This is a genomic window from Synechococcus sp. 1G10 (assembly GCF_002252625.1).
Lineage (GTDB): Bacteria > Cyanobacteriota > Cyanobacteriia > PCC-6307 > Cyanobiaceae > Regnicoccus_A.
The window spans coordinates 1-41677 of record NZ_NQKW01000023.1 but is presented as its reverse complement, the minus strand read 5'-3'; the positions used below and the strand labels follow the sequence as shown (position 1 = coordinate 41677).

Genomic DNA, 41677 nt, shown 5'->3' with positions numbered 1-41677 from the left:
AGTCTCTGCCTGAGATGCAATCGGGAATCACGCCGACGTCAAGGGTTCAGCCGTAGCGATGTTCGCTGCGAGCTGTCCTGCCCCCTGAACGCATACATAGCTATTTTGTGGAGGCGTCCAACCGAGGGCCAATCATCAACTCCCCTTGGGCTATTTCTTATGCCATCACTGCGCCGCCAGATTCGTTTTCCAGGGTCTCTGCTCCCTGCCTGCAGAATCATTCTATTGTCTACCTAGTGTTGGATACGGCCAGGAGTCGCTCTTTTCTTTGCTGCGATGCGAAGAGGGGCGATCTCGCATCAGCTGGATTCACCTGGTTTCCCAGAGTTCTCTGGGTTACCCTGCTGATGAGTCGCACCTTCTGGGGATGGACTTCCCAAGGGATTCTCGAGCTCCTCCGCCGTTCTGGAATCGACCGCAACAGTTTCGCTCGTCTGAGAGCCGCTACCGTGACGGATTGACGTCATCGTGGGTGCGCAGCGGCTGCAACCTATCGCAGCGAGGGCAGGGAAATCACCATCTTATCGAGCAGGTCTGGATTGAATCGCTCCGCTCCCTCCTGCTCTCCCGGACTGGCTGGGTGTTTGCCAGTCTTGCCTTGCTTTCCAGCCTTTTTCGAGGAGTCTGGATTGTCAGCTCTGGAAATGGGCATCCTGCTACTCCTTTTGATTCGAATCGGCCAGGTGAGGCTGGTATCGAGCACCTCACGGCCGCCGAGAGCTGAATCGATCCCAAGCCATCATGATCAACGGGCACTGCTGTTCGTGCCCGGGCTCATCTTTTGCTCGCCTCGCAGTTCTCCGCGTTCAACAGTTCACATCCTAATCACGATGTTCTGATGAGGCTGACGCTGTAACAGGTCATTGTCTGCTCGGCTGAAGTCGTCTTCCGGGGATGGCCTGGCCCCGAAACACTCTCCTGCTCGCTGCAATCAGCTTGGAGGTGTTTCTCGATCTGCTGTTGGCACCAAATCCGTGCACCGTGGCGGGAAGCCCAGAGCCGCTTCTCGCAGAGTGCCCGTGAGGGATTCAGGGCTCCACCCTGGAAACCGTGCGGAGCTGCCCCAACTCTTGCCAAAAATCAGCCACTCGCTCTGACCCATCCGCGAAGGGTCAAAGCTGTCGCCAGGAAGCCGACCGTTGCCCAGGCGGATGTGATCGATGCCTGTAGGAGCAGAAACAGCCAGCCGCCGCAAATTTCCCTCACGCCTGGCGGAACGACGCCCCCGCTCATCGTTCGTGGCCTCAGCATGGCAAAGGCTGCGGGTGAGTCCGGCCTGATCCAGTCAGCAACGACATTCAGATGCCAGGCCAGCCATGACGGACCCCAACACGCTGGCCCTGACGCTCACCGGTAGCCGCATCGAGGCGCCCGAGCTGCCGACCCTGTTGCGAGCTGGCGCTCAGCGTGCTGCCACGGTGGTGGCCGATGCGTTCTTGCCCGACGACTATCTGCGGGTCGTGGAGGCCTACGACCTCACTTCAGCCGGACGGTCCGCCGCCACTGTTGAAACAGTCGAGGTGTCCTTGCGCCCCGGACAGGTGGTGGTGCTGGAACTGCCTGATGGCACCACGCTCATCACAAGTGGCGACCGTCTTGAGCAAGAACTCACGCGCGTCACTCCGGAGGCGGTCGAGAAGCGCGGGATCGTTCTCGACAATGTGCGGCCCAGCGGAGCGGCGTCCCGCGGCCTGCTCATCGCCCAGGCGATCAGCGAGGACCTCACCCTCCTCAGCGCCGATGCCGTCTTCAGCTCCTACGCAGCTCAGCTTCAGCCCAGCCTCTCTCCTACAGATGCACTCAGCTGTTGGAGTAACGCCTGCCCCTCGCTGGCCCCCTTCCCCTCCAGCTGGGCCTCGCGGATCAGCAACGGGCAACCGGCTGTGGCCACCACTACGCCAGTGCGTTCAACCAGCTCCAGCACCGTGCCGGGCGCAACTGCCGCGCTATCGCCTGAAGCTTCGCCAGCAAAGGCCGACTCCGCCGGCAGGCCCCAGCGTTCTGCCAGCACGGCCCCCTCGGGGCTGAGCTGATCGGCCAGACGCCCGACCAGCGGTTCGCAGGCCAACAACTTCAGTCGCTTGCCCCGCCAGTTGGTGTGTGCGCCGGGGTGCAGGCCCATCACGCGCCGGTGGATGGTCAGGGCTGGGGCGTTCCAACAGATCGCGTAGTCGTCTTTCTGCAGCAGGCGCGCATAGGTGATGCCCTCCTCCCCCTGGGGCCGCACGCCCAGCTGCCGCAAGCGCTCGGCTTCAGGGCCAGGGCCGGCCGCGGCAATCATGGGCATGGCCTCCACCATCAACTCAGCGGTCAGCTGGCCCAGCCGCGCCCCCAGTTGCGTCGCGTTCTCGAGCAGGCCGATCGTCAGACGCCGCTCCAGCAGCACCGATCCTGTGTCGAGGCCTTGCTCCATGGCCATGACGCCCACGCCGGTCTCAGCGTCGCCTTCGATCAGGCACCACTGAATCGGGGCTGCACCGCGCCAGCGGGGCAGCAGCGAACCGTGACCGTTCCAGCAGCCCAGCGGCGGCACGGCCAGCACTTCGGGGGGCAGCAGTTGTCCGAAGGCCACCACCACTGAGGCCTCTGCCCCCAGGGCCGCCAGCTGGGCCTGCAGCTCAGGTTCACGCCGGATCCGGCTGGGGGTGAACACCGGCAACCCCAGCTCCAGTGCTCTCGCCTTGACCGGCGATGGCACCAGCGCCGAGCCCCTGCCGCGGCGGCGATCGGGCTGGCTCACCACCCCCACCAGCTCATGGCCCGCCGCCACCAGCGCCTCAAGGGACGGCACCGCGTAGGCCGGGGTGCCCCAGAACAGGATCTTCATCCCATGATCCTCAGCCCTCAGCCCTCAGCCCTCAGCCCTCAGCCGTCAGGCGTCGCCGGTGATCGAGAGTTCGTCCACCCACACCAGCGGACAGATTCCATCGGGCGTGATCTTGGCTTGCCCCTCGAAGCCCACCAGGCCCTTGAGCACGGCGCGAATGTCGCCAGCCACGGTGGCGGCTTCGATCGAGCGGGCTTCACCACCCTGGATCAACCAGCCATCGAAGGGGAGGGAGAACGATCCCTGACTGGCCTTGACGCCGGCGTGCAGGGCCGAGAGGGAATCAATCCAGACGATGCCGTCCTGGCTGAAGCGATCGAGGTTCGCCGCTCCCGCCTGCTCGCCTGTGCTGCCCGCCGGGCCGATCTCGAACCAGTGCGGTCCCACCGACACCTTGGCCCCCAGGCCGGCATGGCCGGTGGGGGCCACACCGAAGGCGCGGGCGGTGGCTTCCGAGTGCAGGAAGTTCCGCAGGATGCCGCCCTCCAGCAGAGGCAGCCGTGCCACGGGTGTGCCCTCACCATCGAAGCTGGTAGCGCCGATGTTGCCGGGGTGCAGACCATTGTCGTGGATGGAGAGGAAGGGCACTGCCAGCTGGCTGCCGAGGGAGTCGCGCTGACTGAGGCTGACGCCATCGAGCACGGCGCGGGCATTGAACAGACCGCTGAAGGCGCCGATCAGATCGAGGAAGGCTTCAGGGCTGAACACGCAGGTGTAGCGGCCGGTGGCGATCGGGGCGTAATCGAGATGCTGGATCGTGCGTTCCGCCGCCTCTTCGATGCAGCCGGCCACGTCCAGCTGCTCGGCGCCGTAAGCCAGCCTGACGGCACCACTGCTGCGGGGTTTGCGGCCGTCTTCCTCGGCGCGGGCGTATAGGTAGAGGCTGGCCGTGCTCAGCTGCTGCTCGCGGCAGGCCCCCTCGCTGTTGAGGTAGATCCGCTGGCTGCTGCGCTGGGCCAGACCGTTGTAGGGAACGGTGCTGATGGCGGGATGGCGGCCCAGCAGCTCGGCTTCGGCTTGCTTGAGGGTGTCCAGCAGCTCCAGGATGCCCCTGGGTTCACTGATGGGCTGCTCCAGCTGGGCCAGGGGAGCCGTGGCCAGGGGCGAGAACCCGGGGCTGTCGTCGGGATTGCCGTAGGTGCTGGCGTCACTGGCACCGGCCAGGGCCCTGGCCAGGCCAGCGGGGGAGAGATCGGAGGTGCTGGTGATGCCCACCAGACCGTCGCTGTTCCAGGCCCGGACGGTGATCGAGCTGCGCTGGGCTCCCTTGAGCTGCTTGGCTTCACCCCGGTCCACCTGCACGGAGGTGTCGGTGCTGCAGGCCGCGCCCAGATCCCAGCGGCTCACCCCCAGCTCCGTGGCCAGGGATTGCAGCTGCCCGGCCAGATCACTGGCATGAAGCGCGCTGGGGCGGGCGGTGATGATGTCGGCTCCCATGATCAGCGCCCCCCCACTGTGATGGTGTCCACCTTGATGTGGGGCTGGCCGACGGTCACGAAGATGCTGCCGCTCACCGAGCCGCAGAAGCCCGCGGCCAGCTCCAGATCGTTGGCGCACATCGAGATGCGCGGCATCACTTCCTTGGCCTCGCCGATCAGGGTGGCTCCTTTCACCGGTTTGGTGAGCTGGCCGTCCTCGATCAGGTAGCCCTCTTCCACGGCGAAGTTGAACTGGCCGGTGGGCCCCACACTGCCTCCCCCCATCGATTTGCAGTAGAGCCCACGATCCACCGAGCCGATCAGCTGCTCGGGGGTATGGGGGCCGGCGGCGATGAAGGTGTTGCGCATGCGGCTGGCGGCGGCGAAGTTATGGCTCTGGCGCCGACCGCTGCCGGTGCGCGCATGGCCCGTGCGCAGCTCGCCGGCGCGGTCGGAGATGAAGCGCTGCAGCACGCCGTTCTCGATCAGCACCGTGCGCTGGGGCTCCATGCCCTCGTCGTCCATCGAGAGGCTGCCGAAGGCTCCGTCGCTCAGCCCTTCATCCACGGCGGTGACCGCCTCATGGGCGATGGTGTCGCCCACCTTGTCGGCGAAGGGGGTGGTGCCCCGCTCCACCTGGGTGGTTTCCAGCAGATGGCCGCAGGCTTCGTGGAAGATCACCCCGCCGAAGCGGTTGGCCAGCACCACTGGGTAGTTGCCGGCCTCCACATAGTCGGCGTAGAGCATCGAGCGGGCGCTGCTGCAGAGATCGACCGCCGAGGCTTCCGCATCCCACTGGCGCAGGTCGTCCGGACGACCGGAGCTGCCGTAGCGGCGACCCAGGCTGGCGCGATGATCGCCATCGGCCGCAAGAGCGTTGATCCCCACCGACTGGTGCAGCCGGATGTCACGGGCGAAGGTGCCGTCGCTGGCGGCTACCAGCACTTCCTGCCAGTCACGGGCATAGCTGCCGCGGCGGGCCTGGAGATGATCTCCGTGGCGATCGAGCAAAGCCGTGGCCTCCAGCAGCCGGGCCGTGGATTCATCCAGGCCTGGACACTGCCTTAACCAGTTCTCCTTGCTGGCACCGTGGTCGCGCAGGGCGGCCAGGCCATCGAAACCATGGGCGCCGAGGTTGGCGCGAGTGAGGCCGAGCATCCCAAGGGCCTGATCCAGGGCCTGGAGCAGGCCGGCCTCACTCAGGTCGTTGGTGGAGACGAAGCCGTCTTTGTCACCCAGAAAAACCCGCAGGCCAGCACCGCGGCCGAAAGCCGGACTGACGTTGGTGATGCGCTCCTGCTCTGCCAGCAGCCCGATGTGGTCGGTGCTCTCGAGGAACACCTCCACCAGGCTGGCTCCGGCGGCCGCTCCGGCGGCCAGCACGGTTTCAAGCCGGTCACGCCAGCGTTGATCGAGGCTGTCGCCTGTCAGGGACGTGGTTGGAGTGGCGAGCAAGACGGGTTCAGTGAGGGCCGCCAGGCTAGCCACGCAGACCCTCAACGCACGGCGGGTTGGAACTCCTCGCTGCGGATCGGTGCCATCAGGAACAGCTTGGCCATCTCCAGCCCATTGGCCATCCAGTAGGGGAGCTTGCGCAGGGCCCTGATCGGGGCCGGTCCGCCACTCGCATCGGCCTCACTGAGGACGGCGTTGTTGGTGACGATGCGGTCCAGGCGTGTGTAGAACTTGGGATGCTCCACATTGAGCACCACAGGAAACACGCGAGCCGAGGTTTCGTTGGTCTTGGCGATCACCATCTTGTCGTACTCGCGGGCATCAAGGCCGAGGGCCTCGTAGAACTCCTTGCGGGCCACATCGCGCACATACATGGTGGCGAACACCGCCAGCAGAAAGAAGCGGCACCACAGCCGGGACTGCAGACCACGCACCGTGTCGGGCTGGGCCTTCATCAGGGCGTCGAAGAAGTCGCCGTGGCGGTTCTCGTCCTGGCACCAGTTCTCGAAGAAATTGAAGATCGGGAAGATCTTGCTCTCAGGATGCTTCTGCAGGTGGCGGTAGATGGCGATGTAACGCCAGTAACCGATCTTCTCGGAGAGGTAGGTGGCGTAGAAGATGAATTTCGGCTTGAAGAAGGTGTATGACTTGTTGGCGGTGAGGAAGCCGAGATCCAACTGCAGACCGAAATCACCCATCGACTTGTTGAGGAAGCCGGCATGGCGGGCTTCATCGCGGGCCATGTGCGCAAAGCACTCGGCCAGCAGGGGATTCTTATCCTTGATCCGGCGGCTCAGCTCCTTGTAGAGGAGGAATCCGGAGAACTCTGAGGTGCAGCTCTGCTCGAGAAACTCAACGAACACCTTGCGGGTGTCGGGATCCAGCTTGTCGGCGGCGCCTTCGAACTCCTCGTTGCGCACGAAGTGGTGGCGGTTGTAGTCCTTGCGGAACTCCTCGCAGATCGCTTCAAGCTCCTGCTCGTTGGGCCGCAGATCCATGGCGGCCATCGCCTCGAAATCCGTGGTGTAGAAGCGTGGGGTGAGGATCGTGTCCTTCACCGGCTCCTTGAAGGCCTTGGCCTCAGCGGCATTGGTGCCACGGGTGGCGGTGGCAGCGACGGGGGGCACCATGCGTGCAGGACAGTGGAGTGATCAGCTCATCGTAGGTGGGCTTTCAGCGCACCCGGCCGGGATGTAAAGCCTACGCAGCCAGGTCGTTGCGCTTGAGCTGGTCCGCTCAGTTGGGACCCAGCCACTTCTGGCTGTTGAGCCTGGAGACCACACGCGAAATCAGCAGGGCCAGGGTCGTCTTCTTCTCGTCGATCAGGAACGACTCCAGCAGGCTGGGCTCGCTGCCCGTCTCCGCCACGGCGAAGGTCTTGGCTGAACTGATGCCGGCCTCGGTGAAACAGAGCCAGAAACGCCGGCCACCGGGGAAGGTTCCCTGCACCATCCAGCAGGGGCTGGCCACCACCGGCATCGGCCCCTGCTCAAAGCTCAGCTGGGGGGCGGCTCCGCCGAAAGCCTTGATTTCCTTGATCAGGGCCGGCAGAAACAGCTCAGGGATGAATTCGCCGAACGGTTTGTCTTCCGGAGCCGGCGGCTTGACCTTGACGGCCGCCGGGGCCGGTTTGCTGGCGGCGTCGGCCTTGGTGGGATTCGGTGCGGGGCTGGCGGAATCGCTCACGGGCTGGAGCCTCAGCTCGAAACACTGCGGGCGACTCTAAGCATCTTCCGGTTGGGGAGCTGTCAAATGACGCAGCTTCACCAGTCGTCGCTGGAAGGTGTGTCCCAGCCCTCGGCGTCGCCGTTGCCGGGGCTGGGCGTTGCGGCCGCTGCTGCCGGTGCAGCTGCAGCTCGACCCGGAGCCTCAGCACTGCCGGTACGCAGGACCCTGAAGGGCACCGAGACGGTGGGTGGTGGGTCCTGGGGCGCGCGCTCGGGGCCCGCGTTCCAGGCGGGGGCTTCCTGCCGCGCAGGCCTGGCCCGCCGTTCGGGCATTCCCTCCCAGGGTTCCGGTTCACGCCGGTCGTCGCCGCCGAAACTCTCAACTGATCGGCGCCTCAGCAGCTGATCCGCTGGTTGCTGCAGGGCCAGGGCCGTGAGCACGGCGCTGATGGCGGCTCCACCGCTGGCGGCCAGAGCCATCCAGATCCCGATCGGCAGGGCCGGGGAGGTCCAGATCAACAGCCGCAGGCGGCTGGCGGGGGTGGGGTTCAGGGCCGCCACCAGCAGCACGGCCAGCAGCGGGGCCAGCAGAGGCAGGAACAGGAGGCGTTGCAGCACGGCGGGGATCAGTCCGGGAATGAGACCGGTGGGCGGACTCAGAGGCTGGCCGCGGCGGCCACCGGGCCATCCCAGCGGCGCAGGGAGCCGAGGTCGTAGCCAAGGCCATCGAACACGCGGATCACCAGAAAGTCGACCATCTCCTCCAGGGTGGTGGGGCGGTGATACCAGGCGGGAATCGGTGGAGCGATGCGTGCACCCGCCTCCGCAAGGGCCGTGAGGTTGCGCAGGTGAACCAGGCTCCAGGGCATTTCCCTCGGGGCGATCACCAGGGGGCGTCCCTCCTTGAGATGCACATCGGCCACCCGCTCCACCAGATCGAGGGCCACGCCGCTGGCGATCCGCCCCACCGTTCCCATGCTCGCCGGCAGGATCACCATGCCGCGGGTGCGAAAGCTGCCACTGGCGATTGCTGCTGCCTGATCGTTCCAGCGGTGACAGCGCAGCTGGCCCGTTGTCACGCCCGTGCGCTCCCGCCAAAAGCGGACCTGGAGCTCGGGTTCGGAGGGAATGCGCACCCCCTGCTCTGCCAGCCAGACCCCCAGGGCACCGCGACTGGCCACCAGCTCAACCGTTTCACCGGCCTCGAGCAGCAACTGCAGACCCCGCTCCGCCAGCGGCATGGCGGAGGCACCCGTGACCGCCAGCACCACCGGATCCATCGCTCAGTCCTCCCCCTCGCTGCTCTCCTCGTCGACATCAGGGAGCAGCACCGCCAGATCGATCTGATGGCGTAACGCATCGACGTTCTGGATCTGCACCTCCACCTGATCGCCAAGCATGTAGGTGCGGCGGTTCTTGCGGCCCACCAGGCGGTTCTGGCGCGAGCGGTATTCGTACCAATCGTCCTTGAGTGAACTCACGTGCACCAGCCCCTCCACCTGGGAGGGGGCAATCTCCACGAAGAACCCGTAGCTCTGCACGCCGCTGATCACACCGGTGAGGGTCTGACCCACCAGGGGTTCCGCCGCCCGGGCCTGGGCCATGGCCAGCAGGTCGGACTCCACCTCAGCGGCAAAGCGGACCCGGCCGTTCAGACGCTGCAGCATGGAATCGCTGCGCCCCTGCTGCAACTCGGAAAGCTGGGTCGGGGTGAGCAGGGGCCAGTCGATGGCGCCGTGGCAGCTGGCGCTCGCCAGGTCGACCCGGGTCTTGTGGCGAACGCTGGGGCGGTCCTTGCCCTCGGTGAGCAGGAGCACCAGCAGCTGCTGATTCCAGAGATCGGCGTAGTGCAGCGAGGGCAGGCACCAGGGTGCGTAAGCCGTGGGTTCACCGGCGAGCAGATGGACCTCGGCGCTGTCGCTCAGCTGGATCGGGGAGGTCACCTCACTGAGCTGGCGCTGCAGCACGCGGCTGCGATCGGTGGCAGCGAACGTGGCTGCCAGGTCACGCGGGGCGGGGGCATTGCCGTCTTCGCTCAGCTCGACTGGGATGTCGAGGCCCAGGGCCGCCTTGGCCACCTCGTTGATCTCGCTGCCGTCGGCCGGTGGATTGACGGCAAACAGGGCCGGCAGCCCAAGAGCAGAGAGATGGGCGCCGAGGGCGCGGTTCGCGAGGATCACCAGTTCCCGCAGCAAGGTGGTGGGCTGGTGGTCGGGCAGCTGCACCATCCAGCCCTGACGGCGTTCCTCAGGAGCGGGGATGCTGAGGTCGCCAAGGGAGTCAAGGCTGGGGCGCGGCAGATCCAGTTCAAGAGAGCCACGCTCCAGCCGGTGCTGGCGCAGCAAGGCCGCGACTTTCAGCAGCCGCTCCAGCTGGGGCAGCTGATCCTTGATCGGCTTGAGCGCCGCCGGCACGGTGCGGGCCTTGGGCTTGCGTTCCGCCAGGGCCTGCAGGGCGCTTCCATCGACGACAGCGTCCACCTGAATGCTGGTGAGAGCAAAGCGATAGTCGCTCAGGTCACCTTGTTCGTTGCAGCGCAGCCCCACCGAGACGGCGGCCTGAGCTTCACCGGGTTTGAACGCAGCGGCCTTGCTCAAGGCCGGGCTGAGCAGGGGCAGCCAGCGGCGGCCCAGGCAGATCGATTCCCCCTGCTCCCGTAGCCAGAGGTCAAGGCTGCCGCCAGCAGTGAAGCGTTCCGCCAGCGCCGGCACGTGGACCCACAGGCGCAAGCCCTCATCGCCGTCCTCCAGGGAAATGGCGGGCAGGATCGGGGCTTCGGCGCCACACCAGCCATTGATCACCAGGGTCGGCAGAGCCGTCAGGTCGGTGCGGTCCTTCTCACTGGGGGCCTTGAGGCTGGAGCGAGGCGCGGCCGGCCGCTGGCGCAGTCCATGCTTGGTGAGCAGCAGATCCAGGTCGGCTTCCTCGCCGCCGTTGATCGGCAGGCGCCGCTCCACGTGACCAAGAGGCGGGAACTGCGCCACTGGATAGCGGTCGAGCAGCACTTCCACCACCGACTGCTTCTCGGGGTCCAGGTAGCCGGCGTCGGAGCTCGGCAGCTCCACCGAGGTCAGCAGACGGTCGTCGAGGGGCACGGCCAGGAGCCGGTCGTCCTGCTGCTCCACCTGGGCCAGGAGGTGGGTGGTGGCCCGCTCCAGGATGCATTGAACGCCACCCTCCGGGGAGCGGCGGCGGCCCCCCTCCCGGGTGATGCGCACCAGCACCCGATCGCCGTTCCAGGCGTGATTGAGCTGGTGATCGCGGATGTAGATGTCCTCACCGCCGTCTTCGCGCAGGGCGAAACAGAAGCCCTTGCTGGAGCAGCGGAGACGGGCTTCGATCAAGGTGTCGTCCTGCCGCCGCTGGATGCCGTCCTCGGTTTCAACCAGCACCCCCAGCCGGCTCAGGCCCTCCAGGGCGATGCGCAACTGCGACTTGTCCGGCTTGAGGCTCAGGCCCAGCGCTTTCTCGAGCTTGGCCACCGGCAGGGCATCGGCGGCAGGGAGCTGGTCGAGCAGATGGGCGACCGTGAACTTCATTAAAGGAAACGCGTAGTTGGAGGTGAGGCGCGCGGCATGATGCCGGCAGGGGCGTGCAGCGAAGCCCCGGGGCATCGATGTCTCCATCCACAACTTTACGGAGCGTCGGTTCCTGACCGCAGGATCAGCCTCAGGCCGATCACCAGGAAGCCGAGGGAGGCCGCCAGCTGCAGGGCATCGGTGGGGATCAGGCTGGACAGCGAGCCTCCCGCCAGGGCTCCCAGCAGGCTGGCGAGCACCAGGGCGCCGGCACTGCCGAAAAAGACGGCCAGCGTGTTGTTGGAGGTACCGCTGATCGTCACGATCGTGAGCTGGGTCTTGTCACCCAGTTCGGCCACGAACACGGTCAGGAAGGTGGAGGCCAGGAGAGGGAGCTGCATGGCTTGCCGCGGGGGCTCAGGGGGTCGAAAGATCGAGGACGGGCTGGAGCAGGCCGAAGGTGGCTTGACCCCCCAGCCAGAGGCCAAGGGACACCATCAACACCCCGGAGATCCGCTCCAGACGCTGGGCCGGCAGCACCGCCGCAAGCCAGCGTCCCAGCAGCACACCCGCCAGGCTGGAACAGATCAGAGCCAGGGCTGCCCCAGCAAACACCACGCCGGGCCGACCGGACTCAGCGGAGAGCAAAAGCGCCGCCAGCTGGGTCTTGTCGCCCAGCTCGGCGAGAAAAACCGTGGTGAAAGTGGTGGCGGCCACCGCCACAAAATCCGACGACTCCGGGGTCTCAATTTCATGGTTGGCGCTGGCCTCGGGGCTGGCGCTGGCCTCCGGGCTGGCGCTCGAATCGGAATCGACGGGGTCGCTCATGTCTGGTTCTGGAGCTCGCTGAGGATCGAGGCCGCTGGGTGGCCACCAGGCTGACGGGTGGCCCGCTCGAAGCGACGCATCACAACCGAGCGACCCCCATATTCCTCGCGGATCTGCTGCTGGCAGCAGGCGATCGCAAAGGCTTCCCCCTGCTCGAGCGGTATGGCGAACAGCTGGGCGAGGGCGCCCACCCGGCAGAACTCGGGCCGATCGGCGTAGATGCGGCAGGTTCTTGAGCCCGTGTTGAAGTGGCGGCACCAGCCGTCGGGCCCCACCATCGAGAGATAGAGCTGGCGCTGCTCCTCACTGAGGGCGTCGAGTGCTTCGACCCGTTGCTCCGGGTCAAGACGACAGCAGGCGCCGCAGCCGCTGATGCAGCTCCAGTGGGATCCGGCGCCCATCCGATCGGCTCCAACGGCTGTGACAAGGCGTCACAGTGGCATGGGGACGGCGCTGCCGGGGGCCTGGGTGACCCGTACGCTGAATCCTCGAATTCCTTTATCCGAGCGCCGCATCCATGGGAATCGATTTCCATCTGATCGCCAACTTCCTGGCGCTGGCCCTGATCACCCTGGCGGGCCCGGCCGTGATCTTCATTCTCTTTTACAAGCGCGGCGCCCTCTGATCGGGCTCAGGCCTGAAGCCCAAGGGCCAGGGCTGCCTCATCGATGAGTGCCCGCACATAAGCAGGCTGATCCAGCGCCGGGAGCTCCACATGGAGTTCCCGACCTTCTTGATTGCGGATCAACACGCCATCCCCCTGACGCCGGCACCAGTAGGAACGCTGGCGCCGTTTGAGCAGCACATCTCCGCCACCACTGCCGCGCAATCCCACCAGGTCCAGTTGCAGGCGCTCCTCCCCCTGCCAGCTGTCGCTACGCAGGCGGTAGGCCACATCCACCAGCTCCGGCACAGTGCCCTCTCCCTGCCAGCGCCAGGCAATCGCACGCAGGTGGCTGCCCTGTTGCTCCAGCTCCAGTTGAAGGTGGCCGCCGCGCAACAGCCGCTGGCTGAGCACCCGGCAGGAGTGGCTCCAGAACATCGGTGTCGGCAGCCCTGTCCCCAGGGGCTCCAGCCGCTGCAGATCGCGCCAGAAGCCACGGCCGATTCGGTTCAGGGCCAGGCAGGCTTCCGGCTCCACCGGCGAGCCGCCGCCCCGGTCGCCCAGCCAGATGGCCGCCAGTCCGTTGAGCTGGTCATGCAGATGCGCCAGCCGCTCGGCTTTAACGGTGAAGCCACCGGCGGCGGGATGGCCGCCATAGCGCTCCAGCAAGGCGCCGCAATGTCTCAGGGCCTGATCGACCGCAAACCCCCTGGGTGCCCGCACCGAAGCCCTCAGCCTGCCGCACCCTTCACCGGCGAGCAGGGCCACTGGCAGGCCGTAGCGCTCCACGAGCCGGGCGGCCACGATGCCGATCACGCCATGATGCCAGTGGGTCTGGGCGAGAAGGACAAAGGGGCTGGGTTCGGGGCCATCGGCCTCCACCAGGGCCACCGCCTCCGCCTCGATTGCCTCACAGAGCTCACGCCGCTGACGGTTGAGGGCCTCGCAGTCCTGTGCCAGGGCCATGGCGCGGTCGCGGTCGCCGGTGGTGAGCAGATCCACCACGAGCGCCGGATCGCCCAGCCGCCCCACGGCATTGATGCGCGGCGCAAGTTTGAAGGCCACCGCGGTGGCATCGAGGGGCTCCTCGCCCAGTCCCGCCAGCCGTTGCAGCGCCTGCAGTCCGGGCAGGGGTGATGCATGCAGATGCCTGAGGCCATCCCGCAGCCAGCGCCGGTTGACCCCCAGCAGGGGGGCCATGTCGGCCACCGTGCCGATGCAGAACAGATCGAGGGCCATGGCGGTGGCGTCGGCGCGACCCAGCTCCGTGGCCAGCGCCATCGCCAGCAGATAGGCCAGCCCGACCCCCGCCAGGCCCCGGTAGGGGGAGCCAACAGGTGTGCAGGCGGGATGGAGCAAGGCCAGATAAGGCGGCGGCTCGGCGGGCAGGCTGTGGTGGTCGGTGAGGATCACCTCCAGCCCAAGATCCCTGGCTCGATCGAGGGCCTCCCGGGCGGCTATGCCGTTGTCAACCGTGACCAGCAGGCGCACCCCCTCCCCCCAGAGGCGTTCCACCATGCCGGCATTGAGGCCGTAGCCCTCCTCCTGGCGGCTGGGGATGGCGGCCTGTGGCCGTGCCCCCAGCCGCTCCAGTACCCCCACCAGCAGGGCGGTGCTGGTCATGCCGTCGGCGTCGTAATCGCCGCAGATCGCCACCGGCTCCGCCGCGGCGCAGGCCCGCACCAGCCGCTGCACCGCCACGGTCAGATCGGCGAAGTGCAGCAGGGGATCGGGGGCGGCGGGGGGCTCCAGCAGCTCGGCGATCGCCTCAGGGCTGTCGAAACCCCGCCTGCGCAGCACCGCCAGCAATTCCGGTGGCAGCCCCAGGGCCGCCATCCCCCTGGCCTGGGCTTCATCCTCGATGGTCGGCAGGGGTGCTGGCAGTTGCCAGCGTTGCTCGGGCGGAGTGAAGGGCAGGGGAACCTCAGGGATAGGAACTCATTCTGATCGGCTGGCCACCGGCTTCTAGCTTGGATCGATGCAAGCCCGTGCTGCCCAGGGTCCCCTGCGCGCCCTGCTCTGGGACGTGGACGGCACGCTGGCCGAAACTGAACTTGACGGCCACCGGGTCGCCTTCAACCGGGCCTTTGCGGAGCTGGGTCTCCCCTGGCAGTGGGACCGCTCCACCTACATCGAGCTGCTGGCGATCAGCGGCGGGCGTGAGCGCCTGCGCTGGTTTTTCCTGCACCAGCAGGGAAAGGATCCCGAGGCGACGTTGTTGGAAGCGTTGCACAAAAGCAAGCAGGACCACTACCGCGAGCTGGTGGTGGCTGGTGAAGTGCGGCTGCGCCCCGGGGTGCGGCGCCTGATCGAGGCGGCGGCGGCGGCTGGTCTTCAGCAGGCGATCGTCACCACCAGTGGCCGCGAAGCGGTGGCCGCCCTGCTGGAAAACCAGCTCAGGGAGCAGAGCCGGCTGCTGCCGCTGCGGATCTGCGGAGAGGATGTGAGCGCCAAGAAACCTGATCCTGAGGCCTACGCCCTGGCTTTGCAGCGCCTGGATCTTGACCCCGCCCAGGCTGTGGCCCTTGAGGATTCCCCTGCAGGACTGGCGGCGGCCACCGCAGCCGGTCTGCGCTGCCTGGTGACGCTCAGTGCCGCCTTCAGCCAGGACGCAGCCTCGATGTTCAATGCCGCCTCCAGCCTCACCGATGGCCTGGGTGAGGTCACGGCTCCCTCCAGAGTGCTGCGGGGCCCCGCTTGTGCCGCCGGCATGATCACGCTCTCCTACCTGGAGCAGTTGTCACCAGTGCCATGAGCCCGTTGCCCGTGCAATCCACCCGGCTGCAGCAGGCCCTGGAGAGCAGCGGCCGCACGGTCCTTTCCGGATGGCGTGGCAATTGGCGCCACCGCAGCCTGGCGCTGCTCGCCCTCCTGCTCGGCTTGTTTGCCGGCAACAACGTCACCTCCTTTGTGCTCTACCAGCTCGGGCCACGCCCCCTGGTGGTGCTGCTGCTGGTGGTGCTGGTGGAACTGGTGGCTCGCCTGCGCAGCCACTGGGTGCGCGGTGAACCCTCCCTGGGCTGGGTGCTCTGCGACAACCTGCGCATCGGTGTGGTCTACGCCGTGGTGCTGGAAGGGTTCAAGCTCGGCTCGTGAGCGGCCGCCCCTGGCCCTGGGGCTTCCCGCCGGAGCCTCACCGCCAGCTGCTGATCGGCTGCGGCGTGCCTGATCCCCTCGCCTGGGAGAAGGAGTGGCAGCAACGTCTCGGCGCCTGGCAGGGGCCGCCCCATCCCAGCGTGCTCTGGGGCCTGATCCTGCCCCTGCTCAGCTGCTGCCTCTCCAGATTTGAAGGCGGGGAGGCCGGCTGGCGCCCCCCGCTGCTGATCGGGCTGAACGGGCCGGTGGGGGCAGGCAAGACCACCATCGGCCGGGTGCTGCAGCAGTTGGCCCCCAGCCTCGGACTGCGTCTGGCAGTGGTCTCGATCGATGACGCCTACTTCCCCTTTGAGCAGAGGCTGCAGCGGCTGGCGGGCAATCCCTTCGGGGTGAGCCGCGTGCCGCCCGGCAGCCACGATCTGCCCCTGTTGCTGGAGTGCCTGCGGCGCTGGCGCTCGGGAGAGCCGTTGCAGCTGCCCCGTTTCGACAAACGCCTGCGCGCCGGTCAGGGGGATCGGGCCGGCTGGCACCGCTTTGAGGCCGTCGACGTGCTGGTGCTGGAGGGCTGGCTGGTGGGCTGCCGGGCTCTGGGGGAGAACGCTCTCTCCACGGCGATGGCCAGGCCCTTGAAGGAGTGGAGCAGCCCCCTGAGTGCTACTGAACTGGCCTGGCTGCCCCGCTGGGACCGCGAGTTGCAGACCTATCAGCCGCTCTGGGATCTGCTTGGTGGGCTCTGGTTGCTCAGGCCCAGTCGCTGGAGTCTGCCGTTGCGCTGGCGCCTTCAGGCCGAAGCGCGTCAACGCCGCTCAGCCGGCCAGGCACTCCAGGCATCAGACGTGGCCTGCATGGTGCGAGCCACCCTGGCGTCTCTGCCCCCTGAGCTCTATCAGGACGGTCTTGCGACAGCGCCTGGATCCTCAGCCACCACCGCGGTGATCAGACTCGACGGCAGGCGACGCTGCATCTGGAGCGGGCCGGCTCAGCAAGCGTCTTGACCTGGCTATCCGACCAGGGGAGACTGAACCAGATGGCTTGCAAATCAGATTCGCTCTCGAGAAACCGATCCAGCTGCCGCTGTGATCCTTGATTTGTGCGAGCAGCGTGATCTGAGCAGGCCTCAGCTCTCGGTGTCTTCGGCGGATTCGTCGATCGGATAGACAAAGCCCTGGGCCCGGCCACTCAACACTGCCTTGCCCAGCGACATGGCCTTCCGAGCGGCAACGGTTGCCTTCGCCTTCCAGTGGGCATGGCGCTGGTTGCGCTTGCCCTTGGAGGTTTTCTTCTTGGGAACAGCCATCCCGTGCGATCAGCCAAACAAAGATCTTCCGCCGTCGTGAGGCCTTTCGTCAAATCGCTAAGCTCACTCCAGAAGCAGAACCCTGTGAGCAGCCCGCATCCGGTGCTCCCTCTTTGGCCAGAGGGTACCCCTGCTGTCCTGGCCGCGGCACCGGCTCAGCCGGAGTCCAACCCCACCCAGACCCCGAACCCAACTCCGACAAGGGAGGGGGGTCTGATGGGTCGCCTGATGCGCCAGCCTGAACCGATTCCGTCTTACAGCGAGCTGCTCACCCTGATCAAGGGGGGAACAATCAAGGAGCTGGAGCTCTCACCCCGGCAGCGAGAGGTGCAGGTCCAGTTCAAGGACGGCCGCAGCATCCGGGTGCCTGTCTTCGCCAACGATTCGCTGTTGCTGCGCACGGCCGAGCAGAGCCGCGTTCCGCTCACGGTGCGTGATGACCGCCAGGACGACGCCACCGCCGGGCTGTTGGTGAACGTGCTGCTGGTGGTGCTGCTGATGGGTGGACTCACCCTGCTGCTGCGACGCTCCTCCCAGGTGGCCAGCAAAGCGATGGGTTTCGGCCGCAGCCAGCCCCGCCTTCAACCGGAGGGCTCGGTGGGCGTCCGCTTCGAAGATGTGGCCGGCATCAATGAGGCCAAGGCTGAACTTCAGGAGGTGGTGAGCTTCCTGCGCCAACCGGAGCGGTTCACCGCCCTTGGAGCCAAGATCCCCAAGGGGGTGCTTCTGGTGGGACCGCCTGGAACGGGCAAGACCCTGCTGGCCAAGGCGATCGCCGGCGAGGCCGGGGTTCCCTTCTTCTCGATGGCGGCCTCGGAGTTCGTGGAGCTGTTCGTGGGGGTGGGTGCCAGCCGGGTGCGCGATCTTTTCAAAAAGGCCAAGGAGAAAGCACCTTGCATCATTTTCATTGATGAGGTGGACGCGGTGGGACGCCAGCGCGGTGCCGGCATCGGTGGCGGCAACGACGAGCGGGAGCAGACCCTCAACCAGCTGCTCACGGAGATGGATGGCTTCGAGCAGAACTCTGGCGTGATCCTGATTGCGGCCACCAACCGCCCGGATGTGCTCGATGCGGCTCTCACCCGCCCGGGGCGCTTCGACCGCCAGATCCAGGTGGACCTGCCCGACCGCCGGGGCCGCGAAGCGATCCTCGCGGTTCATGCCCGCAGCCGCCCCCTCGATCCCTCCGTGTCACTGAGCACCTGGGCGGCGCGCACCCCCGGCTTCTCCGGGGCTGATCTGGCCAATCTGCTCAATGAGGGAGCCATTCTCACCGCCCGCCGCCAGCGCAGCAGCATCGACGACCAGGCGCTCAGTGACGCCCTGGAACGCATCACCATGGGCCTGGCGGTTGCCCCTCTGCAGGACAGCGCCAAGAAGCGCCTGATCGCGTACCACGAGATCGGTCATGCGCTGCTCAGCACCTTGGTTCCCCACGCCGACAAGCTCGACAAGGTGACCCTGCTGCCCCGCTCCGGTGGTGTCGGCGGCTTTGCCCGCACCATGCCGGATGAGGAGATCCTCGATTCAGGACTGATCAGCAAGGCCTACCTGAGGGCCCGGCTGGTGGTGGTCATGGGTGGCCGCGCCGCTGAAATGGTGGTCTTCGGTCCGAGCGAGATCACCCAGGGTGCCTCTGGTGATCTGCAGATGGCCACCCGCATCAGCCGGGAGATGGTGACCCGCTACGGCTTCTCTCCCCTCGGTCAGGTGGCCCTGGAGGGGGATGGCCATGAGGTGTTCCTGGGTCGTGATCTGATCCACACCCGCCCCAGCTACGCCGAATCCACCGGCCGCCAGATCGACCTTCAGGTGCGTCAGCTCTCCCAGCAGGCCCTGGACCAGGCCTTGGCTCTGCTGCGCCCCAGACGTGCCCTGATGGATGAGCTGGTCGACCGCCTGATCGAGCAGGAAACCCTCGGTGGCGATGACTTCCGCGCCATCGTTGACGGCTTCGAAGCCAGCGGGGCCTGTCCTGCCGAGGCTGGTTCCCAGGCGGCCCTGCCGGTGGCTGGCCTCGCCTGAGCCAGAAACTGAGATCTGCTCAGGACTGATCAGGTGAAGCGGATGTCGAGGCTGCGCAGGTAGGTGTGCAGGGCGGCGTCCTGGATCGGCAGCAGCAGGGCGTCCTCACCGCTTTCGTTCACGTGGCCGTGCCAGTGGCCGGGTGGGGTCACGAAGGCCGCGCCCGGCTCCCACTCCATCCTCAGCGGGTTGCGAATCCTGCCGTCAGGATTGAGCTCGGGTCCCGAGAGAGTGGCGCAGCCCGGGGCGCAGGCGATCACCAGGTCCAGGGCCACCGACTGGTGCCGATGGGGGGGCTGAACAGCCCCTGCAGGCACCAGCCCGTACATGGCCCAGAGGGTGTGGGTCACCGTGCGGCTGGCAGGAAGATCGCTGTTGGCCAGCAGCAGGCTGAGCCGGTTGCTGCGGGCGCTGCTGGGATCCGCCGCCAGGGCAGCCAGTTCCCGCCGCAGCCATTCGCCCGGGTAGTGGGTGGCCTCGAAACGGGGCTGATCGGCGCTCACCCCCAGGTGGCTGAGCAGCGGGGCGTCATGGACCCAGTAGAGAACGCTCTCCTCCCTGGCTTCCAGCTGGGCAGCCTCCCCACAGGGCAACACGAACAGATCCCCCTGGCTCCAGTCCTGATCCACTGCGCCGCCCAGGGCGCCCGCCGGCCGCCGACACCGGCCGGCGCCGCGCCAGACGTAAAACAGGAAGCTGGTGGCGTTGGCCCCGGCGCTGATCGACTCACCAGCCAGGATGCGGATGAAGTTCGCGCTCAGGGCCGGGCTGGTGGCCGGACTGCGGCAACCCAGCTCCCGGCTCAGATCCAGGGGAAGGATGGCGCTGGGGCCGCTGGCGTGCAACTCCGGTCCCCAGCGCCCTTCGGGAATCGGTTCGGTCAGGCCCCGTCGCACCGGATTGGCGGCCTGGCGGTAGTCGAAGAGCTGGGCCTTGCCGGCAGGAGCCATCGAGAGGGCGGCTCTCTCATCAGGCCGCGAGGCCACCAGGGCTTCGGGAGCTTGGGTCATGGATCCAGCCGCACGGGATGTGCGCTGAGCCTATGGAGGATGCCCACCCGATTGGGTGCTTGCGGTCACACGTTTGCTGGGGGGGCTGCCGTGAACGGAGTCTGATCAGCCGCCGGCAACGGCGGGCACGATGCTCACCTCGTCGCCGTCGGCGAGGGCCGTGGCCTGGTTGTCCAGGAAGCGGATGTCCTCGCTGTTCACGTAGACGTTGAGGAAGCGCCGCAGCTTGCCGCTCTCGTCGGTGAGCCTGGCAAGGATGCCGGGGAAACGTCCTTCCAGAGCCTCGAGCAGCCCGTCGACGCTGGTGGCCTCGAGCTCGACGCTGGATTGATCCGCGGTGAACTTCTGCAGGGGAGTGGGGATCAGAACCTGTATCGCCATGGCGTTGGGGAGAGCGGCGGAGCCGCAGGAAATGGGACGTGGGTGGATGGGAGGTGGCGCAATGGCTCAGGCGCCGATCGGCTCCCAGCTGGCGCGGTGCAGCGACTGGGCCCGCTCCCAGGCGGCATTGAAGCTGGCGAGCTGGGGTTCGATGGTGTGGGGTTCGCCCACCGAGGAAGCCACGGCTTCGGTGGTCTTGAGGCCGTTGCCGGTGATGTAGGCCACTGTGGTTTCACCTGGGTCGATCTTGCCCTGCTCCACAAGCTTCTTGAGCACCGCGATCGTGGTGCCGCCGGCGGTTTCGGTGAAGACACCCTCGGTTTCGGCCAGCAGTTTGATGCCGTCGATAATCTCCTGGTCACTCACCGCCGCGATCGTGCCTTTGGTGCGGTTGGCCAGGTCGATGGCGTAGGGGCCATCGGCCGGGTTGCCGATGGCGATCGACTTGGCGATCGTGTTGGGCTTCACCGGGGTGATGAAGTCGCGGCCCTCGGCAAAGGCCTGGGCGATCGGGCTGCAACCTTCGGCCTGGGCGCCGCTGAAGCGCACGGGCTTTTCATCGACAAGGCCCACCTTGATGAACTCCTCGAAGCCCTTGCGGATCTTGGTGAAGAGGGAACCGGAGGCCAGGGGGGCCACGATGTGATCAGGCAGTTGCCAGCCCAGCTGCTCGATCACCTCATAGCCGAGAGTCTTGGAGCCCTCTGAGTAATAGGGGCGCAGGTTGATGTTCACGAAGCCCCAGCCGTAGGTGTTGGCCACCTCGGAGCAGAGGCGGTTCACCTGGTCGTAGTTGCCCTTCACCGCCATCAGGGTGGGGTTGTAGATGAGGGTGCCGAGCACCTTGCCCATCTCCAGATCGCTGGGTATGAAGACGCAGCACTCCATGCCGGCGTGGGCGGCGATGGCGGCTGTGGAGTTGGCCAGGTTGCCGGTGGAGGCGCAGCTCACTGTGGTGAAGCCGAGTTCGCGGGCCCGGGTGAGTGCCACAGAAACCACCCGATCCTTGAAGGAGAGCGTTGGCATATTGACGCCGTCATTCTTGATATAGAGGTTCCTGAGGCCGAGGCGGCGGGCCAGCCGGTTGGCCTTGAGCAGAGGGGTGAAGCCGGTGCCCACATCGATCGGATCTCCCTCGATCGGCAGGAATTCGCGGTAACGCCAGATGGAGGTGGGGCCGGCTTCGATCGAGGCCCGGCTGACCCGGTTGCGGATGGCGTCGTAGTCGTAGACGACCTCCAGCGGGCCAAAGCAGACGTCTTCACAGACGTGGCGGGCGCTTGCTTCATAAGGGTGGCCGCATTCCTTGCAGCGCAGGCCCGTGAAGGTGGAGCGGGAGAGGGTGGCGGTCAAGGCCCGACAACAGCTGTTTGTGCAAGCTAGCAGCGCCGGATAGAAGCTTCCATTAAAGCCGACCTGCGGGGTCGGGTATTGGAATCGACTGGTGCTCACTGCGATCAAGGCAGGAGCGGGCGTGGTTGCCGGCCGCTGTCTAGCCTCATGCCGTGGTCTCCCGTCTCCCGCGCCTGCTGTCGCTGCCTGCAGCCCTGGCTGTGCTGGCGCTCGTCCCTCTGACACTGGTGCTGATCTCCAGGCTGGGCCTTGAGCTCGACTGGTTTGCCCAGTTCGGCTTCGAATCGGTGCTGTGGCGCCGCTGGTGGCTGCAGATCGGGGCGTTCCTGCTGGTGATGGGGCTGGGGGTTCCGCTGCAGTTGCGGCAGCTGCAGCGCTGCTGGCGCCTGCGCAGCGCCGGTGCCACCAAGGTGATGCCGCGCCTGACCTTGCTGCGGCTCGAGCCCCTGCCCATGGTGCTGGTGTTGGCGGTCCTGGAGTTGCTCCTGGCCGCCGGGCTCACCTACCTGATCGTTCAGGCGTGGGGACTGATCAGCGCCCCTTTCAGTGGCGAGATCTTCAGTGGCTTCCGCGTGCTGGCCGACCTGCCGCTGCCGCTGCTGCTCGCCATGGCCGCCGGACTGCTCCTGCCGCTGCTGGTCAAGCCCCTGCCGACCCTGCAGCTGGTGCTGGTGGCCGCCCTGGCCGGATCAGCCACCGCCCTGGCGCGGGGCTGGAGCCTGTGGTTGCCGGCCCTGCTGGCGGTGCCATTCGGGGAAGGGGATCCGCTCACGGGGTTCGACATCAGCTTCACGGTCCTGCGCCTGCCGGCGCTGCATCTGCTGCTGAGCATCCTTCTGGCCCAGGGGATTGTGGGGTTTGCCGCCTGCCTCTGGCTCACCTTCACAGAGGGATCCAGCCTGAGTGATCTGCGCTTCGTGGGCCTGAGCCGTGACCAGCAGGCCGTGCTCAAGCCCCAGCTCGCGGTTCTCTGCCTGCTGGCCGCCTTCAGCACCGCCCTTGCCCCCTTTGATCTGATGGTGCGGGGCAGCGGCGTGGCCTCCGGCGCGGGATTCGTCGATCTGCACGTGCGCCTGCCGTTGCGGCTGCTGCTCGCCGCCTTGCTGGTGCTTACCGCCTTGGGTCTGCTCGCCTCGGTGCGGCGCCACTGGCTGCGGCGGGTCGCGCTGGTTCCCCTGCTGGCCACGGTGGCGCTGGTGCCGATCACCGAGTTCCTGGTGGCTCCGCTGGTCCAGCGCTTTGTGGTGCAGCCACGGGAGCTGGTGATGGAGGCGCCTTACATCAAGCGCAGCATCCGCGGCACACGCCGGGCCTTCGGACTGGGGGCGATCCAGGAGGGCACCCTCAATCCAGAACAGCAGCTCACCCCTGGCGATCTGGAAGCGGCGCCGGGAACCCTGGCCAACATCCGTCTGTGGGACAGCCGGCCGTTGCTGGCCGCCAACAGGCAGCTGCAGCAGTTGCGTCTCTACTACACCTTCCCCTCAGCAGCGGTGGACCGCTACCCGATGCTCGGGGATCCACTCCGCCGCGGCTCGCAGCAGGTGTTGATCGCGGCCCGGGAACTCGACAGCGGCGCCCTGCCGGCAGGTTCGCGCACCTGGCTGAATCGTCATCTCGTCTTCACCCACGGCTACGGCTTCACCGTCTCGCCGGTCAACGTCTTCGGCCCTGATGGCCTGCCGCTGTTCTTCGTCAAGGACCTGGGCCGCAGCGGCCGGGTGCAGGGCATCCCCAAGCTGGGCGTCAGTGATGCCGCGGCGGTGAAGTCTCTGCCAGTGGGGGAACCACGCCTCTACTACGCCTCGGCGCCGGCTCCCTACGTGATCGCCCCCACCAACGTGCAGGAGTTCGACTTCCCCGACGGGGAACTGAACGTCTACACCCATTTCTCTGGGCGGCTCGGGATCCGGCTCGACACCTCCTGGCAACGGTTCAAGGCGGCCGTCTATCTGCGCGAACCGCGGATGCTGTTCAGCGGTTCGTTCACGCCCGACTCGCTGCTGCTGATCCGCAGGCAGGTGAACGAACGGTTGGAGGCTCTGGCGCCATTCCTGCACTTCGAGGCCGAGCCTTATCTGGTCACGGCGCGGTTGGAGGGCTCGCCTGGCTTTGAGCCCTCCCAGCATCAGTACTGGATGCTCGACGGGTTCACCACCAGCCGCAGCTATCCCTACAGCGACGCCAATGCCAAGGGCATCCGCTACTTCCGCAACCCGGTGAAGGCGGTGGTGGACGCTCACGACGGGCGCCTGTGGCTCTACGTGAACGATCCCACCGATCCGGTGCTGCGCACCTGGCAGCGGGCGTTTCCAGAGCTCTTCCGCCCGCTGCAGGAGATGCCGGCCGCGCTGCTCAGCCACATCCGTGTGCCGCTCAGCCAGTTCGCGATCCAGTCGGAGCGTCTGCTGAGGTACCACGTCACCGATGTGCGCACCTTCTACAGCGGTGATGACGTCTGGTCGATCCCGCTTGAGGTCTACGGCTCCAGCAACGTGCCTGTGGAGCCGTATCACGCCACCCTGCAGTTGCCAGGAAAGGAGCGGCCGGAATTCGTGCTGCTGATTCCATTCTCGCCGGTGCGCCGCACCAACCTGGTGGGCTGGCTGGCGGCGCGCAACGATCCGCCCCATTACGGCGAACTGGTGCTGGTGCGCTTCCCGCAGCAGAGGCTGCTGCTGGGTCCTCAGCAGATTTCTGCCCTGATCGAGCAGGATCCACTGATCAGCTTCCAGTTCGGTCTGTGGAACCGCACGGGCTCCCAGCTGCTTCGCGGCAATCTGCTGCTGCTCCCTGTGGGCAAGGGGCTGCTTTATGTGGAGCCGATCTATCTGCAGTCGAAGAGCAACGACCTGCCCACCTTGGTGCGGGTGGTGGTCACCGACGGACGCCGCTTCGTGATGGAGCGTGATCTCAACACGGCACTGGAGAAGCTGGTCTCCGGCGAGGAGAGTATGCCTGAACTGCCGACAGGCGAAATCGGGCCCGTTGTGCCCGGTCCGCTGGCTCTCCCTGGCCTGCCAGCGTTCACACCGGTGCCCTGAGCAGACATGAAAAAAGGGAGCCTTTGGGGCTCCCTGGATCGGGTGCGAACGCGTGTGTGGGTTGAGCCTAAGAAAGACTCAGACGGATACAGCGGTCTTGGGATCGAGGGCGCCCTTGGCGTAGAGAGCGGCGTAGTAGTTGATGTTCTGCTGCTTGATCTTGCTGGCCTGGCCGGCACACCAGAACTGCTGGTAGCGATCAAGGCACACCTTCTTCATGTAGGCCCGGGCCGGCTTGTTGAAGTGGCGGGGGTCGAAGTTGGCGGGATCCTTGAAGGCGGCTTCACGCACAGCGGCGGTGAAGGCCAGACGGTTGTCGGTGTCGATGTTGATCTTGCGGACGCCATTCCTGATGCCGTTCTGGATCTCTTCCACCGGCACGCCATAGGTTTCGGGGATGGCACCGCCGTACTTGTTGATCATGTCGAGCCATTCCTGGGGCACGGAGCTGGAGCCGTGCATCACCAGGTGGGTGTTGGGTATCGCCTTGTGGATCTCGGCAATGCGGGAAATGGCCAGCACTTCGCCGGTGGGCTTGCGGGTGAACTTGTAGGCGCCGTGGCTGGTGCCGATGGCGATCGCCAGGGCATCCACCTTGGTTTTGGCGACGAAGTCGGCGGCTTCGGCAGGATCGGTGAGCAGCTGCTCGCGCGAGAGCGCACCTTCGAACCCGTGGCCGTCTTCGGCTTCACCCTTGCCGGTTTCCAGCGATCCGAGGCAACCGAGCTCGCCTTCAACGCTCACGCCGATGGCATGGGCCACATCCACCACTTCCTTGGTGACGGCCACGTTGTAGTCGTAGCTGGCTGGGGTCTTGGCGTCGGCTTCCAGTGATCCATCCATCATCACGGAGGTGAAGCCATTGGCGGCGGCACCGAAGCAGGTGGCCGGGCTGTTGCCGTGGTCCTGGTGCATCACCACCGGGATGTCTGGATAGGTTTCGGTGGCGGCGATGATCAGGTGACGCAGGAAAATCTCACCGGCGTACTGGCGTGCTCCGCGTGAGGCCTGCAGGATCACCGGGCTGTCGGTTTCGTAGGCCGCCTCCATGATCGACTGGACCTGCTCCAGGTTGTTGACGTTGAAAGCTGGAATGCCATAGCCGTTCTCAGCGGCGTGGTCGAGGAGCAGCCGAAGCGGAACGAGGGCCATGGGAAAAACCTCTGGAGGTTGGGTGGGTGATGCGTCAGGTTCGGCCCCGGAGGACCGGATCACCGGCGTCGGGACCTTGACGCGGGCTGGAAATAATCTAGTCGATCCCCTGAAAATGAGGTCCCAGCGGCCTCGGCTTCAGGCTCAGCTGCCGAGGTTCTGGCGCATGCCGCTGGCAGCGGACTCGAGGGCGAGGTCGCAGCAGAGCTGGCTGCGTTCTCCTTCCGCCAGGCCCGGCAGCATGGGGCGTCCTTCGCGCACGCTGTCGCTCCACCAGCCCTGCAGGCGCGCCACCGGGGCGATGCGGCCGTCGGCCCAGGTGCGGCCAAAGGCCAGGGCTGGATCCGCCGGTACCGGCTGAAGCTGCTCACCAGGCCGGGCCAGCCAGAGGTGGAAGCCGTGCACATAGTCGGCCTGGTTGTCGCTGCCCAGGATCAGCGTCGCCTCGCTGCCATGGAACTCAAGCCAGCAGCCCCGGCCGGAGCGGGTGACCGAAGCGAGGCTGAGCTGGGCTGGCACCGACGCCCCTGAGGATGTTTCGAGCTCAAGCTGAAGCAGGGCCACATCGTCGGCGTCGACTACTCCTGATCTCTCAGGGCTTGAGGGCAGAGGACGCTGGTGGATGGCGGTGGAGAGGCTGGCGCTCAGCTGGCGCACCGGCCCCACCAACCACTCCAGGCTGTCGAAGGCATGGGTGCCGAGGGAGCCGAGCACACCGCCACCTTCAGAGCGTTGGGACGCCCAGCTGAAGGCCCTGCCGGGATCGGCGCGGCTGCTCATCAGCCAGTCGAAGCGCACCAGCCAGGGGTCCCCCAGCACTCCCTGGCTCAGCAGCGCCTTCAGCTGCTGGAAGACCGGCACAGCGCGGTACTCGAAATCCACCGCCACGCTGAGGCCCCGCTCGATCGCCAGCCGCCTCAGCGCCCGGACCTGGGCCACCTCCAAGGCGACGGGTTTCTCCAGCAGCAGATGCTTGCCGGCTTCCAGGGCGGCCCGGGCCAGCTCGAAGCGGGGACCTGGCGTGGTGGCGATCACCAAAGCTTCCACGGCAGGATCCGCCAGCAGCGCTGCAAAGTCGCTGTGGCCCGGCAACTCAGCTGCCCGGCAGGCGGCCTCCAGGCGTTCGGCTCTTGGGTGCCAGAGGGCCACCGGCTCCGTGCCCGGGCAGGCCCGCAAGGCGGGCAGGTGCACCTTCTCTCCGAAGCCGAGGCCGGCCACGGCGACCTGGAGTGGCTGATTCATGGGGGGTTCAGTGGATCAACGGGATGCCAGCAGCTCGGTGCCGGCCGCGCAGGCCTGATCGAGTACATCGCTGATCAGAGAATCGCCGCCCGTGGGCTGCCACTCGGCTTTGAATCGGGGCAAGCCGTTCACGGAAGTGTCGCGGTAGAGCCCCTGATCGCAGTCGAGCTCCATCACGTAGAGCTGGCCTTGATCTTCGGAGGCCGGCTGGAAGCGGGTGAGCACCGAAAGCTCACCGCCACGGCTGAGGCGCAGGCTGCCCGTGTCCCACCACTGGCGGCCTGCCGGGCTCTCTGGCACCTCCTGCCAGTTCACCGGACCCGCCCAGGCAGTGGCAGGCCCTGCCGCCAGGCTGATCGCCAGCAGTGCCACCGCCACCACAGCGGCCCGGAGAAAACGCCGCAGTCCGTTCTTCATGCCGCTACAGGAACGCTGACGCCGTGCAGTCTCAACAGGCTGGCGAGAGTGCTGCGCAGTCGGGTTCGCGGCACGATCAGATCCACGAAGCCATGCTCCTGCAGGTATTCGGCGGTCTGGAAGCCTTCCGGCAGTTTTTCGCGCAGGGTCTGCTCGATCACCCGGCGCCCGGCAAAGCCGATCAGCGCCTTGGGCTCGGCCAGGATCAGATCACCAAGCATGGCGAAGCTGGCCGTGACCCCGCCGGTGGTGGGGTGGGTGAGCAGGGGGATGTAGAGCAGATTCTGCTGGCGGTGGCGTTGCAGGGCACCTGAGATCTTGGCCATCTGCATCAGGCTGAGCATCCCCTCCTGCATGCGGGCGCCGCCGGAGGCGCAGACGATCATCAGAGGCTGGCGGAGTTCGGTGGCCTGCTCGATCAGCCGGGTGAGCTTTTCGCCCACCACGGAGCCCATCGAGCCCCCCATGAAGCGGAAATCCATCACCCCGAGGGAGAGAGGCAGGCCCTCCAGGCGGCAGTGGCCGGTGACCACGGCATCACGCAGCCCAGTGGATTGCTGGGTGTCGCGCAAACGGTCGGCGTAGCTGCGACGGTCTTTGAAGGCGAGTGGATCAGTGGGGGCCAGCTCGGTGTCGATGGCTCTGAAGCTGCCCTCATCGGCGATCACCCGGATGCGGGCATCGCTGTCGATGCGGTGGTGGTACGAGCAGCCACTGCAGACGCTGGCGTTGGCAATCAGATCCTTGCGGTACACCACCAGCCCGCATTCCGGGCACTTGCTCCACAGCCCGTCCCCATCGTCGACTTCCTGGGTGGCGCGCACGACCGGATTGGCTTTGCGGCGATCGGCGAACCAGTCGAACAGGGACACGGGATTGGACCTGGCAACGGAGCGGTGAAACCATTAAAGGGTGGCGCCCCACCGGCTCCATTGCTGCAGCCACCAGCCCTCCCCCACCAGCCAGACCGCCACGCCACCAAGAGCGAGAAAGGGGCCGAAGGGAAAGGGTTGGGAGGGCCCGAGCCGGCCGCTCAGGCGGCCGAGCACTCCCAGGGCAGCTCCGCTGAAGACCGCCAGGGCCACCGCCAGACCCAGGCCCGTGAGTCCGAGCCACGCTCCCAGCAGGGCGGTCAGCTTGGCGTCGCCCAGCCCCAGGGCCGGTTTGCCCAGCAACTTTTCCGCCAGGGCACTGAGCCCCTCGAAGCCGAGCAGGCCGAGGCAGGCGGCGAGCAGGTGGTTGAAGAGCAGAGCCCGCGAAACCGCCTCCGACTGGCTGAGGCCGGCGGCGAGCGTGACTCCCAGACCCAGCAGCAGACCCCAGCGGCAGAGGGGTTCCGGCAGCCAGAGGTGGTCACAGTCGATCAGCACCAGCGGAATCAGCCAGCTGATCAGCAGCCAGCCCGCACCGATCTGCAGCCAGGCCGGCGTCCCGGCCATGGGACTGGGGCTTGCCTGAAGGACCGCCACCCACAGCCCGGCGCAGAGCAGTTCCACCAGGGGGTAGCGGGGGGAGATCGGGCCCCGGCAGTTGCCGCAGCGACCCAGCAGCAGCAGCCAGCCCAGCACCGGCAGGTTCTGATACCAGGCCAGGGGCACTCCGCAGCGGGGGCAGTGGCTGGCGGGGAGCACCAGTGACTCCCGCCGCGGCAGCCTCCAGGCCACCACGTTGAGAAAGCTGCCGACGCACGCCCCAAGCAGGGCTACCAGCAGGGGGATCAGGAGATGGACGGCCGTGTCGGGCTCCACAGGCATGGCACTAGGACGCGGATGGCGTTGGCTCAGCCGCGCTGGGGATTGCGGAACGAGCGGGGTCGGCCGGCGCTGCGGCCACGGATCAGCTCCAGGGGGACGAACTGCTCATGCGGCAGCAGCACGGGTGCTTCAAATACCACCCGGCCAATTTCACCGTTGCTGTCGAGCACGATCCCGATCGGCTCCGCCCCCCCCGGGCATTGCTCCACATAGTGGAAGTAGACACGCCGGGCCTGTTTGATGACCACACCGCTGTTGATCTGATCCCAGCGCACCGGAGGATTGCCCGGATTGGAGGCCCCACGGATCTCGAAGGACGGCATGGTTGTCCTCCCTGAACCGGTGGAAGCCGACGGGGATACGGGGTCGAATGATGGAGGTGTGGCGAAGGTAATCGGCCTCAGCCATTCCGATCGGCCCCTGCAGCTTAATCGCTCAGGAGAGTTTGTTCTTCTCCTCGATCATGCGGTGAATGATCGGGGTGAGGATCAGCTCCATGGCGAAGCCCATCTTGCCGCCGTTGACCACGATGCTGGTGGGGCTCGACATGAAGGAGCCGTTGATCATCCGCAGCAGGTAGGAGAAATCGATGCCCCATTTCTCACGGGCTCCCTTGCGGAAGTGGATGATCACGAAGCTCTCATCCGGGGTGGGGATGTTGCGGCAGATGAACGGGTTCGAGGTGTCCACCGTGGGCACCCGCTGGAAGTTGATGTCGGTGCGGCTGAACTGCGGGCAGATGTGGTTGATGTAGTCGGGCATGCGGCGCAGGATCGTGTCTACGATCGTCTCGGCCGAATAACCCCGCTCTGCGTTGTCGCGGCTGATCTTCTGGATCCACTCCAGGTTGGCGATCGGCACCACGCCGATCAGCAGGTCCACCAGGGAAGCCACGTCGTAGCCGTCGCCCACCACACCGCCGTGGAGACCTTCGTAGAAGAGCAGGTCGGTGCCCGTGGGGATCGGCTCCCACGGGGTGAACTGGCCGGGCTCCAGCTCGGTGCCGAGCCGGGCGTTGTGTTCGGCGGCCTCCTCCACGGAGTGGAGGTAGTAGCGCTTCTGACCGCCACCGGTTTCGCCGTAGGACTTGAATTGCTCGGCGAGCTTGTCGAACAGGTTGGCCTCGGGGCCGAAGTGGGAGAAGTTGACCCCAGTTGCCTGGGCCTGTGCCATCTCCTCCTTCATCGGGCCGCGCTCGAAGCGGTGGAAGCTGTCACCTTCGACAACCGCTGGCTCGATCCCCTCTCGCTGGAAGATGTGCTCGAAGGCACGCTTGACGGTGCTGGTCCCTGCGCCCGAGGAACCGGTGACCGCTACAACCGGGTGACGCTTGGACATCGGCGCAGGGGGAGGAAGAGCGAAGGCGAGTTTGGCAGGTCGTCGGACCGGTGGCGCTCAGAGCTCCGCCAGAAGCTGCTCGCCCATGGCCGCGCAGCCGAGCTGGGTGCAGCCTTCCGCCATCAGGTCGCCCGTGCGGTAGCCGGCGCTGAGCACCCGGTCGACCGCCGCTTCCAGCTCGCTGGCGGCCACCTCCTGTTTCAGGCCCACCCGCAACATCATCGCGGCGGAGAGCACCATCGCCATCGGGTTGGCCAGGTCAGCCCCGGCGATGTCGGGGGCGGAGCCGTGCACCGGCTCGAACAGCCCGGGACCCTCGGCACCCAGCGAAGCGGAGGGCAGCATGCCGATCGAGCCGGTGAGCATCGCCGCCTCGTCGCTGAGGATGTCACCGAAGAGGTTGCCGGTGAGCAGCACATCGAACTGGCGGGGTGAGCGCACCAGCTGCATCGCCGCGTTGTCGACGTAGAGGTGGCTGAGCTCCACCTGGGGGAATTCAGCGGCGATCGCCTCCACCCGGTCGCGCCAGAGCTGGCTGACATCGAGCACATTGGCCTTGTCGACGCTGCAGAGTCTGCTGCTGCGCTCACTCGCCAGCTGGAAGGCCACCCGCGCGATGCGGTCGATTTCAAAGTCGCTGTAGACCATCGTGTTGAAGGCCCGTACATGGCCATCGGCCACCACCCGTCCCTTGGGGGTGCCGAAGTAGATGCCGCCGGTGAGTTCACGCACCACCAGCAGATCCACCCCGGTGATCACCTCGGGCCGCAGGGTGCTGGCTCCGATCAGGGCTGGAATGATCTTCACCGGCCGCAGGTTGGCGAACAGGCCCAGGCCCGACCTGAGGCCCAGCAGGCCGGTTTCAGGCCGCTGCTCCCGGGGCAGGGCATCGAAGCGGGGACTGCCGATCGCCGCCAGCAGCACGGCGTCTGAGCTGCGGCAGGCCGCCAGGGTGGTCTCCGGCAGCGGCACACCCGTGCGGTCGATCGCGTCGCCGCCGATGGGCTGCTCGTCGTAGACGAGGCTGAAGCCATGGCGCGCGCTCACCGCATCGAGCAGGCGCGTTGCCACGGCTGTGATTTCCGGTCCGATGCCGTCGCCGGGGAGCAGGGTGATCCGGTAGCTGGTCATCGTGGAGGAAGCGCTGGGCGCGAGGCTACTTCTGCAGCTGGCGCAGAGTCTTTGCCATTTCCGGCAGCTTGTTGAAAGCGGCGGAGCAGCGCAGCCACAACCGGTTGGGGATGGCCGGGTAGCCGCTCACCACCTCGCCGGCGGCCACCTCCCCGTGGATCCCCGACTTGGAGGAAGCGATGGCGCGATCGCCGATCCTGGCCCGGTTAGCCACTCCCACCTGTCCGGCCAGGATCACCCCATCGCCGAGGGTGGCGCCGCCGGCGATGCCCACCTGGGAAGCCAGGGCACAGCCTCTGCCGGTGACCACTCCATGGCCGATCTGCACCAGGTTGTCGATCTTGGTGCCGGCGCCGATGCGGGTTTCACCCACAGAGGGCCGATCGATGGTGGTGCCACAGCCCACCTCCACCGCCTCCTCCAGCACCACCAGGCCGGTCTGGGGCATCTTGCGCCAGCCGCTGGCGGTGGGCACGAAGCCGAACCCCTCCGAGCCCACCACCGCGGTGGAGTGCACGACACAGCCACGGCCCAGGCGGCTGCCGGGGTGCAGCACCGCATTGGCGTGAATTTCACAGCCCTCCGCCAGCTGAACGTCGTCGTAGAGCACGGCACCGGCGTGGAGGGTGGAGCCAGCGCCGATCACGCAGCCTTCCCCCACCACAACGTGAGCGCCGATGTGCACGTCAGGGCCAATGCTGGCCCCCAGTGCGATCACGGCGCTGGGGTGGATGCCCGGCGGCAGCCGGCGGGGTGGATACAGGGCCTCCAGGGCTTCAGCGAAGCCCAGCCGCGGATTCTTCAGGGCCACCCAGGCGATGCCGCGGGCACTGGCGAGCTCCTGCAGGGCGGCATCCGGCGGCAACAGCAGCGCGCCGGCTGAGCAGGTTTCGAGGGATGCGGCCAGGCTGTGGCCTGGCTCGAGAAAGGCCAGCTCCGTCGCAGCGGCCCGGTCGACGGCCGCCGCTGTGATCAGGTCGGGATCAGCGGCCAGGTCCCTGGGGCTGCCCTCGCTCAACTCGCTCAGGTGGGTGAGCAAGGTGCTGAAGCGCATTCCAGGGATCGCGGCCGGCGGCCGGATCGTAGGGCGGCTCCTCAGCCCCGGACCGCCGCCGGCGTGGTGAGCACCAGGTGGTCGCGGTGAACAACGGCATCACCGGCGCCATGCTCAAGGGTGGTCTCGGCCGCCTGGCTGCGCAGCCCCAGCACCTGGGCCACTTCGGTGCTGCTGAGGGCACAGAGACCGCGGCCGATCTCCCGCCCCTCCAGCGACAGCAGCCGCACGGCATCCCGGCGCTCGAACTCCCCGTTGACGGCACGGATGCCCACCGCCAGCAGAGACGCACCCCGCTCGATCAGGGCACGCTCGGCACCCGGGTCGATCAGCAGCTCCCCCTTGGGCAGAAGGGCATGGGCCAGCCAGCCCTTGCGGTCGGGCAGGGGGCTGGGGCTGGGGCGGAAGAGGGTGCCGAGACGTTCGCCGGCCAGCAGGGCTTCGAGCACCGCTGGATCGCGGCCGTCGGCCAGGCGCACGGAGATACCGCTGGACGTGGCGATGCGGGCTGCGGCCAGCTTGGTGGTCATGCCGCCGGTGCCCCAGCTGCCGCCACCCTGGGCTACGCCGCTGAGGCGCTCCAGCTCCAGAAGATCCCGCACTTCCTCGATCGGCCTGGCACTGCTGTCGCTGCGGGGATCACCCGAATAGAGCCGATCCACATCGGTGAGAAGCACCAGCTCATCGGCTCCGATCGCGACCGCCACCAGGGCCGAGAGGGTGTCGTTGTCGCCGAAGCGCAGCTCATCGGTGGCGAGGGTGTCGTTCTCGTTGACCACGGGCACCACGCCCCAGCTCAGCAGTTGCTCGAGGGTGCGGCAAGCATTCTGGTAGCGGCGGCGGGAGGCCAGGTCGCCGCGGGTGAGCAGCACCTGGGCAACAGTGGTGTCGTGCTGGGCGAAGGCCGTTTCGTAGAGGCGCATCAGCCGACCCTGGCCCACGGCGGCGGCCGCCTGAAGGGCCACCACATCTTCCGGGCGCTCGCCGAAGCCCAGGGCATGGCAGCCCAGACCAACCGCTCCGCTGGTGACCAGGGCGATGGCCTCACCCTGCTGGCGCCTGCGGCTGAGGCTGGCGGCCAGACCTGCGATCACCGCTTCGGTGTCGCGCTGGCCCGTGCCACGCAGCAGGCTGGTGCCCACCTTGATCACACGGCGTGTCGGGGGCGTAGTAGGCGTCATCGGCTCAACTCGGTGCCCACCAGCCGTGCCAGACGCACCTCCAGGCGCTGCACGCGATCCTGCTGACAGGGTCGACCCTCCGGACCGATGGGCTTCACCAGCACGGTGAACAGACCGAGGCGATTGCCCACCAGGACATCGGTGAAGAGGCGATCACCGGCAAGGGCCACCTGCGCGGGGGGAAGGTCGAGGTCGGCCAGCACCCGGCGCAGGGCGCTGCGGCGAGGTTTGCCCGCCGAGGTGGTGAAGGGCAGATCGAGGCGTTGGGCCACCGAGCCGATCCTTCGCCGCGAGGGGTTGTTGCTGAACAGATGCAGCCGCAGACGTTCCTTGGCCTGCCGCAGCCATGCCTCCATCAGCGGGGGCATCTCGGACTGGCGGCGGGGGAGCAGGGTGCGGTCCACGTCCAGAACCAGGGCGCGGATTCCGCGATCGAGCAGGTTCTCCAGCGGCATCTGGGCCAGGGTCGTGCTCAGCATCCAGTCAGGGCGCAACAGCTGCTGGAGCTTCACCCAACGCTCTCCCGATCGTCGAGCTCGGCCTCGATGCGCGGCTGCACCCGCTCGAATTCCTCGCCTTCCACCAGCACGGCTTCGTTGTTCTCCATGCGGGCCACCACGAAGAAGGGATCAAGGGGGATGTAAAGCCCGTATTCCCGGTCTTCGGCGCGGAACTGGATCAGCATCTCGTAGAGATCGGTCTCCTCGTCGCCATCGCCTTCGCCCTGAAGGTCGTCCTCCAGATCCTCAGGGTCCGGTTCTTCCAGTTCACCGCTCACGGTGAGGGTCACCGCCGAGCGCACCAGGGTCAGGTCGTGCTCCTGCAGCACCACATCGGCCACGGTGAGGATCGACTCGGCGGCATCAACCTCTTCGACCACCTCGTCCTCCTCGTCGTCGCCCTCGGCGATGCGCACAAGGCACACCGGGGTGTCCACCGGGGTCAGCAGGGCGTAGTCGTGTCCATCGAGGGGGATCAGTTGCTCAAGAAAGCAGAGCAGCTGACGGTTCTGTCCATCACGAACGAGCACCGTGGGCACGTCACCGGATCCGCTGATCGACGGTCCTTCGGCACTCATGGGGAATCTGCGATTCCCATCAGAATGTCGTAGAGACTGCCGGCTGGTCGAGTCTCGGTGTCGCTGGGCTGACCGGACGGGCTTCGGGGCCTTCCCGCAGCCACTGCTCCAGCAGCAGGGCCGCCGCTGCACTGTCGAGCTGGCCGCTGCGATCTCCATGCAGCCCGCGACTCTCGCCCGCCTCCCAGCTGCTGCCGTGTTCATCCACCCAGGCCAGGGGCAATGCCAGAGCCTGGGCCAGGCGCTGGCCGTAGCGGCGGCAGTGCCTGGCCTGGACGGTGAGCTGCTGGCTGGCATCAAGGGGCAGGCCCACCACCAGGGCCTGCACACGCCGCTGGGCCACCAGGGGTCGCAGCCGCTCGAGATCAGCAGGGAAGGTCCCCCGGGCCAGGGGGGGCAGGGGGGTGACGGTCAGGCCGAGCGGGTCGCAGCCGGCCAGACCGATCCGCCGCCGGCCCACATCGAGTGCTAGCACCGAGCGGGGCGGCGGCGGCTGGCGGCTCAACGGTCGCTGCCGACGGACTGGGGGCAACCGAGGGATTGGGGGCCGTGGTGGCCGCCCACCCCCCGCTGCAGCGGGGTGGGAACAGGCCGGCGGCGGGGCTTGAAGGGGTCCAGCACGGTGTCGAGCCGCCAGGACTGGCGGCTGAGAACACGGGAGTCCTGGCGCCTCCAGACGCTTCGGGCCATCAGCAGTTCCTCCCCCTCCGCCACCGCGCCGAGGAGGCTCAGCCAGCGCTCGCGCTCGTGGTCGTCAGTGTCACTGCGCAGGCGCAGGGGCGAAAGTGCACCCGCCTGCTGTTGCACCAGACGAGCCAGGGCGGTGCCATGCAGGTGGGCCCAACCGGGGTGGAGGGTCACCTCAAGTTCCGCCGGACCGAGGCGGTGGCTGCGCAGCCGCCGCACAGCCGCCACAGCCTGCTGGCGGCTGGGGTCGACCCAAAGCAGCCCCTGCCCCTCGCTCTGATCAAGGACGTCTTCGATGCGGCGATCGAGCAGCTGACGCAACTGGGCCGGGCAGGTGGCCTGCTCCAGGTGCCAGAGCAGGGGGGCGCTGCGGCGGTTGAGGGGGCGCAGCTGCAGATCGTCACCGGGTGGCGCGGCCGCCGGCTGGCTGTTGCCTGCCATGGCCGGATCTGGCTCCCAGTACCAGAGGGTTTCCTGGAGCAGCGGTTGGAACCCCTGCTCCCGCAGCAGGGCCAGTCGATCCTGATGTCCTGTCGGAACCCTGGTGATCCAGCTGGAGGCCCCGGGGCAGCGGTGCAGAGCCTCGCGCAGCAGGGCTCCCTCCACCTGTCTGGCGGTGGGGGAGCCCGGCTCGCTGAGGGTTTCGCGGCAGAGCCGCAATTCCTCCACTCCCCAGCAACTGCCGCTGCGGTTGAGCCGCCGCACCACGCTCAGGCCCAGCAGGCGATCGCCGCCGCGGTGGGCCACCAGCACTTCAGGGGCCAGGGGTGGCCGCCGCACCAGGGTGCTCAGCAGCCGCTCCGGAGTCTGAAGCAGGAGGGCTTTCTGGAGCAGGGGTTGCAGATCGAGGACAGCGGCGTCCTGCAGGTGCGGCAGCATCCATCCCTGCAGGGGTTCAACCTGCACTTCATCGGGGGCGATGGGTGAATCACCTCCCGGGGAACGGGATGACGTGGGGTGACGCACGGAAGAACCGCTGATGACCAACTGTATCGGGGCGAGACAGGAGACCTGTGGCCTCAGGCCGGTCGCACCAGCACCAGGGGTGTGCGTTCGTTGGCGTTGCCGGCCGGGTTGGGACGCAGGGCACGCTTGAGCAGGTTCTCGTCGCAGCCCGCGCTCGAAGCCAGCACCTTGACCCGGCCGAGATCGTTGACGTCGACCACGGCCACAGGCACCCCCAGGGCCTGGGCCAGCTCCTGGCAGCTGCGTTCGGGCTGATCGGGACCGAGCACGATCGTCTGGTCGTAGGGGGGAGTGGTGCCGGTGATGTCGTCAATCAGCCGGGCCTGGTCACCGGCGAGGCGGTAGAAGCCGCCTTTGCTGCCGACCAGCTTCATCAGGCTGCCGGCCAGCCAGGCGCAGAGCACCCGCGCCGGCCCCACCGTGTCGATCAGGCTCTGCAGACCGCAGGCCGTGGCCAGGCTGCTGGTGGGATGGAAGACGCGGCAGAGCAGCCGGGCCAGGCCGGAGGGCTCCACCATCGACGGGTGTTGATAGCGGCCCTGGATCACCGCCAGGGGCGTTTCGCCGATGGTGAGGATGTCGCCGGGACGCAGCACCGGACCGGCGTAGCGGCGCAGCACTTCAGCGGGATCATCCAGCACCCCCAGCAGGTGGGTTGGCACCGGCAGCACCTGGCAGCCATCACCGTTGCGCCAGGCAGCGCTGGCCGGATCGAGCGGTGCGGGATGGCGAACCGGCACCAGGAAGCCCTGCCGGCGCTCCAGACGCCCGAATGGCCCGTAGTTCACCCAGATCACATCCAGCCAGAGGGTGTCGAGCAGCTCCTCCAGAAGGGTGTGGCGCTCTTTGGGGCCAGGTCCGCTCGCTCCGGCCGGCAGGCTGATGTTCACTGTGGCCTTGAGCTGGGTGCTCTTGTGCCCCTTGACGATGTAGGCCGCCCAGTAGCCGTCTGGCCGGCTCGGCTCATCGGGATGGTCGGCGACGACGGTGGTGCTCACCTGCAGGCTTGAGAGGTCCTGGCGGCCGAGCACGGTGGGGCGCAGCTGAAGTTCCGGCACCATCACCTCCATGCGGGCATGGGGGTTGTCGATCCGGAAGCTGCCCTCCAGCGTCACTGCTCCCTCGTTGCTCCAGCTGGTGGTCCAGGGGCCCGAACTCAGACGAAGGGGTGAGGCCGGCCGCAGGCGGTGGCGCAACTCCAGCCAGAGCAGGGTGAGGCCGATGAGCAGCGCAAGCAGGAGCAGCGCGCAGAGCGGTGGAGGCAGGATCGGCAAGGGGCAGGGGCGCCGGTTTTGCGGGAGCGTAGGTCGTGTCTGGCGCCAGGGGCTGGCGGGGTGGACACCGCTGCGGCCTAGGTTCACGGACTAGCCATTGCGGCGTGGGTGATGAAGAAGACCTTCGTTCTCGACACGAACGTGCTGCTGCACGATCCCCAGGCGATCACCCGCTTCGAAGACAACACGGTGGTGATTCCGATCGAGGTGGTCGAGGAAATTGACCGCTTCAAGCGCGATTCATCTGAGAAGGGCCGAAATGCGCGCCAGACCTCCCGTCTGCTCGATGAGCTGCGCAACAAGGGCAATCTCTCCGAAGGGGTGGAGATCGATCCCGAGCACCACGGCACGCTCAAGGTGGTGTTCTGCCGCAGCGAAACCCTCGCCCAACTGCCGCCGGAACTGAAGTCCGGGAACGGCGACAACAACATCCTGGCGGTGGCGCTCGAGCAGCGCCTCCAGGACGTGATGGGCAACCATCCCCCCGTGGTGCTGGTCACCAAGGACACCAACCTGCGCATCAAGGCCGATGCGGTGGGCCTGATCGCCCAGGACTACAGCACCGACAAGGTGGCGATCGCCGACCTTTACCCGGGCTTCTGCGAGTGGGTGGTCACGGCTGAGCAGATGGAGCAGCTGCACAGCCAGGGATCGCTGGCCCTGGAGGAGCTGCCGCCAGGTGTGCCGCCCCAGGCGCCGCTGGTGGCAAACGAAGGGGTGACCCTGGTGGATGCGTTGCAACCGCAGCACACGTTGCTGGCGCGGGTGGATGCTTCCGCCAGGGGTCTGCGGCCACTGCAGAAAGCAACGCGGATCAAGCTCGGGCGGGTGAGCCCCCGCAACCGGGAGCAGACCTTCGCTCTCGACCTGCTGCTGGATCCATCCATCAGCCTGGTGACCCTGGTGGGCAAGGCCGGCACCGGCAAGACCCTGCTGGCCCTTGCCGCCGGCCTGCATCAGGTGGCCGATGAGCACCTCTACGACCGCCTGCTGGTGACCCGGCCGGTGATCCCTCTGGGCAAGGACATCGGCTTCCTGCCCGGGGATCTCCAGGAGAAGATGGGTCCCTGGATGCAGCCGATCATCGACAACCTCGACTACCTGCTCGGTGGTGAGGATTCGTCCCAGGGGAGCATGCGCTCCAGCCGTGGTCCTCGCAGCAACTGGTCGGACCTTAAGGGCATGGGTCTGCTGGAGGTGGAGGCGATCACCTATATCCGCGGCCGCTCGATTCCCCGCCAGTACATGGTGGTGGATGAGGCCCAGAACCTCACGCCCCATGAGGTGAAGACGATCGTGACCCGTGTGGGGGAGGGCACGAAGATCGTGTTCACAGGCGATCCGTATCAGATCGACAACCCCTACGTGGATGCCGACAGCAACGGTCTCACCTGGCTGGTGGAGCGCTTCAAGGGGCAACGGCTGGCGGGCCACGTCACCCTGCTCAAGGGGGAACGCTCCGCCCTGGCGGAGCTGGCGGCGAACCTGCTCTGATGAGCTGCTACTACCCGCTGATCGGATTGCCTCACGGCATCACATCCAGCGTCTGCTACTCCTCCCACACCCTCAACCAGCGGGCGGGCTCCAGCAGCATTCCGCATCAGCACGCCGTGGATCTGGCTCTCTACGGCGTGTCGGCCGGCCGCTGGCAGCTGCGTGGTTGCCATCCGGTGGGAGCGCCGGGCGACGTGGTGGTGACCTCGGCCGAGCTGGGCCTTGCCCCTGGCGAGCTTGTGGTCTGCGTTCCGGTCGCCCGCGACACCGCGCTGGAGCCCAGCCCCACGGAACTGCCGTTGCCGCTCAGCAAGCGAATCGACCGTTCACCGGTGGCCGAACGCTGCAGCCTCAGTTTTGCCTGGCGCGGAATCAGCAGCGCCTACCAGGGGGAATATCCCGTGCGGATGGCCGAGCTGTCGCACGGCACCCTGGTGAGCTTCGATCCCCTGCTCCAGAGCGATCCGGCGGTGGGTACCAATCTGGTGTGCGTGGTGAACCTCTGCCGGCGGGTGGACGACGCGGTGCACAGCCTGGAGTGCTTCAACGCCGCGGCGCGCCGCTTGATTCGCGTCGTTCCCTACCGGAGCAACAGCTGCTGCCTGATCGAGCTCGATGCCGCCACGGCCGCAGCCGGGCCGCTGGTGTTCCGCTCCGCCGGTTCGGTGGGGATCCCGATCTTCCTGACGCTCTCGCGGCCGGATCTGCCGCCCTCGATGAGCGTGGAGCACACCCACCCTCCCACCGAACTGTTCTGGGAGCACGACCGGCTGCCGGGCAGCCGGCTCCTCAAGGCCAGCTGGCTGGGTGCGGCGCTGCGATGAGCTCCCGGCTCCGGACGGTGAAGGCTACGCTCGGGCGGATCCTCTATCGAGGCAGCCTCCCCTACACCGCCTTTCCCCGCGGGCTGGGCGGGGCCTCGATCTCCGATCAGTTCCTCTATCGCGGCGACATCGACGCCACCCGGTTCGTGGCCGAGAACACTCTCGCTCTGCTGCGCGGCGAGCCGGTGGAGGTGAGGCACCGGTTGCGGTTCTTCGATGTCCGGGGCCGGCATCTGCGCGACCTCGAGGTGTGCACGGACCGTACCTTCGAGACGATCGATCTCAGCCCGCTGAAGGAGATCAGCCCCCAGCTGGAGATGGCCACCTTCATCCACACCAGCGTCTACGAGGCGGCGAGCGAGCCTGAGCTGTTGCGGTTGCACCGGGGGTATTGCCAATACCGGAAAACGCCGGAATCGGTGTGGGCCAGCGTGCACGGAAACTTCGGCGGCATCGTCGCCCGGCCGGGCGAGAGCCCCGATCAGCACCAGCTGCTCGCCCGCCGCCGCCGGGCCTTCCTCTACACGCCCCAACACCGGTTCGAACCCAACAACCGCGCCACTCTTTACTTCATGAATGCCTGCCGCAGCGCCGAAACGGTGGAGGTACTGCTCACGCCTGCGCAACCCCACGCCAGGCTGCGGATCGAGCCGCTCGGTGTGGGCTGTTGCGTTTTGGAGGGGCATTCCGGTTATCTCAGCTTCCGCTCCCATCTGCCGATGTGCCGCCCGCAGGTGTTCATTGAAGACGAACGGCAGCCCCAGCACCTCGACGTGTTCCACACCTGAGAGCTGTGTGCATCGCTCCCGGCTAAGCCTTCCTTGGCGCGCACGTACAGGTGCATCTGCTGTGCACCCGCCGCGATCGGCACTTCCTTCACCACGAGGTAAGGCTGAGCCTTCACCAACTCGCTGAGTTTCCGGTAGCCGAAGTTGCGGGCGTCGAAGGAGGGGTCTTTCTTGACCAGGAGACTGCCCACCGTGCCTAGAGGCGCCCAGCCGTCTTCCTGCGTGACCGCAGCGATGGCGCCCAGGAGGAAGGGCCGCAGCGGCCCCTGCGTTGTGGGTTCCACCTTGGCGTTGCCCGAGGCCTTGCGCAGGATCTCGGTGTAGATGAATTTGTCGCAGGCGGCCACGAAGGGTTTGGGCGTCTTCTTCTCGCCGAAGCTGTACACCGCCAGCCCCGCCTCGCGGATGCGTGTGGCCAGGCGGGTGAAGTCGCTGTCGGAGGACACCAGGCAGAAGCCGTCCACCCGGCCGCCGTGCAGCAGATCCATCGCGTCGATGATCAGGGCCGAATCGGTGGCGTTCTTGCCGCTGGTGTAGCTGAACTGTTGCACCGGCTGGATCGCATGAACGTGCAGCACATCTTTCCAGCTGCCCAGTTGCGAGTGGTCCAATCGAGTTTTACTGATTTCATCCAGCAGACCCCTCGGGGCTAAGGCTGCGGCTGCCTTAGCCCACCCGTATGCGTTCAGGGGGCAGGACAGCTCGCAGCGAACATCGCTACGGCTGAACCCTTGACGTCGGCGTGATTCCCGATTGCATCTCAGGCAGAGACTG

The 41677-nt window shown here is 67.0% G+C and carries 41 protein-coding genes; 9 read left to right on the top strand and 32 right to left on the bottom strand.

All coding sequences use genetic code 11. The features are described from left to right. Positions 1-1771 precede the first annotated feature (1771 nt). The 11 genes from fmt to CJZ82_RS14760 all read right to left on the bottom strand — a co-directional run bounded on the left by fmt (position 1772) and on the right by CJZ82_RS14760 (position 12114). The gene (gene fmt, locus CJZ82_RS14810; RefSeq protein WP_094556534.1) at positions 1772-2827 is read right to left on the bottom strand and encodes a methionyl-tRNA formyltransferase; all 1056 of its coding nucleotides are present in this window, start codon (positions 2825-2827) and stop codon (positions 1772-1774) included. Between the two features lie 45 nt (positions 2828-2872). Beyond that, a complete protein-coding gene (locus CJZ82_RS14805; RefSeq protein WP_094556533.1) occupies positions 2873-4264 on the bottom strand; it encodes a TldD/PmbA family protein in 1392 nt (463 codons plus the stop codon). A gap of 2 nt (positions 4265-4266) precedes the next feature. Continuing rightward, complete coding sequence (locus tag CJZ82_RS14800) at positions 4267-5700, bottom strand: TldD/PmbA family protein (RefSeq protein WP_198949803.1); 1434 nt, start codon at positions 5698-5700, stop codon at positions 4267-4269. Positions 5701-5741: 41 nt separating this feature from the next. Next, positions 5742-6830 carry a magnesium-protoporphyrin IX monomethyl ester (oxidative) cyclase gene (gene acsF / locus CJZ82_RS14795; protein ID WP_094556532.1) on the bottom strand — a complete coding sequence of 363 codons (1089 nt, stop codon included), beginning with the start codon at positions 6828-6830 and terminating at the stop codon, positions 5742-5744. Positions 6831-6936: 106 nt separating this feature from the next. Next, complete coding sequence (locus tag CJZ82_RS14790; RefSeq protein WP_094556531.1) at positions 6937-7386, bottom strand: DUF2996 domain-containing protein; 450 nt, start codon at positions 7384-7386, stop codon at positions 6937-6939. Between the two features lie 77 nt (positions 7387-7463). Next, a complete protein-coding gene (locus CJZ82_RS14785) occupies positions 7464-7985 on the bottom strand; it encodes a hypothetical protein (protein WP_094556530.1) in 522 nt (173 codons plus the stop codon). Positions 7986-8023: 38 nt separating this feature from the next. Further along, entirely contained in the window at positions 8024-8647 is a 624-nt protein-coding gene (locus tag CJZ82_RS14780; protein ID WP_094556529.1) for a flavin prenyltransferase UbiX, read from the bottom strand. Between the two features lie 3 nt (positions 8648-8650). Beyond that, positions 8651-10906 carry a ribonuclease R family protein gene (locus CJZ82_RS14775; protein WP_094556528.1) on the bottom strand — a complete coding sequence of 752 codons (2256 nt, stop codon included), beginning with the start codon at positions 10904-10906 and terminating at the stop codon, positions 8651-8653. Between the two features lie 95 nt (positions 10907-11001). Further along, positions 11002-11286: a TMEM165/GDT1 family protein gene (locus CJZ82_RS14770; RefSeq protein WP_094556527.1), complete on the bottom strand. Its 285-nt coding sequence runs from the start codon at positions 11284-11286 to the stop codon at positions 11002-11004. A 16-nt stretch (positions 11287-11302) separates the two neighbouring features. Then, entirely contained in the window at positions 11303-11713 is a 411-nt protein-coding gene (locus CJZ82_RS14765; RefSeq protein WP_094556526.1) for a TMEM165/GDT1 family protein, read from the bottom strand. Beyond that, positions 11710-12114 (bottom strand): YkgJ family cysteine cluster protein, encoded by a 405-nt coding sequence (locus CJZ82_RS14760; RefSeq protein WP_094556525.1) that lies wholly within the window; start codon positions 12112-12114, stop codon positions 11710-11712. Before CJZ82_RS14760 ends, CJZ82_RS14765 begins: the two co-directional genes overlap by 4 nt. A 116-nt stretch (positions 12115-12230) precedes the next feature. On the opposite strand from CJZ82_RS14760, the gene psb30 reads away from it, so the two are divergent. Then, a complete protein-coding gene (gene psb30, locus CJZ82_RS14755) occupies positions 12231-12338 on the top strand; it encodes a photosystem II reaction center protein Ycf12/Psb30 (RefSeq protein WP_006170631.1) in 108 nt (35 codons plus the stop codon). Between the two features lie 6 nt (positions 12339-12344). Here the strand turns inward: psb30 and recJ are convergent, their stop codons facing one another. Continuing rightward, complete coding sequence (recJ, locus tag CJZ82_RS14750; protein WP_094556524.1) at positions 12345-14153, bottom strand: single-stranded-DNA-specific exonuclease RecJ; 1809 nt, start codon at positions 14151-14153, stop codon at positions 12345-12347. 142 nt (positions 14154-14295) lie between these two features. Here recJ and CJZ82_RS14745 point away from each other — a divergent pair, with 142 nt between their 5' ends. From CJZ82_RS14745 to CJZ82_RS14735, 3 genes are read left to right on the top strand one after another with little or no spacing between them, the layout of a single operon-like run. Then, complete coding sequence (locus CJZ82_RS14745) at positions 14296-15072, top strand: HAD-IA family hydrolase (RefSeq protein ID WP_094556523.1); 777 nt, start codon at positions 14296-14298, stop codon at positions 15070-15072. Then, the gene (locus CJZ82_RS14740) at positions 15069-15413 is read left to right on the top strand and encodes a DUF565 domain-containing protein (protein ID WP_094556522.1); all 345 of its coding nucleotides are present in this window, start codon (positions 15069-15071) and stop codon (positions 15411-15413) included. The genes CJZ82_RS14745 and CJZ82_RS14740 overlap by 4 nt, the downstream gene beginning before the upstream one ends. Further along, the gene (locus CJZ82_RS14735; RefSeq protein ID WP_094556521.1) at positions 15410-16408 is read left to right on the top strand and encodes a hypothetical protein; all 999 of its coding nucleotides are present in this window, start codon (positions 15410-15412) and stop codon (positions 16406-16408) included. The genes CJZ82_RS14740 and CJZ82_RS14735 overlap by 4 nt, the downstream gene beginning before the upstream one ends. A gap of 122 nt (positions 16409-16530) precedes the next feature. On the opposite strand, the gene rpmF is transcribed toward CJZ82_RS14735, so the two are convergent. Then, positions 16531-16710 (bottom strand): 50S ribosomal protein L32, encoded by a 180-nt coding sequence (gene rpmF, locus CJZ82_RS14730; RefSeq protein WP_094556520.1) that lies wholly within the window; start codon positions 16708-16710, stop codon positions 16531-16533. Positions 16711-16926: 216 nt separating this feature from the next. On the opposite strand from rpmF, the gene ftsH reads away from it, so the two are divergent. After that, positions 16927-18735, top strand: coding sequence for an ATP-dependent zinc metalloprotease FtsH (gene ftsH, locus CJZ82_RS14725; RefSeq protein ID WP_094556519.1), 1809 nt, complete (start codon positions 16927-16929; stop codon positions 18733-18735). A 29-nt stretch (positions 18736-18764) separates the two neighbouring features. On the opposite strand, the gene CJZ82_RS14720 is transcribed toward ftsH, so the two are convergent. From CJZ82_RS14720 to thrC, 3 genes are all read right to left on the bottom strand, one after another. Further along, positions 18765-19745, bottom strand: a complete 981-nt coding sequence (locus CJZ82_RS14720) for a cupin (protein WP_198949802.1) — start codon at positions 19743-19745, stop codon at positions 18765-18767. A 105-nt stretch (positions 19746-19850) separates the two neighbouring features. After that, positions 19851-20126 carry a MoaD/ThiS family protein gene (locus CJZ82_RS14715; RefSeq protein WP_094556518.1) on the bottom strand — a complete coding sequence of 92 codons (276 nt, stop codon included), beginning with the start codon at positions 20124-20126 and terminating at the stop codon, positions 19851-19853. A 66-nt stretch (positions 20127-20192) separates the two neighbouring features. Then, on the bottom strand, positions 20193-21479 hold the full coding sequence (gene thrC / locus CJZ82_RS14710) for a threonine synthase (protein ID WP_094556517.1): 1287 nt from the start codon (positions 21477-21479) through the stop codon (positions 20193-20195). Between the two features lie 152 nt (positions 21480-21631). Here thrC and CJZ82_RS14705 point away from each other — a divergent pair, with 152 nt between their 5' ends. Beyond that, entirely contained in the window at positions 21632-24523 is a 2892-nt protein-coding gene (locus tag CJZ82_RS14705; protein WP_094556516.1) for a UPF0182 family protein, read from the top strand. A gap of 78 nt (positions 24524-24601) precedes the next feature. On the opposite strand, the gene fba is transcribed toward CJZ82_RS14705, so the two are convergent. The 15 genes from fba to CJZ82_RS14630 all read right to left on the bottom strand — a co-directional run bounded on the left by fba (position 24602) and on the right by CJZ82_RS14630 (position 37797). Beyond that, positions 24602-25675 (bottom strand): class II fructose-bisphosphate aldolase, encoded by a 1074-nt coding sequence (fba, locus tag CJZ82_RS14700; protein ID WP_094556515.1) that lies wholly within the window; start codon positions 25673-25675, stop codon positions 24602-24604. Between the two features lie 144 nt (positions 25676-25819). Then, positions 25820-26917, bottom strand: a complete 1098-nt coding sequence (locus tag CJZ82_RS14695) for a Gfo/Idh/MocA family protein (protein WP_094556514.1) — start codon at positions 26915-26917, stop codon at positions 25820-25822. A 15-nt stretch (positions 26918-26932) separates the two neighbouring features. Next, positions 26933-27334: a hypothetical protein gene (locus CJZ82_RS14690; RefSeq protein ID WP_233130276.1), complete on the bottom strand. Its 402-nt coding sequence runs from the start codon at positions 27332-27334 to the stop codon at positions 26933-26935. Further along, positions 27331-28206 carry an acetyl-CoA carboxylase, carboxyltransferase subunit beta gene (gene accD, locus CJZ82_RS14685; protein ID WP_094556513.1) on the bottom strand — a complete coding sequence of 292 codons (876 nt, stop codon included), beginning with the start codon at positions 28204-28206 and terminating at the stop codon, positions 27331-27333. The genes CJZ82_RS14690 and accD overlap by 4 nt, the downstream gene beginning before the upstream one ends. A gap of 33 nt (positions 28207-28239) precedes the next feature. Continuing rightward, positions 28240-29088 (bottom strand): A24 family peptidase, encoded by an 849-nt coding sequence (locus tag CJZ82_RS14680; protein ID WP_094556512.1) that lies wholly within the window; start codon positions 29086-29088, stop codon positions 28240-28242. 26 nt (positions 29089-29114) lie between these two features. Beyond that, positions 29115-29411 carry a hypothetical protein gene (locus CJZ82_RS14675; RefSeq protein WP_094556511.1) on the bottom strand — a complete coding sequence of 99 codons (297 nt, stop codon included), beginning with the start codon at positions 29409-29411 and terminating at the stop codon, positions 29115-29117. A gap of 112 nt (positions 29412-29523) precedes the next feature. Then, positions 29524-30426, bottom strand: a complete 903-nt coding sequence (locus CJZ82_RS14670; protein WP_094556510.1) for a phosphoribulokinase — start codon at positions 30424-30426, stop codon at positions 29524-29526. A 57-nt stretch (positions 30427-30483) separates the two neighbouring features. After that, positions 30484-31557, bottom strand: a complete 1074-nt coding sequence (gene leuB, locus CJZ82_RS14665) for a 3-isopropylmalate dehydrogenase (protein ID WP_094556509.1) — start codon at positions 31555-31557, stop codon at positions 30484-30486. 25 nt (positions 31558-31582) lie between these two features. After that, positions 31583-32611, bottom strand: coding sequence for a UDP-3-O-(3-hydroxymyristoyl)glucosamine N-acyltransferase (gene lpxD / locus CJZ82_RS14660; protein WP_094556508.1), 1029 nt, complete (start codon positions 32609-32611; stop codon positions 31583-31585). Positions 32612-32652: 41 nt separating this feature from the next. Next, positions 32653-33792 carry a glutamate 5-kinase gene (gene proB, locus CJZ82_RS14655; protein ID WP_094556507.1) on the bottom strand — a complete coding sequence of 380 codons (1140 nt, stop codon included), beginning with the start codon at positions 33790-33792 and terminating at the stop codon, positions 32653-32655. Then, on the bottom strand, positions 33789-34271 hold the full coding sequence (locus tag CJZ82_RS14650) for a YqeG family HAD IIIA-type phosphatase (protein ID WP_233130275.1): 483 nt from the start codon (positions 34269-34271) through the stop codon (positions 33789-33791). Before CJZ82_RS14650 ends, proB begins: the two co-directional genes overlap by 4 nt. A gap of 29 nt (positions 34272-34300) precedes the next feature. Further along, on the bottom strand, positions 34301-34870 hold the full coding sequence (locus CJZ82_RS14645) for a DUF3727 domain-containing protein (RefSeq protein WP_094556505.1): 570 nt from the start codon (positions 34868-34870) through the stop codon (positions 34301-34303). 19 nt (positions 34871-34889) lie between these two features. After that, on the bottom strand, positions 34890-35402 hold the full coding sequence (ruvX, locus tag CJZ82_RS14640; protein WP_233130274.1) for a Holliday junction resolvase RuvX: 513 nt from the start codon (positions 35400-35402) through the stop codon (positions 34890-34892). Further along, positions 35372-36463, bottom strand: coding sequence for a hypothetical protein (locus CJZ82_RS14635; RefSeq protein WP_198949801.1), 1092 nt, complete (start codon positions 36461-36463; stop codon positions 35372-35374). The genes ruvX and CJZ82_RS14635 overlap by 31 nt, the downstream gene beginning before the upstream one ends. Before the next feature lie 113 nt (positions 36464-36576). Continuing rightward, the gene (locus tag CJZ82_RS14630; RefSeq protein ID WP_094556503.1) at positions 36577-37797 is read right to left on the bottom strand and encodes a F420-0:Gamma-glutamyl ligase; all 1221 of its coding nucleotides are present in this window, start codon (positions 37795-37797) and stop codon (positions 36577-36579) included. Between the two features lie 111 nt (positions 37798-37908). Here CJZ82_RS14630 and CJZ82_RS14625 point away from each other — a divergent pair, with 111 nt between their 5' ends. Genes CJZ82_RS14625 through CJZ82_RS14615 form a run of 3 tightly spaced genes read left to right on the top strand, consistent with a single transcriptional unit; the run spans position 37909 to position 40903 of the window. Then, positions 37909-39291 (top strand): PhoH family protein, encoded by a 1383-nt coding sequence (locus tag CJZ82_RS14625; protein ID WP_094556502.1) that lies wholly within the window; start codon positions 37909-37911, stop codon positions 39289-39291. Next, entirely contained in the window at positions 39291-40115 is an 825-nt protein-coding gene (locus CJZ82_RS14620) for a hypothetical protein (protein WP_094556501.1), read from the top strand. Before CJZ82_RS14625 ends, CJZ82_RS14620 begins: the two co-directional genes overlap by 1 nt. Further along, positions 40112-40903, top strand: a complete 792-nt coding sequence (locus tag CJZ82_RS14615; RefSeq protein WP_094556500.1) for a hypothetical protein — start codon at positions 40112-40114, stop codon at positions 40901-40903. Before CJZ82_RS14620 ends, CJZ82_RS14615 begins: the two co-directional genes overlap by 4 nt. Here CJZ82_RS14615 and CJZ82_RS14610 read toward each other — a convergent pair. After that, positions 40807-41454 (bottom strand): NYN domain-containing protein, encoded by a 648-nt coding sequence (locus CJZ82_RS14610; protein WP_233130273.1) that lies wholly within the window; start codon positions 41452-41454, stop codon positions 40807-40809. The two genes, CJZ82_RS14615 and CJZ82_RS14610, sit on opposite strands and share 97 nt — an antisense overlap. Positions 41455-41677: the final 223 nt, after the last annotated feature.

Excerpts from the sequence above, each read along its gene's own strand:
- fmt (WP_094556534.1), bottom strand. The coding sequence starts at position 2,827 with ATGAAGATCCTGTTCTGGGGCACCCCGGCCTACGCGGTGCCGTCCCTT.
- CJZ82_RS14805 (WP_094556533.1), bottom strand. The coding sequence starts at position 4,264 with ATGGGAGCCGACATCATCACCGCCCGCCCCAGCGCGCTTCATGCCAGT.
- acsF (WP_094556532.1), bottom strand. The coding sequence starts at position 6,830 with ATGGTGCCCCCCGTCGCTGCCACCGCCACCCGTGGCACCAATGCCGCT.
- CJZ82_RS14780 (WP_094556529.1), bottom strand. The coding sequence starts at position 8,647 with ATGGATCCGGTGGTGCTGGCGGTCACGGGTGCCTCCGCCATGCCGCTG.
- CJZ82_RS14775 (WP_094556528.1), bottom strand. The coding sequence starts at position 10,906 with ATGAAGTTCACGGTCGCCCATCTGCTCGACCAGCTCCCTGCCGCCGAT.
- CJZ82_RS14770 (WP_094556527.1), bottom strand. The coding sequence starts at position 11,286 with ATGCAGCTCCCTCTCCTGGCCTCCACCTTCCTGACCGTGTTCGTGGCC.
- CJZ82_RS14765 (WP_094556526.1), bottom strand. The coding sequence starts at position 11,713 with ATGAGCGACCCCGTCGATTCCGATTCGAGCGCCAGCCCGGAGGCCAGC.
- CJZ82_RS14760 (WP_094556525.1), bottom strand. The coding sequence starts at position 12,114 with ATGGGCGCCGGATCCCACTGGAGCTGCATCAGCGGCTGCGGCGCCTGC.
- psb30 (WP_006170631.1), top strand. The coding sequence starts at position 12,231 with ATGGGAATCGATTTCCATCTGATCGCCAACTTCCTGGCGCTGGCCCTG.
- recJ (WP_094556524.1), bottom strand. The coding sequence starts at position 14,153 with ATGGCGGCCCTGGGGCTGCCACCGGAATTGCTGGCGGTGCTGCGCAGG.
- CJZ82_RS14745 (WP_094556523.1), top strand. The coding sequence starts at position 14,296 with ATGCAAGCCCGTGCTGCCCAGGGTCCCCTGCGCGCCCTGCTCTGGGAC.
- CJZ82_RS14740 (WP_094556522.1), top strand. The coding sequence starts at position 15,069 with ATGAGCCCGTTGCCCGTGCAATCCACCCGGCTGCAGCAGGCCCTGGAG.
- rpmF (WP_094556520.1), bottom strand. The coding sequence starts at position 16,710 with ATGGCTGTTCCCAAGAAGAAAACCTCCAAGGGCAAGCGCAACCAGCGC.
- ftsH (WP_094556519.1), top strand. The coding sequence starts at position 16,927 with ATGGGTCGCCTGATGCGCCAGCCTGAACCGATTCCGTCTTACAGCGAG.
- CJZ82_RS14720 (WP_198949802.1), bottom strand. The coding sequence starts at position 19,745 with ATGACCCAAGCTCCCGAAGCCCTGGTGGCCTCGCGGCCTGATGAGAGA.
- CJZ82_RS14715 (WP_094556518.1), bottom strand. The coding sequence starts at position 20,126 with ATGGCGATACAGGTTCTGATCCCCACTCCCCTGCAGAAGTTCACCGCG.
- fba (WP_094556515.1), bottom strand. The coding sequence starts at position 25,675 with ATGGCCCTCGTTCCGCTTCGGCTGCTCCTCGACCACGCCGCTGAGAAC.
- CJZ82_RS14695 (WP_094556514.1), bottom strand. The coding sequence starts at position 26,917 with ATGAATCAGCCACTCCAGGTCGCCGTGGCCGGCCTCGGCTTCGGAGAG.
- CJZ82_RS14690 (WP_233130276.1), bottom strand. The coding sequence starts at position 27,334 with ATGAAGAACGGACTGCGGCGTTTTCTCCGGGCCGCTGTGGTGGCGGTG.
- CJZ82_RS14680 (WP_094556512.1), bottom strand. The coding sequence starts at position 29,088 with ATGCCTGTGGAGCCCGACACGGCCGTCCATCTCCTGATCCCCCTGCTG.
- CJZ82_RS14675 (WP_094556511.1), bottom strand. The coding sequence starts at position 29,411 with ATGCCGTCCTTCGAGATCCGTGGGGCCTCCAATCCGGGCAATCCTCCG.
- CJZ82_RS14670 (WP_094556510.1), bottom strand. The coding sequence starts at position 30,426 with ATGTCCAAGCGTCACCCGGTTGTAGCGGTCACCGGTTCCTCGGGCGCA.
- leuB (WP_094556509.1), bottom strand. The coding sequence starts at position 31,557 with ATGACCAGCTACCGGATCACCCTGCTCCCCGGCGACGGCATCGGACCG.
- lpxD (WP_094556508.1), bottom strand. The coding sequence starts at position 32,611 with ATGCGCTTCAGCACCTTGCTCACCCACCTGAGCGAGTTGAGCGAGGGC.
- proB (WP_094556507.1), bottom strand. The coding sequence starts at position 33,792 with ATGACGCCTACTACGCCCCCGACACGCCGTGTGATCAAGGTGGGCACC.
- CJZ82_RS14650 (WP_233130275.1), bottom strand. The coding sequence starts at position 34,271 with ATGCTGAGCACGACCCTGGCCCAGATGCCGCTGGAGAACCTGCTCGAT.
- CJZ82_RS14645 (WP_094556505.1), bottom strand. The coding sequence starts at position 34,870 with ATGAGTGCCGAAGGACCGTCGATCAGCGGATCCGGTGACGTGCCCACG.
- CJZ82_RS14625 (WP_094556502.1), top strand. The coding sequence starts at position 37,909 with ATGAAGAAGACCTTCGTTCTCGACACGAACGTGCTGCTGCACGATCCC.
- CJZ82_RS14620 (WP_094556501.1), top strand. The coding sequence starts at position 39,291 with ATGAGCTGCTACTACCCGCTGATCGGATTGCCTCACGGCATCACATCC.
- CJZ82_RS14615 (WP_094556500.1), top strand. The coding sequence starts at position 40,112 with ATGAGCTCCCGGCTCCGGACGGTGAAGGCTACGCTCGGGCGGATCCTC.